This window comes from Delftia sp. 11MD (genome assembly GCF_050907895.1).
GTDB classification, from domain to species: domain Bacteria; phylum Pseudomonadota; class Gammaproteobacteria; order Burkholderiales; family Burkholderiaceae_C; genus Comamonas; species Comamonas tsuruhatensis.
Genome location: NZ_CP194333.1, coordinates 2,181,328 through 2,237,699, shown reverse-complemented (window position 1 = coordinate 2,237,699; position 56,372 = coordinate 2,181,328). Strand labels below are relative to the sequence as shown.

50 protein-coding genes and 1 other RNA gene (2 of these 51 only partly in view) are annotated in these 56,372 nt (G+C 65.9%); 37 read left to right on the top strand and 14 right to left on the bottom strand.

Annotated elements, in window-relative coordinates; all coding sequences use genetic code 11:
* The 12 genes from ACRSCF_RS09925 to ACRSCF_RS09870 all read left to right on the top strand — a co-directional run.
* Nucleotides 1-946 carry the 3' portion of a phage Gp37/Gp68 family protein gene (locus ACRSCF_RS09925; RefSeq protein WP_432675641.1) on the top strand. The gene continues 95 nt to the left of window position 1, outside the view, so 946 of the gene's 1,041 nt are visible here — the last part of the coding sequence; its start codon lies beyond the left edge, outside the window; it ends in the stop codon at nt 944-946.
* A gap of 200 nt (nt 947-1,146) precedes the next feature.
* Nucleotides 1,147-3,063, top strand: a complete 1,917-nt coding sequence (locus tag ACRSCF_RS09920) for a hypothetical protein (RefSeq protein WP_034363721.1) — start codon at nt 1,147-1,149, stop codon at nt 3,061-3,063.
* A complete protein-coding gene (locus tag ACRSCF_RS09915) occupies nt 3,063-3,299 on the top strand; it encodes a hypothetical protein (protein ID WP_034363719.1) in 237 nt (78 codons plus the stop codon). Before ACRSCF_RS09920 ends, ACRSCF_RS09915 begins: the two co-directional genes overlap by 1 nt.
* A 2-nt stretch (nt 3,300-3,301) precedes the next feature.
* The gene (locus ACRSCF_RS09910) at nt 3,302-3,577 is read left to right on the top strand and encodes a hypothetical protein (protein ID WP_034363717.1); all 276 of its coding nucleotides are present in this window, start codon (nt 3,302-3,304) and stop codon (nt 3,575-3,577) included.
* A gap of 3 nt (nt 3,578-3,580) precedes the next feature.
* Nucleotides 3,581-3,916: a hypothetical protein gene (locus ACRSCF_RS09905; protein WP_034363714.1), complete on the top strand. Its 336-nt coding sequence runs from the start codon at nt 3,581-3,583 to the stop codon at nt 3,914-3,916.
* The gene (locus tag ACRSCF_RS09900) at nt 3,913-4,146 is read left to right on the top strand and encodes a hypothetical protein (RefSeq protein ID WP_034363712.1); all 234 of its coding nucleotides are present in this window, start codon (nt 3,913-3,915) and stop codon (nt 4,144-4,146) included. The genes ACRSCF_RS09905 and ACRSCF_RS09900 overlap by 4 nt, the downstream gene beginning before the upstream one ends.
* Nucleotides 4,143-4,397 (top strand): hypothetical protein, encoded by a 255-nt coding sequence (locus ACRSCF_RS09895; RefSeq protein ID WP_034363709.1) that lies wholly within the window; start codon nt 4,143-4,145, stop codon nt 4,395-4,397. Before ACRSCF_RS09900 ends, ACRSCF_RS09895 begins: the two co-directional genes overlap by 4 nt.
* 4 nt (nt 4,398-4,401) lie before the next feature.
* Complete coding sequence (locus tag ACRSCF_RS09890) at nt 4,402-4,809, top strand: hypothetical protein (protein WP_432675638.1); 408 nt, start codon at nt 4,402-4,404, stop codon at nt 4,807-4,809.
* A complete protein-coding gene (locus ACRSCF_RS09885; RefSeq protein WP_432675636.1) occupies nt 4,806-5,324 on the top strand; it encodes a hypothetical protein in 519 nt (172 codons plus the stop codon). Before ACRSCF_RS09890 ends, ACRSCF_RS09885 begins: the two co-directional genes overlap by 4 nt.
* A gap of 287 nt (nt 5,325-5,611) precedes the next feature.
* Nucleotides 5,612-5,854 (top strand): hypothetical protein, encoded by a 243-nt coding sequence (locus ACRSCF_RS09880; protein WP_016454360.1) that lies wholly within the window; start codon nt 5,612-5,614, stop codon nt 5,852-5,854.
* 233 nt (nt 5,855-6,087) lie between these two features.
* Entirely contained in the window at nt 6,088-6,336 is a 249-nt protein-coding gene (locus tag ACRSCF_RS09875) for a hypothetical protein (protein WP_034363741.1), read from the top strand.
* 11 nt (nt 6,337-6,347) lie between these two features.
* Nucleotides 6,348-7,472 (top strand): site-specific integrase, encoded by a 1,125-nt coding sequence (locus tag ACRSCF_RS09870; protein WP_016454361.1) that lies wholly within the window; start codon nt 6,348-6,350, stop codon nt 7,470-7,472.
* Nucleotides 7,473-7,585: 113 nt separating this feature from the next.
* Here the strand turns inward: ACRSCF_RS09870 and ssrA are convergent.
* The 4 genes from ssrA to ompA form a co-directional block, all read right to left on the bottom strand.
* Nucleotides 7,586-7,963: a transfer-messenger RNA gene (gene ssrA / locus ACRSCF_RS09865) on the bottom strand.
* A gap of 12 nt (nt 7,964-7,975) precedes the next feature.
* Entirely contained in the window at nt 7,976-8,641 is a 666-nt protein-coding gene (locus ACRSCF_RS09860; RefSeq protein WP_016449508.1) for an HAD-IA family hydrolase, read from the bottom strand.
* A gap of 5 nt (nt 8,642-8,646) precedes the next feature.
* Nucleotides 8,647-9,369 (bottom strand): bifunctional 2-polyprenyl-6-hydroxyphenol methylase/3-demethylubiquinol 3-O-methyltransferase UbiG, encoded by a 723-nt coding sequence (ubiG, locus tag ACRSCF_RS09855; RefSeq protein ID WP_017406940.1) that lies wholly within the window; start codon nt 9,367-9,369, stop codon nt 8,647-8,649.
* 85 nt (nt 9,370-9,454) lie between these two features.
* On the bottom strand, nt 9,455-10,114 hold the full coding sequence (ompA, locus tag ACRSCF_RS09850; protein WP_016449510.1) for an outer membrane protein OmpA: 660 nt from the start codon (nt 10,112-10,114) through the stop codon (nt 9,455-9,457).
* A gap of 229 nt (nt 10,115-10,343) precedes the next feature.
* On the opposite strand from ompA, the gene gyrA reads away from it, so the two are divergent.
* The 17 genes from gyrA to ACRSCF_RS09765 all read left to right on the top strand — a co-directional run bounded on the left by gyrA (nt 10,344) and on the right by ACRSCF_RS09765 (nt 30,427).
* Nucleotides 10,344-13,010 carry a DNA gyrase subunit A gene (gyrA, locus tag ACRSCF_RS09845; protein ID WP_046238042.1) on the top strand — a complete coding sequence of 889 codons (2,667 nt, stop codon included), beginning with the start codon at nt 10,344-10,346 and terminating at the stop codon, nt 13,008-13,010.
* 123 nt (nt 13,011-13,133) lie between these two features.
* Nucleotides 13,134-14,243, top strand: coding sequence for a 3-phosphoserine/phosphohydroxythreonine transaminase (gene serC, locus ACRSCF_RS09840; RefSeq protein ID WP_034363695.1), 1,110 nt, complete (start codon nt 13,134-13,136; stop codon nt 14,241-14,243).
* Between the two features lie 17 nt (nt 14,244-14,260).
* Nucleotides 14,261-15,361, top strand: a complete 1,101-nt coding sequence (pheA, locus tag ACRSCF_RS09835; RefSeq protein ID WP_016454364.1) for a prephenate dehydratase — start codon at nt 14,261-14,263, stop codon at nt 15,359-15,361.
* Nucleotides 15,361-16,239, top strand: coding sequence for a prephenate dehydrogenase (locus ACRSCF_RS09830; RefSeq protein ID WP_016449514.1), 879 nt, complete (start codon nt 15,361-15,363; stop codon nt 16,237-16,239). Before pheA ends, ACRSCF_RS09830 begins: the two co-directional genes overlap by 1 nt.
* A gap of 102 nt (nt 16,240-16,341) precedes the next feature.
* Nucleotides 16,342-18,369, top strand: coding sequence for a bifunctional 3-phosphoshikimate 1-carboxyvinyltransferase/cytidylate kinase (locus ACRSCF_RS09825; RefSeq protein WP_244387954.1), 2,028 nt, complete (start codon nt 16,342-16,344; stop codon nt 18,367-18,369).
* 145 nt (nt 18,370-18,514) lie between these two features.
* Nucleotides 18,515-20,239 carry a 30S ribosomal protein S1 gene (gene rpsA / locus ACRSCF_RS09820; protein ID WP_255247313.1) on the top strand — a complete coding sequence of 575 codons (1,725 nt, stop codon included), beginning with the start codon at nt 18,515-18,517 and terminating at the stop codon, nt 20,237-20,239.
* A 90-nt stretch (nt 20,240-20,329) separates the two neighbouring features.
* Nucleotides 20,330-20,668 (top strand): integration host factor subunit beta, encoded by a 339-nt coding sequence (locus tag ACRSCF_RS09815; RefSeq protein WP_017404723.1) that lies wholly within the window; start codon nt 20,330-20,332, stop codon nt 20,666-20,668.
* Between the two features lie 80 nt (nt 20,669-20,748).
* Nucleotides 20,749-21,066 (top strand): LapA family protein, encoded by a 318-nt coding sequence (locus ACRSCF_RS09810; RefSeq protein WP_034363688.1) that lies wholly within the window; start codon nt 20,749-20,751, stop codon nt 21,064-21,066.
* Entirely contained in the window at nt 21,056-22,231 is a 1,176-nt protein-coding gene (lapB, locus tag ACRSCF_RS09805) for a lipopolysaccharide assembly protein LapB (protein WP_016454366.1), read from the top strand. Before ACRSCF_RS09810 ends, lapB begins: the two co-directional genes overlap by 11 nt.
* Before the next feature lie 260 nt (nt 22,232-22,491).
* The gene (locus ACRSCF_RS09800) at nt 22,492-22,893 is read left to right on the top strand and encodes a ComEA family DNA-binding protein (protein ID WP_034363686.1); all 402 of its coding nucleotides are present in this window, start codon (nt 22,492-22,494) and stop codon (nt 22,891-22,893) included.
* 139 nt (nt 22,894-23,032) lie between these two features.
* Nucleotides 23,033-26,011 carry a monovalent cation/H+ antiporter subunit A gene (locus ACRSCF_RS09795; RefSeq protein WP_151019170.1) on the top strand — a complete coding sequence of 993 codons (2,979 nt, stop codon included), beginning with the start codon at nt 23,033-23,035 and terminating at the stop codon, nt 26,009-26,011.
* Nucleotides 26,011-26,376, top strand: a complete 366-nt coding sequence (locus ACRSCF_RS09790; protein WP_016450499.1) for a Na+/H+ antiporter subunit C — start codon at nt 26,011-26,013, stop codon at nt 26,374-26,376. Before ACRSCF_RS09795 ends, ACRSCF_RS09790 begins: the two co-directional genes overlap by 1 nt.
* On the top strand, nt 26,373-28,169 hold the full coding sequence (locus tag ACRSCF_RS09785; protein ID WP_017404727.1) for a monovalent cation/H+ antiporter subunit D: 1,797 nt from the start codon (nt 26,373-26,375) through the stop codon (nt 28,167-28,169). The genes ACRSCF_RS09790 and ACRSCF_RS09785 overlap by 4 nt, the downstream gene beginning before the upstream one ends.
* On the top strand, nt 28,166-28,657 hold the full coding sequence (locus tag ACRSCF_RS09780) for a Na+/H+ antiporter subunit E (RefSeq protein ID WP_016450497.1): 492 nt from the start codon (nt 28,166-28,168) through the stop codon (nt 28,655-28,657). The genes ACRSCF_RS09785 and ACRSCF_RS09780 overlap by 4 nt, the downstream gene beginning before the upstream one ends.
* Nucleotides 28,654-28,932, top strand: coding sequence for a K+/H+ antiporter subunit F (locus ACRSCF_RS09775; RefSeq protein WP_012206532.1), 279 nt, complete (start codon nt 28,654-28,656; stop codon nt 28,930-28,932). Before ACRSCF_RS09780 ends, ACRSCF_RS09775 begins: the two co-directional genes overlap by 4 nt.
* Nucleotides 28,929-29,315: a monovalent cation/H(+) antiporter subunit G gene (locus tag ACRSCF_RS09770; protein ID WP_016450496.1), complete on the top strand. Its 387-nt coding sequence runs from the start codon at nt 28,929-28,931 to the stop codon at nt 29,313-29,315. Before ACRSCF_RS09775 ends, ACRSCF_RS09770 begins: the two co-directional genes overlap by 4 nt.
* Before the next feature lie 242 nt (nt 29,316-29,557).
* On the top strand, nt 29,558-30,427 hold the full coding sequence (locus ACRSCF_RS09765; protein WP_016450495.1) for an LOG family protein: 870 nt from the start codon (nt 29,558-29,560) through the stop codon (nt 30,425-30,427).
* A gap of 70 nt (nt 30,428-30,497) precedes the next feature.
* Here ACRSCF_RS09765 and ACRSCF_RS09760 read toward each other — a convergent pair whose 3' ends face one another.
* The 6 genes from ACRSCF_RS09760 to ACRSCF_RS09735 all read right to left on the bottom strand — a co-directional run bounded on the left by ACRSCF_RS09760 (nt 30,498) and on the right by ACRSCF_RS09735 (nt 37,613).
* Nucleotides 30,498-31,679, bottom strand: coding sequence for an MFS transporter (locus ACRSCF_RS09760; RefSeq protein ID WP_017404731.1), 1,182 nt, complete (start codon nt 31,677-31,679; stop codon nt 30,498-30,500).
* Between the two features lies 1 nt (nt 31,680).
* Nucleotides 31,681-33,171, bottom strand: coding sequence for a DNA recombination protein RmuC (gene rmuC / locus ACRSCF_RS09755; protein WP_026062205.1), 1,491 nt, complete (start codon nt 33,169-33,171; stop codon nt 31,681-31,683).
* Between the two features lie 110 nt (nt 33,172-33,281).
* Entirely contained in the window at nt 33,282-34,289 is a 1,008-nt protein-coding gene (locus ACRSCF_RS09750; RefSeq protein ID WP_016450492.1) for a 2-hydroxyacid dehydrogenase, read from the bottom strand.
* A gap of 37 nt (nt 34,290-34,326) precedes the next feature.
* On the bottom strand, nt 34,327-35,754 hold the full coding sequence (locus ACRSCF_RS09745; protein WP_034363676.1) for a sodium:proton antiporter: 1,428 nt from the start codon (nt 35,752-35,754) through the stop codon (nt 34,327-34,329).
* Between the two features lie 61 nt (nt 35,755-35,815).
* Nucleotides 35,816-37,036 carry a nicotinate phosphoribosyltransferase gene (pncB, locus tag ACRSCF_RS09740; RefSeq protein ID WP_016454370.1) on the bottom strand — a complete coding sequence of 407 codons (1,221 nt, stop codon included), beginning with the start codon at nt 37,034-37,036 and terminating at the stop codon, nt 35,816-35,818.
* Between the two features lie 115 nt (nt 37,037-37,151).
* On the bottom strand, nt 37,152-37,613 hold the full coding sequence (locus ACRSCF_RS09735; RefSeq protein WP_017404735.1) for an acyl-CoA thioesterase: 462 nt from the start codon (nt 37,611-37,613) through the stop codon (nt 37,152-37,154).
* Nucleotides 37,614-37,936: 323 nt separating this feature from the next.
* On the opposite strand from ACRSCF_RS09735, the gene ACRSCF_RS09730 reads away from it, so the two are divergent.
* The 3 genes from ACRSCF_RS09730 to ACRSCF_RS09720 all read left to right on the top strand — a co-directional run bounded on the left by ACRSCF_RS09730 (nt 37,937) and on the right by ACRSCF_RS09720 (nt 40,698).
* Entirely contained in the window at nt 37,937-38,485 is a 549-nt protein-coding gene (locus ACRSCF_RS09730) for a phasin family protein (protein WP_016450488.1), read from the top strand.
* A gap of 276 nt (nt 38,486-38,761) precedes the next feature.
* Nucleotides 38,762-39,808 (top strand): extracellular solute-binding protein, encoded by a 1,047-nt coding sequence (locus ACRSCF_RS09725; protein WP_016450487.1) that lies wholly within the window; start codon nt 38,762-38,764, stop codon nt 39,806-39,808.
* Nucleotides 39,809-39,939: 131 nt separating this feature from the next.
* A complete protein-coding gene (locus ACRSCF_RS09720) occupies nt 39,940-40,698 on the top strand; it encodes a 3-hydroxyacyl-CoA dehydrogenase (protein ID WP_034363673.1) in 759 nt (252 codons plus the stop codon).
* Between the two features lie 153 nt (nt 40,699-40,851).
* Here the strand turns inward: ACRSCF_RS09720 and ACRSCF_RS09715 are convergent, their stop codons facing one another.
* Nucleotides 40,852-41,706, bottom strand: a complete 855-nt coding sequence (locus ACRSCF_RS09715; RefSeq protein ID WP_034363668.1) for a N(5)-hydroxyornithine transformylase PvdF — start codon at nt 41,704-41,706, stop codon at nt 40,852-40,854.
* A gap of 21 nt (nt 41,707-41,727) precedes the next feature.
* The gene (locus ACRSCF_RS09710) at nt 41,728-43,443 is read right to left on the bottom strand and encodes a cyclic peptide export ABC transporter (protein WP_016454381.1); all 1,716 of its coding nucleotides are present in this window, start codon (nt 43,441-43,443) and stop codon (nt 41,728-41,730) included.
* 247 nt (nt 43,444-43,690) lie between these two features.
* On the opposite strand from ACRSCF_RS09710, the gene ACRSCF_RS09705 reads away from it, so the two are divergent.
* The 5 genes from ACRSCF_RS09705 (at nt 43,691) to ACRSCF_RS09685 (ending at nt 49,075) form a co-directional block, all read left to right on the top strand.
* Nucleotides 43,691-44,656, top strand: a complete 966-nt coding sequence (locus ACRSCF_RS09705; protein WP_016454382.1) for an alpha/beta hydrolase — start codon at nt 43,691-43,693, stop codon at nt 44,654-44,656.
* A gap of 135 nt (nt 44,657-44,791) precedes the next feature.
* Nucleotides 44,792-45,904, top strand: coding sequence for a GNAT family N-acetyltransferase (locus ACRSCF_RS09700; protein ID WP_016454383.1), 1,113 nt, complete (start codon nt 44,792-44,794; stop codon nt 45,902-45,904).
* Between the two features lie 11 nt (nt 45,905-45,915).
* Nucleotides 45,916-47,214, top strand: coding sequence for a lysine N(6)-hydroxylase/L-ornithine N(5)-oxygenase family protein (locus ACRSCF_RS09695; RefSeq protein WP_244387953.1), 1,299 nt, complete (start codon nt 45,916-45,918; stop codon nt 47,212-47,214).
* A 214-nt stretch (nt 47,215-47,428) separates the two neighbouring features.
* Nucleotides 47,429-48,028, top strand: coding sequence for an RNA polymerase sigma factor (locus ACRSCF_RS09690; RefSeq protein WP_012206549.1), 600 nt, complete (start codon nt 47,429-47,431; stop codon nt 48,026-48,028).
* Between the two features lie 12 nt (nt 48,029-48,040).
* Nucleotides 48,041-49,075, top strand: coding sequence for a FecR family protein (locus ACRSCF_RS09685; protein ID WP_034363666.1), 1,035 nt, complete (start codon nt 48,041-48,043; stop codon nt 49,073-49,075).
* 76 nt (nt 49,076-49,151) lie between these two features.
* On the opposite strand, the gene ACRSCF_RS09680 is transcribed toward ACRSCF_RS09685, so the two are convergent.
* Nucleotides 49,152-51,551 carry a TonB-dependent siderophore receptor gene (locus tag ACRSCF_RS09680; RefSeq protein WP_034363663.1) on the bottom strand — a complete coding sequence of 800 codons (2,400 nt, stop codon included), beginning with the start codon at nt 51,549-51,551 and terminating at the stop codon, nt 49,152-49,154.
* Between the two features lie 180 nt (nt 51,552-51,731).
* A protein-coding gene (locus ACRSCF_RS09675; RefSeq protein ID WP_432675622.1) for a non-ribosomal peptide synthase/polyketide synthase crosses the window boundary here: on the bottom strand, nt 51,732-56,372 show its 3' portion. It continues 13,893 nt past the right edge of the window; only the last 4,641 of its 18,534 coding nucleotides appear in the window; its start codon lies off the right edge, out of view — the gene reads right to left on this strand; its stop codon occupies nt 51,732-51,734.

The window sequence follows — 56,372 nt, the reverse complement described above, 5'->3', positions numbered from 1 at the left end:
CGAGACCCGCAATGCGCGGTTTGCCGGCGGCCAGGCCGTGAACTGGGGCCCAGGCGCGCCGCGCCGTCGCACCAGCCCTGCCACCTGGGCCATGCCGCGCCGCTGGAACGCGCAGGCTGATGCATTCATGGCTCAGCATGGACGCCGCCAGCGCGTGTTCTGTGCATCGCTGGCGGACGTGTTCGACAACGCTGTGGACCCGCAATGGCGCGCCGACCTGTTCACCCTGATCCACCAGACGCCAAACCTTGACTGGCTGCTGCTCACCAAGCGCATCTGCAACGTCCAGCCCATGCTGGCCGAGCTGGCCCACGGCAACGACCACGATCTGTCGCTGCTGGAGATGATGCCGCTGCCCAATGTCTGGATCGGCGCGACGATCACCAGCCAGGCCGAGGCCGACCGCGACATCCCCAAGCTGCTCGCCGTGCCGGCCGCCAAGCGCTTTCTCTCGATGGAGCCCCTGCTGGGACCCGTGTCGTTTGAAGGCATGTTCGCCAACCCCAGCAACATCGCAGACGGCACGAATGCTCTGGAGGAACTGGACTGGGTGATCGTCGGCGGCGAGAGCGGCCCCGGTGCGCGTCCCATGCATCCCGACTGGGCGCTCAGCCTGCGCGACCAGTGCGAGGCCGTGGGCACGGCCTTCATGTTCAAGCAGTGGGGCGAGTGGCGACCAATCTCACAGATGAGCGAAGGCGAGGACCGCGCCCTGTGGCGGTCCCGCGTGATCGCAAAGCCCCACGAAGACCAATCCAACCTGGATGACATCTATGGCCGCGTGTGCACGACAGAGAGCACGGTGATTCACCTGGATGGCAGCGTGCACCATTTCCTCGAACCGAACGCATTCCCGCTCGGCGCCATGACCATGTACCGGGTCGGCAAGAAGGCCGCAGGCCGCCAGCTGGACGGCCGCACCTGGGACGAGACGCCCGCCACCTGATCCCCGAGGCATGAGCACAGCGCATGGGCGCTGTCCTGATACCTCCCCTCCCTCCCCCGAAGCCCTCCCGGTATGCCGCGAGGGCTTTCCTGTTTCCACCCCATGACCCCGACCCCACCCCAGACCTGCGAGCTGCTGCAGCGCGCAGGCCACGTCATCAACACCACCGCCAGCCACTGGCAAATCGACAGGAGCAACCCATGACCCACATCCTGATCCCGCGCGAACCCAGCACCGCCCTGCTGCGCCCCTTCATCGGCTGCAACACCCAGGAACTGCACGAGGCCTGGGCCGCGATGGTGCGCATTGCCGAGGTCCAGCATGCCCGCGCCGGCAGTCAATGCCTGCAGCAGATCGAGGAGGGTCCTCAGTCCGTGGACATCGCCATCAACCACGGCACGGAAGACCTGGCGATGCACCCGCTTTCGACAGCTCCAGCCGCTTTGGCCGGGCCGGCTTGGGACAAGACGCGCGACTCCCTGGCGGCGCTGCTGTTGGGGCTGGCGCGCCGTCCCTTTCTGGACTTCGACGTGGCATGCATCGCACTGGACGCTGCGACGGGGCCGGGCATGCCTCTGGCCTACATGCGCGCCGCCCAGGCAGCGCCCGCCCTGGAAGCGCCTGCAGCCCCGGCTGATGGTGCAACGCCTGGCCCCTGGTTCGTGCGCAAGCGTGAGGTGAATGGCGAGTTGCGCGACTGCTTCGTGGCCGCGCCAGACTGCCAGGGCCTGGCCTACGATGCATGCATCCTCTGCGATGACGAATACCACGACGGCGTGGGGCGCAAGCTGGCCGACTGCGAACTGATCGTCGCCGCCGTGAATCAGCACCGCGCCGCGCTGGCAGCAGCGCCCCAGGCACCTCGGCTGGGTGAAGATGCGCTGCATCTGCTCCGCAGGCTGCTCTCCAATCAGCACACGCTCACCGGGCCAGAGTTCCGGTCCGAGCTTGAAAAGATCGTCGCCGAAGAATCCGCGCGTCACGCGGCAGCGCCCCAGGCACCTGCTGCGCCATCGGCCATGGCAACGCAGGTCATCGAGAACCTGCTGCAGCTGGCCCGCATCGTGAACACGGCAGTGGAGGACTGGGGCGAGACGAAGGAAGACAACACCTTGCACGTCATCTTCCACAAGGAGCAAGCGGACAAGCTGGAAGAGATCCTGGATTTCCTTGACAGCCTGCCCGATGCCCCGCCAGAGGAAGGCGTGATTCTGAGCGGCCCATCCCGGGCGGCGCGTGTGCTGCGTGCACAGGCAACACCTGCTGCGCCCGTGGGTCTGCCGAGCGGCTGGGTGCCCTGCATCCTGACCCACGATGGCCAGCACCCCGAAGAGGTGGCATACGGCCCGCAGATCATGATGGACCGCCTCAAGAAGTGGCTGGGCCGCTATTTCGAGCTGCTGGCCCAGAAGGTTCTTGATGAGCCAGTGCATGCGGAAATGCTGGCGGCCCTGCAGGCCGTGGCGGTGGACGTGGTGCATGTGGGCGCCGGCGAGAACGCGATCAGCGATGCGGCGCGGGCCAAGGTCGAGGCCGTGCTGGAGAGGATCGGCGCGCCCTGGCCGAGCCCGGAGGCAGCACCTACTACGCCCGACGATGTGCTCTGCTACATCCGTGCCGCTGCAACACTTCCCGAGCGCCACGGCTTCGAGGTTTGCCGAGCAACTGATGCCGGCGCCATGGCCGTGACGGGCGATGGCCGTGCAGTAGTACGTGCTGAGCCCGCCTCCAAGCGCATCGGCCAGATTCTCAGCCCGGCATCGGATCAGTCCCAGGATACGGGATCCGTTGTGGTGGCTGAGATCATGTCGAATGGCTACAACGGTCAGGTTCTCTGGAAGGGCAAGGTTCCGCCCGTGGGCACGCTGCTGTACGCCGCGCCACAGGCAGCACCTGCTGCGCCTGCAGTGGATGCTTTCACGCATGCCGAGCTGCTGGAGATTCAGCGCGCGGTCGAAGAGTTCGCAGACTGCAACGAGACGGATGTGGACTATGCCCTGCTGCTGCGCGCGGCCCAGGCAGGCTACTTGGAGTGCACGCAATTCCATGTGCTGAACCAGTCCGCGCTGGACCTCGACACCGTGGCCGCAGCCCAGGCCAAGGAAGGCGGTGCGTGATGTTCGTCTGGACCATAAACGACGCCATCGGCGTGGCCCTGTTCTTCCTGTTCGTGATCGCGAGCGCTATCTACTTCTGCGCGCAGTCGCTGCTCCAGCGATGGTGCAAGCACACCCAGTTCTTCGAAACCCGCGCCTGCGATGCAATCTGCAGCAAGTGCGGAAAGAACCTGGGGTTCATCGGCGCGGTCCGCGCACAACGGACCGCAGCCCAGGCAGCAGCCAAGGGGGCCTGAGCATGCACCTGCGCGAAGCAATGAGCCATGCCAGCACACGCGCCGCTATCGAAGGGTGGCCGCGCTGCTACTACTGGCACGCCGTCTGGTGGCGCCTACATGCGCGCGAAAGCAAAGCCGCCAGCGAGCCACTGCAATACAGCAGGAGCCAACTGGCCCTCTATCGAGACATCAAGGAGCGCCCGGACCACTACAAAAGCCATCTCCGCCCTTTTGGGATGAGCGATTGGCAGTGGAGCGGGCTCAGCGAGCGCCCCGCAGCGCACAAGGAGAGCTGACACATGACCAAGCTGCACATTGAGCGGCAGGGAGCTGCAGTGATTTCGCATGCCGTCGTCGTCTACCAGAGCGACGCAGTGGTGCTGATTGACCTGAGCATGAACACGAAGCGCACGGCGGTCGGCTGCCTCATGGAAGTGGACGGCGTGCCCGGCCTGTCAATCACAACGCATGGGGGGTCGGTGCACCTGCACCCCATCGAAACGGGATGGACGGACATCATCTTGCCCGACTGGCATGGCTGGGAAATCTACTCGGCCATGGGCGGCAAATGGGTCGTTCGCATCGCTCTCTACCACCCAGAGCGCGCACAGGCGCAGCAGAAAGGACCTGCATGACACAGCAAAGCCTGGCTGACCTGGCCGTAGAAACGCTGGCAGCAGTGGCCGCCATCGGCGAAGGCGTGACCATCGACCATCCCGAGCGCCATATCGTCCGCGACCTCAAGCGCGAAGCGGAGGCCCTCATCAGCAACGCCCTGCGCAGCGCCCGCGCATTGACCTATGCGGCAGAGGGCCTGCGCGAACTGCACCGGAAGCAGGAAGCCGAGAAAGGACAGACCCCGTGACCGCAGCGCCTCACTTTCGTGGCACGGCGGGAGAGATCACGGCGCGCCTGCTGCAGCGGCCGCGCGATCCCGCCCCGGGCCCCAAGGCTCGCAAGAACCAGCGCCGCGCCATCGCCGCCGCCCAGCGCGAGGTACTGCAAGCCTGCATCGCAGACATCCGGCGCAAGGCCCGAGATACCCCCGCATGGGCCAAGGGCTACAACTCGGCAATCACCGCCATCGAGCAGCAGCTCGCACAGATCAAGGACTGAGACCGTGACCACATCACCAACACCCTCCCGGGCGGACGCGCTCATCCGCGAGCACCGCGCCTGCATGCACCCAGAGACCTTGCGCGCCTGGGCCTCGGATGCAGTCGATGAGCTGGGGCGCCTGCAGGCCGACAACGAGCACCTGCAAGGCAGCTTGGAGGCCCAGCGCCTCATTTCTGACCGTGCTATCGCTCTCGCAAAAGAGCTGGAGGCGCGCAAGCCGCTGCCGCTGAGCAATGACGAACGGTTGCGACTGCGCTCAGATGTCGCCCGCGCGATCTGGGATGTCATGCGCGAGCATGAGGACCGGTGCGGCCACGCGCTCGAAGACGTGGAGCCAAAGCACCAGGTCTGGGATTGCGCCGATGCAGCGATCAAGGCAGTGCACGGCATCACCGGAGGATCGGCATGAAGATCGCCAGGCCCAGCGAACGCGACATCGACGCGGCCGGGGAACTGCTCTCCCTGATGAACGACCTCTCCAGCGGGTACTGCCCATGGGATGGGGGCGAGGACGCCACCTACTTCGATCCTGATGACCGCAAGCACCTGCGCCGCCTCTACGACGTGCTTGACAGCCTCCTGGATCGCGCGCCTGGCTTCACCAACCGCGTGATCGGCGGCATGTGCTACGTGATCTGCTGGGACCGTAACGAAATCCTGGACCCTGCAGACGATTGCCTGGCGCTGCATCCAGACCTACTGGCCGGGCTGCGCCTGCTGCAAGCACAGCGCGCCGACTTTCTCCCACGCCTGGAGCGCGAGGCCCGCGCGGCTGTGGCCAGCACCATTGAGGCGGCCGCCACCCGGCACTTGGCCGAAATGCAACTGTCGGCCGACTTGGACGCTATTCGGCGATCAGCCCCAAGGCTCATCGGCATCGATATGGCTTCCGGGCCTGACAACACCGAGTGGGGGCTGCCGTGACGATGTTTCGCAAACCCGACGGGCGACTGATGATCCGCTGCGCTGTCTGCAGAAGGCGCGCAGACGACGTGTGTTGGCGCGAGAACGAACACGACATGTCTCTGCACATCCGCGTCCGATGTCATGGCGCCGAGCAAAAGATGACCGTCGATCTTTTGGACCACGATCTTGTGCGCCAGCTTCGCGGACAGGTCGGCGTTGCCTTCGAGCCCGAGCCCCCTGGGCCACCTCAACTCCCCATCAACCAGCCCCGCCTTTGAGCGGGGTTTCTCATTTCTGGGCTCGCAATGAACATCAACCAGTTCAGCACCTTCAACGGGGTGCCGGTATTCCAGACTCCATATGCAGTGACCGTGCATGTGGCCTGGGAGCTGCGCCGGCACCCAATCGCCAAGCGCCGCCGACGCTGGGCCGCTGTGCGCGTGGAGAGCCAGTTGCCTTCTTGCTTCCGGACCCCGCAAGGACTGTTCATGCATCCGGCTGTGTTCGCTCGGCTGCGCGAGCACTTCCGGGCGTACAAGCTGCCATGACAACACCACGCGACTCCTGGGAGGCCGCTGACAAAGCCTACCTGACCCATCACTTTGCGTGTCCCCAGTGTTGCGCAGCTGGCGTCTTGCCTGGTCGGCACGAACGTTGCCACGCTGGACAGACGATCTGGACTCAATACCTCAATGCCGGTACGCCGCCACATTTCACTTGGATAAATCAACCCAGGGTGCGCGGAAAGAACCCGTTTTGAGCCCCAAATTCGGTGGATTACATGAAACACACAGTTACAGAACCTTGCGCCCCAGGAAATACCGTGCCATCCCAGGGCGCGGATTGGGTGCTTGCCACGAAATACAAGGAAATGACTGGCATCACGCCGATGACCGTCCATAACCGCCGTCGCGCCGGCATTTGGCTGGATGGCACGCATTGCGGCGTCGTGGGCAGACACCTCTATGTAAACGTAAAGGAAGCAGATCAGTGGATAAAAAACCAGCTCCATCAACTCCGGCAGGCGTGACAGTCCGGGAAATGGCCACGGGCGCTCGAATTCAGATCGCGTTCTCGTGGCACGGGCAGCAATGCCGCGAACTGCTACCCCCTGGGCCGGTCAACAAGGGCAGCATCCAGTACGCAGCAAACCTGCGTGCTGAGATCCGGCGCAAAATCACAGATGGCACGTTTGTGTATGCCGAGTACTTCCCGGCCAGTGCGAAGGCCCGCGCGCCAGATCCGCTTTCCTGCCTGATGGAAGAGATGTTGGTGAAGCAATTGGAGCTGTACCGCAAGCAGGTCGAGAACGGGAAGATGTCGCCAGCCACATTCCGTGGCTACGAAAAAAGCATCAGCGGGGAGCGCATGCGGCGATGGCATGGTCTCAAGCTCCATGAAGTCACCCCTTCCGCCCTCCGGGAGTGGATCAGCGGGATGGACTGCACCAGCAAGGCTATCCGGAACATGCTGATTCCCTTGCGCAGCGTGTTTGAAGATGCGCTGAACGACGGACTAGTCGAGTTCAATCCCTTCGATCGGCTCGCGCTCACCAAGCTCATCCGCCAGACGAGCAAGGCAAGCGACTATGTGATCCAGCCCTTCACTCAGGCGGAGCGGGAGCAGATCCTGCTGGCGTGCAGAGACGATGAGCGGCCGATGGTTCAGTTCTGGTTCAACACTGGTCTGAGGCCGGGCGAACTGCAGGCCCTCGAATGGAGACACATAGACTGGGAGAAGGAAACGGCCCGGATCGAGCAAAACCAGGTCGTGGGTGTGCTCAAGGCACCAAAGACGGCCGCAGGCATCCGCAGCGTGGACCTGAACTTCGAGGCCATGGAGGCCCTGCGAACACAGAAGGCCTACAGCATGCTCCGCGGCGCACGGGTTTGGCTCAACCCTCGGACGCTCGAGCCGTGGACAACTGATGCCCAGGTGCGCAAGACCGCATGGATGCCCATCATGCAGCGTTCCGGCATCCCATACCGGAACCCCTATCAGGTGCGGCATACCTACGCTTCTTCGATCCTGACCGCCGGTGCCAACCCGTGGTATGTCGCCCAGCAACTGGGCCACGAAGATGTGGAGATGGTCTTTCGCACCTACGGGAAGTTCATCCGCGAGGACTACCAGAAGCCCCGGGCCACGCTCCAGGCGGTGAACTGAGCCCGTGTGAATCCGGTGTGATTCCGGTGTGAATTTCAGGGCAACACAAGGCAACGAGCGGGCAAGAAAAAACGCCACACATCGGGTTCTCCGTTGTGTGGCGTTGTCTTGGATGGTGGAGCTGGCGGGAATTGAACCCGCGTCCGCAAGCCTTCGCCGGGCAGATCTACATGTTTAGCGTTCTGTTTTGAGTCTCGCCTCCCGAGTCGCGCAGGCGCACGCTACCCGGGATGCCAGCTTCCTTGGATCTTGCCACGTACTAAGAAGCCCAGCACGCAGCCAGCTGATGTGAATTCCCTTGCAGCCGGGAGGTATTGCTACCCCCTTGCCCAGCCCATCAGCGTGCTGTTGCAAGGCTCACCGGATTTAAGCGGCGAGTGCGAAACGTTCGTCGTTTGCAGTTAGTTTTTTGAATGGAGATTTACGAGCGTCAATCAAGCTCGACATGCACCACACCGGTCCCGAACCCACGTCGAAACCAGGACAGCCCCAAGGCTCCTATCTTAGCCTCTTTCCAGCAGTTTCAAGAGCTCCAGCGGAGAATTGATTTGCGCATCCGCCTGCCAGTGCAGCGTATCGCCGGCTGCGCCAAGGTAGCCGTAGCAAGCCGCCACGGTCTTCATGCCTGCGGCCTTGCCTGCAACGATGTCGCGCTCGTCGTCACCGACATAGACAAAACTCTCGGGAGGAAGGCCGATACGCGCGGCAGCCTCCAGCAAGGGTGCAGGATGGGGCTTTGCGTGGGGCGTGGTGTCGCCGCTGACGACGGCTGACGCAGTTGCGAACAGCGGCATCTGTTGCGTCAGCGGATCGGTAAAGCGCATGGACTTGTTCGTGACCACGCCCCAGGGCATGGACACAGCCTGGAGTCGTGCAATCAGTTCCTCGACACCCTCGAACGCATAGGTGCGCTCTGTCATGCATTGCTCGTAGTTGCGGAAGAACTCCTCGCGCATCTGCGCAAACTCGGGCGAGTCGGGCGTGAGCCCGAACCCCACCCCCAGCATGCCCCGCGCCCCCGCGCCCGCCATGGGTCGATATCGCTCATAGGGAATTGAAGGCATACCCCGATCCGTACGCATCCTGTCTGCGGCTGCACCCAGGTCTGGTGCACTGTCGATCAAGGTGCCGTCCAGATCGAACAGCACGGCTCGGACTTCTTTCCACATGCGGCTTACCCTTCGGCCCGGCGCGTGGCCAGCATGTAGTTCACAGATGTGTCTGCACTGAGCCAGTAGCGCCCTGTGATGGGGTTGTGCTGCAGGCCCTTGCTGGCCTGCAGATCAAGGCCAGCCTGACGGGCGAACATGGCGAGTTCGCTGGGCTGGATCAGTTTCGCGTACTCATGCGTTCCCTTGGGAATCATCTTGAGCAGGTATTCTGCCGCGACGATGGCCAGACCGAAGGCCTTTGCACTGCGGTTGATCGTGGAGAAGAACACCCAGCCGCCAGGCTTGACCAGCTCAGCACAGGCCGACACCACGGAGGCGGGATCGGGCACATGCTCCAGCATCTCCATGCAGGTCACCACATCAAAGGAACCAGGCTGCTCCTGTGCCAGACGCTCCACACTGACTTCGTGGTAGTGGATGTTGGGCGTACCCGTCTCCAGTGCATGCAGCTGGGCCACGCGCAATGCCTTGGTGGCCAGATCGATGCCAACCACTTCGCGCGCACCCTTGCGCGCCATGGAGTCGGCAAGGATGCCGCCGCCACACCCGACATCCAGAATTCTGCGCCCCTTCAAGGGAACTTGCGCATCGATCCAGTCCAGCCGCAGCGGATTGATCTGATGCAGGGGTTTGAACTCACTTTCCGGGTCCCACCAGCGATGGGCCAGGCTGGAGAATTTCTCCAGCTCCGCCGGGTCGGCGTTGAGGTTGATTGCGTTGCTCATGGCGTCGATTGTCGGCGATTGCGGCGACCGTTCAGCCATAAAAAAAGCCCCGTTGCCGGGGCTTTTGCGAGAAGCAATCGAAAGATTACTGGGCGGCGCGGGTGCCGACCACTTCGATTTCCACGCGACGGTTCTTCGCGCGGCCTTCCTTGGTCTTGTTGTCGGCGATAGGCTGCTTTTCGCCCTTGCCTTCGGTGTAGACGCGGTTCTTTTCGATGCCCTTGGACACCAGGTAAGCCTTCACGGCTTCAGCGCGGCGGACCGACAGCTTCTGGTTGTAGGCGTCAGAGCCAACGGAGTCGGTGTGACCCACGGCAATGACCACTTCCAGGTTGATGCCCTTGACCTTAGAGGCCAGGTCGTCCAGCTTGGCCTTGCCTTCGGGCTTCAGAACCGACTTGTCGAAGTCGAAGAAAGCGTCGGCAGAGAAGGTCACCTTGGAGGCCACGGCCGGAGCGGGTGCCGGTGCGGGTGCGGGAGTTGCCGGAGCGGGCGTTGCGGCGGGAGCCACAGCGGCGGCCACAGGCTTCAGAGCGCCGTCGCAGTCAGCAGCTGCAGTGGCGGGCGTCCAGTTGGCATCGCGCCAGCACAGTTCGTTCGTGCCGTTCTTCCACACCAGTTCGCTGGTGCCGTTTTGCCAGTTGTCGATGGTCTTGCCACCGTCAGCAGCCTTCACTTGTGCGCCAGCGGCCGTTGCGAGGGCGGCAGAGGCAAACAACATCGCCACTTTGTTCAGTTTCTTCATGGTTCTCCTCTTGGGGAAAAAGCCGCAGCAGGGCTGCGAATCTGTGGACGTCATCAGTGACCATCACCAAAAACGTTGAATTGATTGTGCCATACGTCACATGCAGACGGACCGCCAAGCGGGGGCCAACAAGTAGGACAGCGGCGGAATTCCAGGGTTATGTTGCTCGGCTGCTACACGTCATTCGACCTAAAATGGGCCTTTTCCCGCCGTCAGAGTATCGCCACACATGACCCAGTTTGCTAAAGAAACCCTGCCCATCAGCCTCGAAGAGGAGATGCGTCGCAGCTATCTCGATTACGCAATGAGCGTGATCGTGGGCCGGGCGCTGCCCGATGCGCGAGATGGTCTCAAGCCTGTGCATCGGCGCGTGCTTTTTGCCATGCACGAGCTCAACAACGACTGGAACCGGCCGTACAAGAAGTCGGCGCGTATCGTCGGTGATGTGATCGGTAAATACCACCCGCACGGCGACAGTGCGGTGTACGACACCATCGTGCGCATGGCGCAGGATTTCTCGCTGCGCCACATGCTGGTGGACGGTCAGGGCAACTTCGGTTCGGTGGACGGGGACAGCGCGGCGGCGATGCGTTACACCGAAATCCGCCTGTCCAAGATTGCCCATGAAATGCTGGGCGATATCGACAAGGAAACGGTCGATTACGGCCCGAACTACGACGGCAGCGAGCGCGAGCCGCTGGTGCTGCCTGCGCGGCTGCCCAATCTGCTGGTCAACGGTTCCTCGGGCATTGCCGTGGGCATGGCCACCAATATTCCACCGCACAACCTCAACGAGGTGGTGGACGCCTGCCTGCACCTGCTGCAGACGCCCCAGGCCACCATCGACGAGCTGATGGAGATCATCCCCGCGCCCGACTTCCCGACGGCCGGCATCATCTATGGCATCAACGGTGTCAAGGAGGGCTATCGCACGGGTCGCGGACGCGTGGTGATGCGTGCCAAGTGCCACTTCGAGGACATCGACCGCGGCCAGCGCCAGGCCATCATCGTCGATGAGCTGCCCTATCAGGTCAACAAGAAGACGCTGCAGGAGCGCATGGCCGAGCTGGTGCACGAGAAGAAGATCGAGGGCATCAGCCACATCCAGGACGAGTCCGACAAGTCGGGCATGCGCCTGGTGATCGAGCTCAAGCGCGGCGAAGTGCCCGAGGTCGTGCTCAACAACCTGTACAAGCTGACCCAGCTGCAAGACACCTTCGGCATGAACATGGTGGCGCTGGTCGATGGCCAGCCCAAGCTGTGCAATCTGAAGGATCTGGTCGAGGTCTTCCTGCAGCACCGCCGCGAAGTGGTCACGCGCCGCACGGTCTATGAACTGCGCAAGGCGCGCGAGCGCGGCCATGTGCTGGAAGGCCTGGCGGTCGCGCTGGCCAACATCGACGACTTCATCGCCATCATCCGCAACGCGCCCACGCCACCTGTGGCCAAGGCCGAGCTGATGACGCGCAACTGGGACAGCAAGCTGGTGCGCGAGATGCTGACGCGCACCCGTACCGATGGCGGCGTGGTCAATGCCGACGACTACCGCCCCGATGGCCTGGAGCGCGAATTCGGCATGCAGGCCGATGGCCTGTACCGCCTGTCCGAGACCCAGGCCCAGGAAATCCTGCAGATGCGCCTGCAGCGCCTGACCGGCCTGGAGCAGGACAAGATCGTCGCCGAGTACAAGGACGTGATGTCCGTCATCGAGGACCTGCTGGACATCCTGTCCAAGCCCGAGCGCGTGTCGGCCATCATTGGCGACGAGCTCAAGCAGATCAAGGCCGAGTTCGGACAGAGCAAGGTCGGCGCCCGCCGCAGCACGGTCGAGTACAGCGCGCAGGACCTGTCCACCGAGGACCTGATCACGCCCACCGACATGGTGGTCACGCTCAGCCACACGGGCTACATCAAGAGCCAGCCGCTGTCCGAGTACCGCTCGCAAAAGCGCGGCGGGCGCGGCAAGCAGGCCACGGCCACCAAGGAAGACGACTGGATCGACCAGCTGTTCATCGCCAACACGCACGACTACCTGCTGTGCTTCTCCAACCGCGGCCGCCTGTACTGGCTCAAGGTCTGGGAAGTGCCGGCGGGCTCGCGCGGTTCGCGTGGCCGCCCCATCGTCAACATGTTCCCTCTGCAGGATGGCGAGAAGATCAACGTGGTGCTGCCGCTGACGGGCGAGTACCGCAGCTTCCCGGCCGACCACTATGTGTTCATGTCCACCAGCATGGGCACCGTGAAGAAGACGGCGCTGGACGAGTTCTCCAACCCGCGCAAGGCCGGCATCATCGCCGTGGGCCTGGACGAGGGCGATTTCCTGATCGGCGCAGCCCTCACCGACGGCAAGCATGACGTGATGCTGTTCAGCGACGGCGGCAAGGCCGTTCGATTCGACGAAAACGACGTGCGCCCCATGGGCCGCAATGCGCGTGGCGTCAAGGGCATGACCCTGGAAGAGGGCCAGAGCGTGATCGCAATGCTGGTGGCCGAGGACGAATCGCAAAGCGTGCTCACGGCCACGGAAAACGGCTACGGCAAGCGCACGTCCATCGTCGAGTACACGCGCCACGGCCGAGGCACCAAGGGCATGATTGCCATCCAGCAGTCCGAGCGCAACGGCAAGGTGGTCGCCGCCACCCTGGTCCACGCCGATGACGAAATCATGCTGATCACCGACACTGGCGTGCTGGTGCGTACCCGGGTGTCGGAAATCCGCGAACTGGGCCGAGCCACCCAGGGCGTGACGCTGATCTCGCTGGACGAAGGCGCCAAGCTGGGCGGCCTGCAGCGCATCGTCGAAAACGATGCCAACGAAGTCGAGGGCGAGGCCACGGGCGAGGAAGCCCCGGGCGGCGACGAAGCCGCTGCCGAAGGCACAGGCGAGCCCGCCTGATGACCCGGCCGCCGCTGGGGCTGCCTCCCACACCGGGAGTGCAGCCGTAGCGGCGGCCCAGATTTTTGACAGTTGCAGGCCCCGCCCGAACTGGCGCCTGCGCGTGACTTGACAGTGAACTCCATGAACCGCCCTTACAACTTCTCCGCCGGCCCTGCCGCCATTCCCGCCGAAGTGCTGCAGCAGGCAGCCGCCGAAATGCTCGACTGGCACGGGTCCGGCATGAGCGTGATGGAGATGAGCCACCGCGGCAAGGAGTTCATCTCCATCTACGAACAGGCCGAGGCCGATCTGCGCGAGCTGCTGGCCGTGCCGCCCGAATTCAAGATTCTGTTCATGCAGGGTGGCGGCCTGGCCGAGAACGCCATTGTTCCGCTGAACCTGTCGCGCGCCGGCACGGTGGACTTCGTGCTCAGCGGCAGCTGGAGCCAGAAGTCGGCCAAGGAAGCACGCAAGTACGTGGCCGATGCACACATCGCAGCCAGCGGCGAGGACAGCCAATTCACCACCCTGCCCGCCCCTGAAAGCTGGCAACTGAGCCGTGGCGCCAGCTACGTGCACATCTGCAGCAACGAAACCATCCATGGCGTGGAGTTCCAGGAACTGCCCAACCTGAAGGCGCTGGGCTGCGATGCTCCGCTGGTGGTTGACTTCTCCTCGCACGTGGCCTCGCGCCCCGTCGATTGGAGCCGCGTGGGCCTGGCGTTCGGCGGTGCGCAAAAGAACCTGGGCCCGGCCGGCCTGACCCTGGTCATCGTGCGTGAGGACCTGCTGGGCCACGCCCTGCCCGCCTGCCCTTCGGCTTTCGACTACAAGACCGTGGCCGACAACCAGTCGATGTACAACACGCCGCCCACCTGGGGCATCTACATCGCGGGCCTGACCTTCCAGTGGATCAAGCGCCAGACCGAAGGCGGCCTGACCGGCGTGGCGGCCCTGCAGGCGCGCAATATCGCCAAGGCCGACCTGTTCTACCAGTACGTGGACCAGTCCTCGTTCTACGTGAACAAGGTCGCTGCCAATTGCCGCTCGCGCATGAACATCCCTTTCTTCCTGCGCGACGAGTCGCGCAATGACGCCTTCCTGGCCGGAGCCCGGGAACGCGGCCTGCTGCAGCTCAAGGGCCACAAGTCCGTCGGCGGCATGCGTGCCAGCATCTACAACGCCATGCCCATCGCTGGCGTGCAGGCGCTGGTGGAGTACATGCGCGATTTCGAACAGCGCAACGCCTGACCGACCACACCCCTTACATGAGCACCCCACCCCAAGCCTCTCCCGATCTGGCGCATCTGCGCGTGCAGATCGACGATATCGACCAGCAACTGCTGGATCTGCTGAACCGACGCGCCCGCGTGGCCGAGCAGGTCGGCGAGGTCAAGAAGCGGGAAGGCACGCCCTTCTTCCGCCCTGACCGCGTGGCCCAGGTCATCCAGAAGATCGAGTCCGCCAACCCCGGCCCGCTCAAGAACGCCCATGTCTCGGCGATCTGGCGCGAGATCATGTCGGCCTGCCTGGCTCTGGAGTCACCCCAGCGCGTGGCCGTGCTGGGCCCGGCGGGCACGTTCTGCGAGGAAGCGGCCATCCAGTATTTCGGCGGCGCGGCCGACCTGATGTACTGCAACAGCTTCGACGAGGTGTTCCACGCCACGGCCGCGGGCAGCGCGCAGTACGGAGTGGTGGGCGTGGAGAACTCCAACGAAGGCGTGGTCACGCGCTCGCTGGACATGTTCCTGCATACGCCCTGCCACGTGGTGGGAGAGGTCAGCCTGCTGGTGCGCCACAACCTGCTGCGCAGCACCAACACGACCGAAGGCATCAAGGTGGTTGCGGCTCACCCCCAGGCCCTGGCCCAATGTCAGGGCTGGCTGTCCAAGCATCTGCCGCATGCCGAACGCCGCCCGGTGTCCAGCAACGCCGAAGGCGCCCGCCTGGCGGCGCTGCACCCCGACATCGCCGGCCTGGCCAGCGAACGCGCGGCCCAGCAATTCGGCCTGCACGTGGTGGCGCATGCCATTCAGGACGATGCCTACAACCGTACGCGCTTCGCCGTCATCTGCCTGCCGCACACGCTGGCGACGCCCGCGCCCAGCGGGCAGGATTGCACCAGCATCATCATCTCCGTGCCCAACCGTCCCGGCGCCGTGCATGACCTGCTGGTACCGCTCAAGCGGCACGGCGTCTCCATGACGCGCTTCGAATCGCGCCCCGCACGCACCGGCCAGTGGGAGTACTACTTCTACATCGACCTCGAAGGTCACCCGGCCCAGCCCAACGTGGCCAGCGCGCTGCAAGAGCTGCGCGAGCTGTGCGCCTTCTACAAGGTGCTGGGCACCTATCCGGTCTCCAAGTGATGCAGCCGTTCGAACAACTGGGGTTGATCGGCTGCGGCCTCATGGGCGGCTCGTTCGCGCTGGCGCTCAAGCAGGCCGGGCTGGTCAAGCGTGTCGTGGGCTACAGCAAATCCCCGTCCACCACCGAGCGCGCACGCCAGATGGGCGTCATCGATGTGGAGGCCCCCTCGGCCCTGCTGGCCGCCGCCGGCGCAGACCTGGTGCTGCTGGCGGTGCCCGTGGCGGCCACCGAGGCCACGCTCAAGTCCATCAAGCACCTGGTCACGCCCGGGATGATGATCATGGACGTGGGCTCCACCAAGGTCGATGTGGTGCATGCCGCCCGCTCGGCATTGCGCGACCAGCTCGGCTCCTTCGTGCCGGCCCACCCCATTGCGGGCAAGGAAGTCTCGGGCGTCGAGCATTCCGACCCCCAGCTGTACAAGGGCGCACAGGTCATCCTGACGCCCACGGAACGCACACTGACCGAGCACCTGCAAAAGGCCCAGTCCCTGTGGGAGCTGCTGGGCTGCCGCGTGCGCGCCATGTCGCCAGAAGCCCACGACAGCGCCTTTGCCACGGTCAGCCACCTGCCGCATCTGCTGGCCTTCGCCATGATGCAAAGCGTGATCACCCAGCCCGATTCCGATGAGGTGCTGTCCCTGGCCGGCCCCGGCTTCCGTGACTTCACACGCATTGCAGCAGGCGACCCCAAGATGTGGCGCGATGTGCTGCTGGCCAACAGCGAACAGGTGCTGGCGCAGTCGCGCCAGTTCCAGCAGGCGCTGCAGCAACTCGAATGCCTGATCCAGGCCGGCGACGGCCAAGGCCTGGAAGACCACCTGACCCTGGCCAGCGCGGCGCGTGCCCACTGGCGCATGGGCGTACCGCGCCGCTGACGCGCAACGCCGGCCGCGCTCCAAGCGCCCCCAAGCGCATCTGTGGATTGCGGCCAGCGCGGCCGCAATGCCTTCCGATAGCCTGTTTGCCTCCGAATTGCCATGTTCAGTACCGCCTTCCTCGATATCCCCCCTCTTTCCCGCGCTCAGGGCACGGTGAGCCTGCCAGGCTCCAAGAGCATCTCGAACCGCGTGCTGCTGCTGGCAGCGCTGAGCCAGGGCACGACCGTGGTCCACGACCTGCTTGACTCGGACGACACGCGCGTCATGCTCCGGGCCCTGCAGCAACTGGGCTGCACGGTGGAGCCCACCGCCATCACCCTCGGCCAGCCTGTGCGCATCACCGGCCTGGGCGGCGTCCTGCCCTCCGGCGCCAGTGCCGAGCTGTTCATGGGCAACGCCGGCACGGCCATGCGGCCGCTGACGGCAGCCCTGTCCGTGCTGGGCGGCGACTTCCAACTCAGCGGCGTGCCGCGCATGCATGAGCGCCCCATCGGCGATCTGGTCGATGCGCTGCGACAGCTCGGCTGCCGCATCGACTATCTGGGCAACGAGGGCTTTCCTCCGCTGCACATCCGCCAGCCCGATTTCTCGCAGCTGCCGCACAGCCCCATCCAGGTGCGTGGCGATGTCTCCAGCCAGTTCCTGACCTCGCTGCTGATGGCGCTGCCGCTGCTGGCCACCACGCGCGACATCACCATCGAAGTCGTGGGCGAGCTGATCTCCAAGCCCTACATCCATATCACGCTGGAGTTGCTGGCCCGCTTCGGCATCGCCGTGCACAACGAGAACTGGCAGCGCTTCACCATCCCGGCCGGCAGTCGCTACCGCTCGCCGGGCGAGATCCATGTCGAGGCAGACGCCTCGTCGGCCAGCTACTTCATCGCACTGGGCGCCATCGCCTCGGACAGCGCCGAAGGCATCCGCATCCTCGGCGTGGGACTGGACTCCATCCAGGGCGATATCCGCTTTGTCGAAGCCGCGCGCGCCATGGGCGCCGAGGTGGAGGGAGGCCCGAACTGGCTGCGCATACGCCGTGGCGCCTGGCCGCTCAAGGCCATCGACCTGGACTGCAACCACATCCCCGATGCCGCCATGACGCTGGCCGTCATGGCCCTGTATGCCGATGGCACGACCACGCTGCGCAACATCGCAAGCTGGCGCGTCAAGGAGACCGACCGCATCGCGGCCATGACCAAGGAGCTGCGCAAGCTGGGCGCCGAAGTCGAGGAAGGCGCGGACTTCATCCGCGTCACACCACCCGCATCCACCGCCGCATGGCGCGCGGCCAGCATCCACACCTACGACGATCACCGCGTGGCCATGTGCTTCTCGCTGGCGGCCTTCAACCCGGCCGCCCTGCCCGTGCGCATCGAAGACCCCAAGTGCGTCGCCAAGACCTTCCCCGACTACTTCGAGGCCCTGTTCTCGGTCTGCGAGACCGCCCGTGCCCGCATCCCCGTGATCTGCATCGATGGCCCCACCGCCTCCGGCAAAGGAACCATCGCCGCCGAGGTGGCCGAGGCCCTGGGCTACCACCTGCTGGACTCGGGCGCGCTGTACCGCCTCACAGGACTGGCCGCGTCGCGGGCCGGCATGGTGCTGGACGAATCCCACGCCCCGCAGATTGCCGCGCTGGCGCGCGCGCTGCCCGTGCGCTTTGATGCCGAGCAGCGCATCTGGCTGGGCGACGAGGATGTCACCCTGATCCTGCGCAGCGAGGAGTCGGGCATGAACGCCTCGCGCGTCTCGGCCCTGCCGGCCGTGCGCGATGCACTGGTGGACCTGCAGCTGTCCTTCCAGCAGCTGCCGGGGCTGGTCGCCGACGGCCGCGACATGGGCACGGTGATCTTTCCCCATGCTCCCCTCAAGGTCTATTTGTCGGCCTCCGCCGCCTGTCGCGCCGAGCGCCGGCATAAGCAGTTGATTTCCAAAGGAATTGCCGCTAACATAAGCGCCCTTCGGGCAGACCTTGAAGCACGCGATGCGCGGGACATGAACCGCAGCGTTGCACCGCTCAAGCCCGCCCAGGATTCCATGCTGCTTGACAGCTCCGAGCTTTCCATCGAAGAGGTGGCAGAGCAGGTGCTTTCATGGTGGCAGGAACGCCAGCCGTTCGGCCGCGACTGATTGCCAGTTGCGCCGCACGGTCGGCAACCCGCCCTCAGGGCCCAGACATGGCGGCACCGCCCCGTGTACGGCCCGAGGTTCATAGACTCCAACCCCGTGGTTGAACCCACAACACCTCCGCAAACAGTCCTAGAAACGCTTGGCAATGGTGCCAACGGAAACCTGTTTGCGGGCAAGGAAATACATGTCTGAATCTTTTGCCTCCCTGTTTGAAGAATCGCTGCAACGCACGGAAATGCGTCCTGGCGAGGTCATCACCGCTGAAGTCGTGCGCGTCGAGCACAACTTCGTCGTCGTGAACGCTGGCCTGAAGTCGGAAGCCTATGTGCCGATCGACGAATTCAAGAACGACCAGGGAGAAATCGAAGTCCAGGTGGGCGACTTTGTGTCGGTCGCCATCGGCTCGATCGAAAACGGCTACGGCGACACCATCCTGTCGCGCGACACCGCCAAGCGCCTGGCCTCGTGGCTGGCTCTGGAAAAGGCCCTGGAATCGGGCGAATTCGTGACCGGCACGACCTCCGGCAAGGTCAAGGGCGGCCTGACGGTGCTGGTCAACGGCATCCGCGCCTTCCTGCCCGGTTCGCTGATCGACACCCGTCCGATCAAGGACCTGACTCCGTACGAAAACAAGACGATGGAGTTCAAGGTCATCAAGCTGGACCGTAAGCGCAACAACGTGGTGCTGAGCCGCCGCGCCGTGGTCGAAGCCTCGATGGGCGAAGAGCGCGCCAAGCTGATGGAAACGCTGAAGGAAGGCGCCATCGTTCAAGGCGTGGTCAAGAACATCACCGAATACGGTGCGTTCGTGGACCTGGGCGGCATCGACGGCCTGCTGCACATCACCGACATGGCATGGCGCCGCGTGCGTCATCCTTCGGAAGTCGTGCAGGCTGGCCAGGAAATCACTGCCAAGATCCTCAAGTTCGACACCGAGAAGAACCGTGTCTCGCTGGGTCTGAAGCAAATGGGCGACGACCCGTGGATGGGCGTTTCGCGCCGCTATCCCTCGAGCACCCGCCTGTTCGGCAAGGTCACGAACATTGCCGACTACGGCGCGTTCGTCGAGCTGGAACCCGGCATCGAAGGCCTGGTGCACGTCTCCGAAATGGACTGGACCAACAAGAACATTGCTCCGACCAAGCTCGTGACCCTGGGTGACGAAGTCGAAGTCATGGTGCTGGAGATCGACGAAGACAAGCGTCGCATCTCGCTGGGCATGAAGCAGTGCAAGGCCAACCCCTGGCAAGAGTTCGCACAGAACACCAAGCGCGGCGACCGCGTCAAGGGCCCGATCAAGTCGATCACCGACTTCGGCGTGTTCGTGGGTCTGGCTGCCGGCATCGACGGCCTGGTGCACCTGTCCGACCTGTCCTGGAACGAGCCCGGCGAAGCTGCCGTGCGCAATTACAAGAAGGGCCAGGAAGTCGAAGCCATCGTGCTGGCCGTGGACGTCGAGCGCGAGCGCATCTCCCTGGGCATCAAGCAGCTGGACAGCGATCCCTTCACGACCTTCGTGACTGTGAACGACAAGGGCCAGATCGTGTCGGGCAAGGTCAAGACGGTGGACGCACGCGGTGCTGAAATCGACCTGGGCGAAGACATCGTCGGCTACCTGCGCGCTTCGGAAATCGCCGTGGACCGCGTGGAAGATGCCCGCTCGGTGCTGAAGGAAGGCGACGAGATCACCGCCGTGGTGGTCAATGTGGATCGCAAGACCCGCAACATCCAGCTGTCGATCAAGGCCAAGGACCAGGTTGACCAGCAAGAAGCCATGGCTTCCCTGTCCGCCCAGTCGGCCAAGGAAAACGCCGGCACGACCAGCCTGGGCGCCCTGCTGCGCGCCAAGCTGGACAACTCCGACAAGTAATCAGCAGCCAGTCTGCTGACCGCTGAAGGTCGGATGCGACGGGTGCCTCCGGGCGCCCGTCGCCATTTCAACCCCTGATTCCTATCCTTGATGACCCGATCCGATCTCGTCGAAGAACTCGCAGCACGCTTTGGCCAACTGAGCCAGCGCGACGCCGAGCAGGCCGTCAAGACGATTCTTGACGCCGTCAGCGATGCCCTGGTGCGCGGCCATCGCATCGAAATCCGCGGCTTTGGAAGTTTCTCGGTCAACCACCGCCCGCCCCGCATGGGCCGCAATCCCCGCAGCGGCGAGGCCGTCCACATTCCGTCCAAGCGCGTGCCGCACTTCAAGCCCGGCAAGGCCCTGCGCGAAGCCGTGGACCTGCGCCCCGGCGCGGCGCCCGACACGGTTGCCGCCAGCTCCGCAGGCACCGGCCCTGCCGCCTGAAAGCCGGCTTGCCGGCTGCGCGCACTGCAGCCGTCGTCACCGCCAGGCTCTAGAATCGTTCCCGTCACACAAGGGAACACATGAAGTACTTCCTGTGGCTGCTCAAGGCGGCCATTTTTTTTACGCTGTTCGCCTTCGCACTGAACAATCAGCAGGACGCGACGGTGCACTTCTTCTTCGGCACCTCCTGGACTGCGCCGCTGGTACTGGTGGTGCTGGCGGCCTTCGCCCTGGGCCTGATCGTGGGCGTGCTGGGCATGGTGCCGCGCTGGCTCAAGCACCGCAATGCCGCGCGCTCGACCCAGGTCCCCGCGCCTGCAGCCGAAGGAGCGGCGCCAGCCACGGCGCCCAAGGCGTCCCCCTCCCCCATCCTGCCGGGCGACGTGCATGGAATTTGATCTGAGCTGGATACTGCTGGGCCTGCCCGTGGCCTTCGTGCTGGGCTGGCTGGCCTCGCGCTGGGACCTGCGGCAGATTCGCGCCGAAAACCGCCAGGCACCCAAGGCCTACTTCAAGGGATTGAACTTCCTGCTCAACGAGCAGCAGGACAAGGCCATCGACGCCTTCATCGAAGCCGTGCAGAACGACCCCGACACCTCGGAGCTGCACTTCGCCCTGGGCAATCTCTTTCGCCGCCGCGGCGAATACAACCGCGCCGTGCGCGTGCATGAGCACCTGCTGTCGCGCGGCGACCTCAGCCGCGTGGACCGCGACCGCGCCCAGCACGCGCTGGCCCAGGACTTTCTGAAGGCAGGCCTGCTCGATCGCGCCGAGGACGCGCTGCGCCGCCTGGAAGGCACGGCCTTCGAGGCCGAGGCCCGCCTGGCCCTGCTGGCCATCTACGAGCGCTCGCGCGACTGGACACAGGCCGCCGCCATTGCTCGCCGCATGCAGGATGCCAACCAGGGGGACTTCAGTGGCCGGCTGGCGCACTACCTGTGCGAAGACGCCCAGTCCTTGCTCACGCAGGGCCAGCAGGCCGAGGCGCTGCAGCGGCTGCAGCAAGCCATCACCACAGCACCCCAGGCTGCGCGACCGCGCCTGGAGCATGCCCAGCTGCAGCATCGCATGGGGCAATCGGCCCAGGCCTTGCAAACGCTGGAGAGCCTGGCCGAGCAGTCCCCCGCCGCGCTGCCGCTGGCAGCCCAGTTGCTGGTGGACATCGCCGCCGCCACAGGCCAACGCCAGCATGTCCACCAGCTGCTCAGCCAGCAATACACCCAGGCACCTTCGCTGGACCTGCTGCAGGCGTTGGTTGCGCTGGACGCTCAAATTGAAGAACAGAGCACCGATGGTGAAACCAAGGCACCGGGACGCGCCCGCCTGGTCCAGCATCTGGACCGGGAACCTTCCCTGGTGGCTGCTGCGCAGTGGCTGGCTGGCGAGAAACTGTCCGAGGAGCAATACCACCCAGCCGTGCAACGCGCGCTGGACCACGCCGCCAAACCGCTGACCCGCTATCGCTGCGCGGCCTGCGGCTTCGAGGCGCGCCAGCATTTCTGGCACTGCCCCGGCTGCCAGAGCTGGGACAGCTACCCGGCCCGGCGCGTCGAGGAGCTGTGATGGGTTGGGATGGCGAAAGGCGGCCATATCCCCGGCACCGCGTCACCCCCATTGGCAAACACGGCATGGCCAGTGTATTTTCAGAGTATTCCTAGAAACCGCCCTGGAGGGCGCGTGGCCATTGGCTTTGGGCGCGTGCGGCCGAGCCTGCGCCGGCCTCCTGGAGCCCGCGACTGCCTGGCGGCACGCCAGAGGCCTGCATAAGATGCTTCTGGGTCGCAATGTTGCGGCCCTCAACATTGAGGGATCAGGAGGTTTGTATGTTCAGAAAATTGATGGCTGGCTTCATTGCGCTGCTGTGGTCCGTGATGGCTTTGGCCGCTGTGGAAGCCAATAAGGCGAATGAAGCCGAACTGACATCCATCAAGGGCATAGGCCCGGCCATGTCGGCACGCATTCTCGAGGAACGCAAATCCGCCCCCTTCAAGGACTGGCCCGACTTCATCGCACGGGTCAAGGGTGTGGCGGAACCGACAGCCACCAAGTTTTCGGGCGAAGGCCTGACTGTCAACGGCAGCAGCTACAAAGGCCACAGCGCCAAGCCTGATGCCAAGGACACTGCGGCCAAGGGGGGCAAGGACACGGCGGCCCAGGGCACCAAGCCGACCAAGGAGCAGGCGGCAAAGCCGGCCACTCCAGCCAAGGCCGGCTCGGCCTCCTGAAGACGCGAACTGTCTCTATCCAACCCGCTTCGGCGGGTTTTTCATGCGTACGACCCTCGGGGTATGCGCGGCCATAGCCTGAAACATGCTCAGGTTTTCATAGCGAAGCAAAAAACCTTGCCCGTAAAATGGACCGCCCATGCCCCTGATCACCCTCATACTCCTACCCTTCATCGGCAGCCTGATTGCCGCAATGCTGCCCGCCAATGCGCGCAATACGGAGTCGACTCTGGCCGGCGTGATCGCATTGGGCTGTGCCATACAGACCGCATTGCTGTTTCCACAGATCGCCGATGGGGAAGTGCTGCGCCAGGAGATCGAGTGGCTGCCGGCACTGGGACTGAACCTGGTGATCCGCATGGACGGCTTTGCCTGGATGTTCTGCATGCTGGTGCTGGGCATAGGCTCGCTGGTCGTGCTGTATGCGCGCTACTACATGTCGCCGGCCGATCCCGTGCCGCGCTTTTTCTCGTTCTTTCTGGCCTTCATGGGCGCGATGGCTGGCGTGGTGCTGTCGGGCAACATCATCCAGATTGCCTTCTTCTGGGAGCTGACCAGCCTCTTCTCCTTTCTTCTGATCGGATACTGGCACCATCGCAAGGATGCACGCCGCGGCGCGCGCATGGCGCTGACGGTGACGGGCACAGGCGGCCTGGCCATGCTGGCCGGCATGCTGGTGCTGGGCCACATCGTGGGCAGCTATGACCTGGACAACGTGCTCATCGCCGGCCAGCAGGTGCGTGACCACCAGCTGTACCTGGTCGCCCTGGTGCTGATCCTGCTGGGCGCGCTGACCAAGAGTGCGCAGTTCCCCTTCCACTTCTGGCTGCCGCACGCCATGGCCGCGCCCACGCCGGTGTCGGCCTATCTGCACTCCGCCACCATGGTCAAGGCCGGCGTGTTCCTGCTGGCGCGCATGTGGCCCGTGCTCGGTGACACCGATGCCTGGTTCTGGCTAGTGGGCGGAGCCGGCGCGGCAACCCTGCTCATCGGCGGCTATCTGGCCATGTTCCAGCACGATCTCAAGGGATTGCTGGCCTATTCGACGATTTCCCACCTGGGCCTGATCACGCTGCTGCTGGGCCTGAACAGCAAGCTGGCCGCCGTGGCTGCGGTGTTCCACATCATGAACCACGCGACCTTCAAGGCCTCGCTTTTCATGGCCGCGGGCATCGTCGACCATGAAAGCGGCACGCGTGACATCCGCCGGCTTTCGGGCCTGCGGCACATGATGCCCATCACGGCCACGCTGGCCTGCGTGGCCAGCGCGGCCATGGCGGGCGTACCGCTGCTCAACGGCTTCCTGTCCAAGGAGATGTTCTTCGCCGAGACCGTCTACCTGGATGCCGCTCCCTGGGTGCGCACGGCCTTGCCGGTGGCAGCCACGGTGGCGGGCATGTTCAGCGTGGCCTATTCGCTGCGCTTCACCATCGACGTCTTCTTCGGCCCCAAGGCCACCGACCTGCCGCATGACCCGCACGAGCCTCCGCACTGGATGCGCGTGCCCGTCGAGCTGCTGGTACTGGCCTGCCTGGTGGTGGGCATGCTGCCGGCGTGGGCGGTGGGCAGCTTTCTCGCAGCGGCCGCCACGCCCGTGGTCGGCGGCGACCTGCCCGAGTACAGCCTGGCCATCTGGCACGGCTGGAACATGCCCTTGATCATGAGCCTTGTGGCGTTGATTGGCGGCATCCTGCTGTACATGCTGCTGCGCTGGCAGCGCCAGGCCGGCCATATGGATACCGCGCCGCTGGTGGGCACGCTCAGCGGCCAGCGTGTTTTCGAGAACCTGCTGGCCCGCCTGTCCCTGCTGGGCCGCTGGTCGCGCCGGCGCCTGTCCACCATGCGCCTGCAGTGGCAGATGCTGTGGCTGGTCTGCACCGCCGTGCTGGCTGGCGTTCTGCCGCTGTGGCTGCAAGGCATCAAGCTGGGAGACCGGAGCATGCTGCCGCTGTCGCCCGCCTTCGTGATGCTGTGGGCCGTGGGCATTCTCTGCGCCCTGGGTACGGCCTGGAAGGCCAAGTACCACCGGCTGACGGCGCTGATCATGCTGGGCGGCGCCGGCCTGTGCACCTGCCTGACCTTCCTGTGGTTCTCGGCGCCTGACCTGGCGCTGACCCAGCTGGTCGTCGAGGTCGCCACCACGGTGCTGATGCTGCTGGGCCTGCGCTGGATGCCCAAGCGCGACAAAAGCCTGCACATTCCCGTGCTGTCCGCCGAGCTGCGCGCCCGCTCGCGCCGCATGCGTGACCTGCTGCTGTCGCTGGTTGCAGGTGGCGGCATGGCCTGGCTGGCCTTCGCCATGATGAGCCGCCCCTTCTATGACGGGGCCTCCACCTTCTTCCTGGAACATGCGCTCAGCGATGGCGGCGGCACCAATGTGGTCAACGTCATGCTGGTGGACTTCCGGGGCTTCGACACCTTCGGCGAGATCGTGGTGCTGGGCATCGTGGCCCTGGTCGTCTATGCTCTGCTCAGGCGCTTTCGCCCGGCCCGCGAGACGCTGGACCTGCCCGAGCAGCAGCGCTACATGCCTGGCGACCTGCAGACCGATCTGTTCAATCCGCGCAACGCAGGCGATACGGCCGTGGGCTACCTGATGGTGCCCGCCGTGCTGGTGCGGCTGCTGCTGCCGTTTGCCGCCCTGGTTTCCGTCTACATCTTCATGCGTGGCCACAACGAGCCCGGCGGCGGCTTCGTGGCCGGCCTGGTGTTCTCGGTCGCCTTGCTGATGCAGTACATCATCTCCGGCACGCAGTGGGTCGAGGCCCACCTGCCGATCTTCCCGCGCCGATGGATCGGTGTCGGCCTGCTGTTCGCACTGGGTACCGGCATGGGCTCCATCGTGGCCGGCTATCCCTTTCTCACCAGCCACACCTTCCATATGACCCTGCCAGTCGTCGGCGACGTGCATCTCGCCAGCGCCCTGTTCTTCGACATCGGTGTGTTCTCGCTGGTGGTCGGCGCGACCATGCTCATTCTGACGGCCATCGCCCACCAATCGGTGCGCAGCCACCGCTACCACGCCCGTCTGCTGGAGGAGCAGCAGCAACAGGCCGAAGAGGCCGAAGCCGCCGTGCAGCAGGCCACCGCTGCAGCGCTTGCACGAGGAGGTTTCTGATGGAAGTCGTGCTTGCCATTGCCATCGGCGTACTGACGGGCTCGGGCGTGTGGCTGCTGCTGCGCCCACGCACCTACCAGGTCATCATGGGCCTGGCCCTGCTGTCTTACGCAGTCAACCTGTTCATCTTCAGCATGGGCCGCCAGGGCCTGGCCATCGACAAGGAGCCCGTGCTGCGCGCCGGCGTGCCGCAGGATCTTGCGCACTATGCGGATCCCATGCCGCAGGCGCTGGTGCTCACGGCCATCGTGATCGGCTTTGCCATGACGGCACTGTTCCTGGTGGTGCTGCTGGCCTCGCGCGGCACCACGGGCACCGACCATGTGGACGGAGCCCATTCCCGCACCGAGCAGGAGATGCCATGAACGAGCTGACCGCCCGTCTCATGCCGCACCTGATGCTGGCGCCCATCGTGCTGCCCATGCTTTCGGCAGCGCTGATGCTGTTGCTGCGCGAAGAGCGCCAGCGCCTCAAATTCGCTCTTGGACTGGTATCCACCCTGATGGGGCTGGGCGTGGCCGTGATGCTGATGCTGTGGACCGACCAGGCCGGCGCGCCCGTCAACCTGGGCGTCTACATGCCGGGCAACTGGCCCATGCCCTTCGGCATCTCGCTGGCACTGGACCGCCTGACCGGCATGATGCTGGTGCTGACCTATACGGTGGCCCTGGCCTCGCTGGTCTTCTCCAGCGCCCGCTGGCACCGCGCGGGGATGCACTTTCACTCGCTGTTCCAGTTTCAGCTGATGGGCCTGAGCGGCGCCTTCCTCACGGCGGACCTGTTCAACCTGTTCGTGTTCTTCGAGATCATGCTCGCGGCCTCCTATGGACTGGTCCTGCATGGTTCCGGGCGGACGCGCATCCAGGCGGGCCTGCACTACATCGCCATCAATCTTGCAGCCTCGTCGCTGTTCCTGATCGGCGTGTCCATGCTCTACGGCCTGACCGGCACGCTGAACATGGCCGACCTGGCACGTGCCATCCCCCAGGTCAGCAGCGACGACCGCGGGCTGCTGCATTCGGCCGCTGCCATCCTGGGCATTGCCTTCCTGACCAAGGCAGCCATGTGGCCGCTGAACTTCTGGCTGGTGCCGGCCTACAGCGCAGCCACCGCTCCCGTGGGCGCCGTGTTCGCGCTCATGACCAAGGTGGGCGTCTACGTGGTGCTGCGGCTGTGGACGCTGCTGTTCAGCTCCGAGGCCGGCGCCTCCGCCCTGTTCGGCAGCACCTGGCTGATCGTCGGCGGCATGCTGACCATGGCCTTCGGCGGCCTGGGCATGCTGGGCTCGCAGCGGCTGACGCATATCGCGGGCTTTGCGGCCGTTCTCTCTTCGGGCACCTTGCTGGCCGCCACGGGGTTTGGCCAGAACGCCTTGACGGCCGGGCTGCTGTACTACCTGCCCAGCTCCACCCTGGCCGTGAGCGCCCTGTTTCTGATCGCCGACGTGGTGGACCGCTGGCGCGTGGATGACGATGCGGGCGAGCCCTATGAGGATGACGAGGCTCCCTTCCTCAACGCCGAACTGCTGCCCACAGAGGGCTTCAACCTCGACGAATCCGAAGAGGTGCTGATCGGCCGCGCCATTCCCGCAGCGGCCGCCTTCATCGGCCTGAGCTTCATGCTGGCCACCCTGGTGGTCACCGGCCTGCCCCCGCTTTCGGGCTTTGTGGGCAAGTTCGCCATGCTGTCTGCCCTGCTCAACCCGCTGGGCCTGGGCAACTCCAGCGGCTTCCAGGCCGGCTGGGCCGGCTGGGTGCTGGTGGCGCTGATGATCGCCACGGGACTGCTCGCCCTGCTGTCGCTGGTGCGCGCCGGCATACGCCATTTCTGGGCGACCGAGGAGCAGAACTCGCCCTCGTTGCGTGTGGCCGAAGGCCTGCCCATCGCCGTGCTGCTGGCCTGCTGCGTGGCGCTCACCGTGCAGGGTGGCCAGCTGATGGGCTACACGCAGCGTGCGGCCGATGCGCTGCTGGCGCCCGATGTCTATGTGCGCTCCGTCATGGGCACGCAGCCGGAGCCGAGCCCGGCAGAAAAGAAGGCGCGGCTGGAAGCCGGCCCCGAAGGCGCCGCGCGCGCCGCTGCCCAGGCCAGCGGCGCGCCCATGCCCGCAGGCATAGGCGATGCAGGCCCAACGGCCGGCAAGGAGGATTCCCGATGATGAAAACCCTGCTGCCCGCGCCGCTGCTGTCGGTGGCGCTGTTCCTGCTGTGGCTGCTGCTCAACCGCTCGTTCAGCAGCGGCCAGATCCTGCTGGGCGCCCTGCTGGGCCTGTTGCTGCCGCTGCTGCTGCGCGGCCTGCGCCCCTTGCCCGTGCGCGTGCGCCATCCGCTGACCATCGTGCGCCTGGGGCTGCGCGTGGTCTGGGACACCTCGGTGTCCAACTTCAACGTCGTGCGGTTCATGCTGTTTCCAGGCATGCGCAAGCACCCGGCCAACTTCGTGCGCATCCCGCTGGAACTGCGCGACCCCAACGGCCTGGCCGTGCTCGCCATGATCGTGTGCATCACGCCCGGCACGGCCTGGGCCGAGATCTCGCGCGACCGCTCCCAGCTCATGCTGCATGTGCTGGAGGTCGATGACCCCGAAGAGATCGTCCAGCACGTCAAGCGCTCCTACGAGCGCCCCCTGATGGAGATTTTCGAATGATGCCCTGGTTCCACTGGACTTTGATGTTCGCGCTGGGCCTGCTGGTCGCCGCCATGGGCTGCGCCGTGCTGCGCCTGCTCAAGGGCCCGCACGCCCAGGATCGCGTGCTGGCGCTGGACTGCATGTACCTCAACGGCATGCTGGCCATGCTGCTGATGGGCATCATCTATGACAGCACCAGCTATTTCGAGGCCGCCCTGCTGGTTGCGCTGTTCGGCTGCGTGGGCTCCACGGCCATGGCCAAGTTCCTGCTGCGCGGCGAGGTGATCGAATGATGCCGGAAACCACCACGCTGCCGCTGTGGTGCCAGATCCTGGTGGCTGTGCTGGCGCTGGGCGGCGCCATCATCGCCTTTCTGGGCTCCATGGGCCTGTGGCGCCTGGACAGCTATTTCGAGCGCGTGCATGCGCCTTCCATCATCGCCACCATGGGCTGCTGGCTGATCATGCATGCCACCTGGATCTACTTTTCCGTCAGCGGACAGAGCCTGGCCGTGCATGCGCTGCTGATTGCGGTGTTCATCTCGGTGACCGTTCCCATCACGACCATCTTCCTGATGCGTGCAGCCCTGTTCCGCGCACGCCGTGCGGGCCAGGACGTGCCGCCGCCGCTGAGCAGCGTCGTGCGCAACGAGCCGGCCGAACACCCGGACGTCTGAAGCGCAATCGGGCCTGAAAATACCCGCCGATGCGGCAGGCAGCGGCAGGCAAAAGCCCTACTGCCAACTGTCCAGCATACGAATTCGCCCACGGCTGCGTCAATGCGCCAAAGCACCCGGTGCGCGAGCCCCGCGGCTATGAGTTTGTGAGCGTATAGTGCAGTCATCATCTGCGCTGGCAACGTATTTGATGGAACGGCCACAGGCGTGGCCGCCCTGGTTTTTCCTGTGTACGAGGGTTCATGCAAATCTCTTCCCCCCTGACCGATACCGATCTGGCCAACGGCTGGTCGGCCCTTCACAACCAGGCACACAACGGCATGGCATTGCAGCAGAACTCCAATCGCCTGGCCTTCGCGGACCCGGAATTCATGTTCCGCCGCGAAACCCGCGGCATCCGCATGCAGCTGGAGCTGCTCAAGCCGGACCTGGCCCAGATCGAGCGCGGCATCGAGCACACCGTCGTGGTCTATGGCAGCGCCCGCTTCGTGGACCTGGAGCAGGCCGAGCAGCAATTGGCCGACGCACAGGCCAGCGGCGATCCCCAGCGCGTTGCCTTGGCCGAGCGCGCCGTGCGCAATGCGCACCGCTATGAACAGGCCCGCGCCTTCACGCGCATCGTGGCCGCCGACAGCCTGAACCAGCCGCCCGAGGAGCGCCTCTACATCTGCACCGGCGGCGGCCCCGGCATCATGGAGGCGGCCAACCGAGGCGCCCATGACGTGGGCGCGCCCAGCATCGGCCTGAACATCGAGCTGCCGCACGAGCAAAACGGCAACCGCTTCATCTCGCCGGACCTGAGCTTCAAGTTCCACTACTTCGCCCTGCGCAAGATGCATTTCATGATGCGCGCCAAGGCCCTGGTGGCCTTCCCCGGCGGCTTCGGCACGCTGGACGAGCTGTTCGAGGTGCTGACCCTGATGCAGACCGGCAAGACGCATTCGGTGCCCGTGATCCTTTTTGGCACCGAGTTCTGGAAGCGCCTGCTCAACATCGACCTGATGATCGAGGAAGGCACGATCTCGCCCAAGGACCTGCAGCTGTTCCGCTATACCGATGATCCGGTCGAGGCCTGGGCGCTGATCAAGCAGTTCCACGCTGGCGGCTGGTAAGCCGCAGCGGCCGGCAGGCCGCCACCGCATCGCAAGGCGATCTGCGCACCAAGGCGCAGGTCGCTTTTTTTCATTCCGGCTTGCGCGGCGTCAGCCCCATGAACCAGGCCGTGCGGATGCCCGAGGCCACGGCCACGCCCACCACCCAGAACAGCGCAGACACGCCGATCAATGCCCCCGCCGAGCCGAACAGCACGGGCATGGCCACGCTGGAGGCATTGATGGCCATGAGCCGCAGGCCCAGTGCCTCGCCATGGCGGTGCTCGGGCGTGATCTGGTGCAGCATGCTCATGACCATGGGCTGCACAGATCCCAGTGAAAAACCCAGCATCACCGAACACATGCCCATGGTCAGCGCCGAGTCCATGAAGGGGTACAGCGCAAAGACGAAGGCGGTGATGGCCATGGCACCGGAGATCACGGCGCCTTCGCGCAAGCGCTCGGCCACCAGCGGCATGGCCAGGCGGATGGCGGCGGCCGCCACGGCAAAAATGCCCAGCAGCGTGCCGATGACCGAGGCGCTCAGGCCCTTCTCATGGCCCAGCAGCGGCAGCACGAAGGTGTGCACGTCCCAGCATGCGGACTGCAGCCAGTTGACCAGCAGCAGGTTGCGGAAATTGCGGTCGCGCAACAGGTCCCAGGCATGCTGCTTGGGACCGCCGATGGGCGCGCGCACGGGCGGCAGCTCCTGCGTGTGGCGCACCCAGCTCCAGGCCAGCACGGGCACCAGGGCCAGCAGGCCGAAGGCGACGCGGTAGCCCATGGTGCTGCCCTCGCCGCCAAAATTCGCGTGATCGATCAGCAGCCCGGTGCTGAAGGGCCCGATGAAGTTGGAGATGGCCGGGCCTATGGCCAACCAGCTGAACACCTTCTTGAGCGCCACCGCATCGTGGGTGACACGGCCCGCATGGCGCTGCACGGCAATCACCACGGCGCCGCTGGCTCCGCCCGTCAACAACGCCGCAAGGCATAGCACCGGATACAGCGGCAATGCCAGCGCCAGCGCGCAGCCCCCGCTGGCCGCCAGCATGGACAGGAAAAACGGCTTTCGAAAACCATGCTTGTCCGCGAAGCGCCCGGCCGGCAGCGCCAGGAACACCTGGGTCAGCGCGAACAGCGCCAGCAAGATGCCCACGGCCGCCGCGCTATAGCCCTGCTGCAGGGCCAGCAAGGGCGCTGCCAGCCGCATGCCGGCCATGGTGGCATGCACGCTGACCTGCGCCATGATGACCTTGAACAGGGCCAGGTTCATCTCAATCCTGCTCCGATCCCGGCTCCATTCCGGCCGCAGCATCCTTGTCATCCGGCAGGCCGGGCCGCGCTGCACTAGAGGTCGGCGCGGGCAGCTCCTGCACGTCGCGCAGCTGGCGCTGGATGGCGCGCGTGCGCACGCCCACCTGCTCGAAGCGCTTGGCCGCCGCGTCTATGGACTTGCGCGTGGCATCCACCACTTCGCCGAACTTGGCGAACTCGGTCTTGACCTGGCCGAGCACCGCCCAGACCTCGGACGAGCGCTTTTCGATGGCCAGCGTCTTGAAGCCCATCTGCAGGCTGCTGAGCATGGCGGCCAGGTTGGCCGGGCCGGTGACCATCACGCGGCAGCCGTTCTGCACGGCCTCGACCAGGCCGGGGCGGCGCATGACCTCGGCAAACAGGCCTTCGGTAGGCAGGTAGAGCACGGCAAAGTCCGTGGTGTGCGGCGGGCTCACGTACTTGCCGTGGATCTTGCGCGCCTCGAACTTGATCGATGCCTCGAAGGCATTGCCTGCCGAGACAATGGCCGCCTTGTCCGCCGCATCCTGGGCGTCGAGCAGGCGCTGGTACTGCTCCACCGGGTACTTGGCGTCGATGGGCAGCCAGACCGGCGTCTCGTCGCTGCGTCCGGGCAGGCGGATGGCGAACTCCACCATGTCGTCGCTGCCGGGCACGGTCTTGACGTTGCGCGCGTACTGCTCGGGCGTGAGCACGTTCTCGATGATGGCGCCCAGCTGCAGTTCGCCCCAGGTGCCGCGCGTCTTCACATTGCTCATCACGCGCTTGAGATCGCCCACGCTGCCGGCCAACGTCTGCATCTCGCCCAGGCCCTTGTGCACCTGCTCCAGCCGGTCGCTGACCAGCTTGAACGATTCGCCCAGGCGCTGCTCCAGCGTGGCATGCAGCTTCTCGTCCACCGTGCGCCGCATCTCTTCCAGGCGCGCCGCATTGTCCGACTGGATGGTGGCCAGGCGCTCGTTGAGCGTGCCGCGCAGCTGCTCGGCATGGACCTGGCTGGATTGCGCCAGTCCGCCCAGCTGCTGCTGGATGTCGTTCTTGAGGGAGTCCAGCGTGCTGCGCGTGGTCTGCGCCAGCGCCTCGAAGCGCTCCTGCACATGGGCGTTGAAGCGCTGCGTGCTTTCGCCCTGGGCCTCGCGGGCCTGGGCGCTGTCGGCGGCCAGCCGCACGGTGAGCCGGCCCAGTTCCATGCGAAAGGCTGCCAGCGCCTCGCCCTGCTCGCGCCGCGCCGCCTGGGCATCGAGCTGGGCCTGGGCCAGATGGGCCTGCAGCTGCTGCGACACGCGGTCCAGCCCGCCATCGCTCTTGGCCACGGCCATCTGCGTGGCCTGGGCACCGCGCTCGAGCTGCTGCAGCCGCACGTCCAGCATCTGCAGCGCCTGCAGCACCTGCTGGGGCGCCACCCCGTCCTCGCGCTGCGCCGAGCGCCTCCACAGCAGCCAGATCACGGCCGCCTGCCCCAACAGCAGCACGGCCCAGGCCGCCCACCACACTCCGGATATCTGGGTCAAGATTTTGCTTGCGCTCCATGCAGCGGGAAGCGGCCACGGCCAGCCTTCCCGCGATTGTCACAACACCGTGTTCAGGCCTTGGCGCGCGCGCCGGCGGCCGCCGCTTCGGGCTGGTTCACGGGCGTGCGCGGGCCCTTGCCGGACAGGAAGTCGATCAGGTTGTCGGCCGCCAGCTCGGCCATGGCGCTGCGCGTGCCCATGGTGGCGCTGGCGATGTGCGGGGTCAGCACCACGTTGGGCACGGTCAGCAGGTCGGGATGGACCGAGGGCTCGCCCTCGAACACGTCCAGGCCTGCTGCAGCAATGGTCCTGTCGCGCAGTGCCCTGGCCAGCGCCGCGTCATCGACGATGCCGCCGCGCGCGATGTTGATCAGCGTGGCCGTGGGCTTCATCCGGGCGATCTCGGCCGCGCCTATGGTGTGGTGGTTTTCCTTTGTGTAGGGCAGCACCAGCACCACATGGTCGGCCATGGCCAGCAGTTCATCCTTGCCCACGTAGCCGGCCTTGCATTCGGCTTCCAGCTCGGGCGACAGGCGCGAGCGGTTGTGATAGACCACCTTCATGCCGAAGCCATGCGCCCCGCGTTTGGCGATGCCCTGGCCGATGCGGCCCATGCCGATGATGCCCAGCGTGCTGCCGTGCACTTCCGAGCCGGCAAACAGGTCGTAGCGCCAGGAGTTCCACTTTCCTGCGCGCAGGTAGTGCTCGCTTTCGGTCACGCGGCGGGCCGTGGCCATCAGCAGGGCAAAGCCGAAATCGGCCGTGGTCTCGGTCAGCACGTCGGGGGCATTCGTGCCCTGCACACCTGCAGCCGTCATCGCAGGCACGTCGAAGTTGTTGTAGCCCACGGCCATGTTGGCCACCACCTTCAGGCGCGGGCAGGCGGCCAGCAGCGCCGCATCGATGGTCTGCGAGCCCGTGGTCAGCACTCCATCCTTGTCCTGCAGATGCCTGGCCAGTTCCTGCGGGCTCCAGACCACGTCATCCTGGTTGGACTCGACCTCGAAGTGCTGCTCCAGCTTGCGCACCACTTCGGGCGGGATGGCACGGGCGATCAGGATGCGGGGTTTGCTTGCCATGTCTGTCTCTTTCCTTGTCTTGGCGTTAGGCGGTTCTTCAGCGGAACCAGATGAAGCTCATCAATACGAACAGCGGCACCAGAATGCACAGCGACCAGGCCATGTAGCCGAAGAAGCTGGGCATCTTCACGCCGCGCTCCTCGGCAATGGCCTTGACCATCAGGTTGGGCGCATTGCCGATATAGGTGTTGGCGCCCATGAACACCGCGCCCGCCGAGATGGCGGCCAGCGTCGAGGCCATGGCCGTCATCATCTGAGCGGCGTCTCCGCCCGCCGTATTGAAGAACACCAGGTAGGTCGGCGCGTTGTCCAGGAACGAGGACAGCAGGCCCGTGGCCCAGAAATACATCAGCGGATCGGGCGTGCCGTCGGCACGCGTCACGGCCCCCACGATGGCGCCGAAGGGTCCGGCCGTTCCCGCCTTGAGCATGGCGATCACGGGAATGATGGTCAGGAAGATGCCCGCGAACAGCTTGGCCACTTCCTGCATCGGCCCCCAGCCGAATTCATTGGCCTGGTGCACGCTGCGCGGCGTGAGCCTGAGGGACAGCACAGTCACGGCGACGAGGCCCGCATCGCGCACCAGACCGGGCAGGCCCACATGCGTGCCGGCCAGCACCAGGCCGGCATCGGTACGCCACAGGCCGCTCATCAGCACCAGTGCCACCACGGCCAGCAGCAGCACGAAGTTCACGCCGCCATCAAAGCCCAGGCGGCTGGCGCGGCCCAAGGCATCGACGCTGGGCGTGGGATCGGGCAGATCCGCTTCGCCGGCCTTGCGCAGCAGCCAGGCATCGATTGCGTAGAACAGCGCCAGCAGCGCGCCCACCAGGAACAGCGTCTCGGTGAAGATGTGGCGTACCGTCCAGAAGAAATCCACCCCCTTGAGAAAGCCCAGGAACAGCGGTGGATCGCCCAGCGGCGTCAGCGAGCCGCCGGCATTGGAGACGATGAAGATGAAGAACACCACCACATGCACTTGGTGCCTGCGGTTGTCGTTGGCGCGCAGCAGCGGCCGGATCAGCAGCATCGAGGCGCCCGTGGTCCCCATGAAGCTGGCCAGCACGGCGCCGATCGCCAGAATGGCCGTGTTCAGCCCCGGCGATCCCTTGAGATTGCCGCGCACATAGATGCCGCCCGACACCGTGTACAGCGCCGTCAGCAGGATCACGAACGGCAGGTATTCAGCCAGCAGGGCATGCACCAGGTTGGCCATGGCCGCGCCCACGCCGAACACCGCCGCGAAGGGCAGCAGAAAGACCAGCGCCCAGGCGGCCGTCACCTTGCCGAAATGCCGGTGCCAGAAATGGGGCGCCGCCAGCGGCACCAGGGCGATGGACAACAGCATGCCCGCAAACGGCACGCCCCAAAGTACCGAAAGCTGGCCGCCGTCGATATCGGCGGCCAGGGCCCAGGATGGCACGCAGGTGGCCAGCAGCGCCAGCAATCCGCGCAATGCCTTCATGGTCCCGTCTCCTCTTTGTTCTCTATTCACTGTCCCCTCCTGGCGGCAGATGGTGCCGCAATCAAGCCTGCGCCGCAGGCGGCGCAATCTCGAACACCTGACGCAGGTAGGCCAGGTACTTCTCGTCATCGCACATGCTTTTGCCCGGCGTGTCCGAGAGCTTGGCCACGGGCTGGCCGTTGCAGCGGGTCATCTTGATGACGATCTGCAGCGGCACATGGTCGGGCGCGTCGCCCAGGTCGTTGGTCAGGTTGGTGCCTATGCCGAAGGCCAGCTGGCAGCGGCCATGGAAGCGCTGGAACAGCTCGATGGTGCGCGGCACCGTCAGGCCGTCGCTGAAGATCAGCGTCTTGGTCAGCGGATCGATGCGGTTGGCACGGTAGTGGGCCAGCAGCCGCTCGCCCCATTCGAACGGGTCACCGCTGTCGTGGCGCGCACCGTCGAAGAGCTTGCAGAAGTACAGGTCGAAATCGCGCAGGAAGGCCGACATGCCGTAGACGTCCGACAGCGCAATGCCCAGGTCGCCCCGGTATTCGCGCGCCCAGGATTCGAAGCCGAAGATCTGGCTGTCGCGCAGGCGCGGGCCCAGGGACTGGCAGGCCTGCAGGTATTCATGCGCCAGCGTGCCCAGGGGCCGCACGCCCAGCTTCATGGCGTACAGCACATTGCTGGTGCCGGCGAACTGGCCTTCGGACTCCGCGGATGCGCCGGGCCGGCCCAGGCGTGCGCACAGCACGCGCAGCACCTCTTCATGCCAGGCCCGCGAAAAGCGACGGCGCGTGCCGTAGTCGGCAATCTTGAGCTGCTCCAGGCCGGGCTGCTGCAGCAGCGCAATCTTGGCGTCGAGACGGCGCCGGCCTTCCGGAAAATCGGGCACCGGCTGGGTGTTGCGGAAGTACACCTCGTTGACGATGGCCAGCACGGGAATCTCGAACAGGATGGTGTGCAGCCAGGGCCCGCGGATGGTGATGTCGATCTCGCCATTGGGCAGCGCCTGCACCGTGATGCATTTCTCGTTGAGGTGGAACAGGCCCAGGAAATCGACGAAGTCGCTCTTGATGAAGCGCAGCGAGCTCAGATAGGCCAGCTCCGCGTCCTGGAAACGCAGGCTGCACAGCGAGCGGATCTCGGAGCGGATCTCGTTCACATAGGGTGCGAGCTGCACGCCGGGGTTGCGGCACTTGAAGCGGTACTCGACCTGTGCTCCGGGAAACTGGTGCAGCACCACCTGCATCATCGTGAATTTGTACAGGTCGGTATCGAGCAGGCTGGTGATGATCATGGACAGAGCCGGGCGGTAAGCGCCCCAGCGGTCAGATGGCAGACAGCTTTCGAGTGTAGGCCATACACACGCTGCCGCGCTGCGAGCGGGCGCCTTGCATGCGCCCCGAACGCCATCAACCGCGCAGCAGCGGCTCCAGCACCTGTCGCAGCGCCTGCGGAATCTGGGCAGGCCGGCGCGTATGCCGGTCCACATAGACATGCACGAAATGCCCGGCCGCCGCCGTCAATGGCTCGCCCTGCGCGAACAGCCCCACCTCGTAGCGCACGCTGGAGCCACCGATGCGGGCCACCCGGATACCGGCCTCCACCTCCTGCGGGAAGGCCAGCGGCGCAAAGTAATTGCATTGCGTCTCTATGACCAGGCCTATCGTCTCGCCCGCGTGGATATCCAGCGCGCCCTGCTCGATCAGATGGGCATTCACCGCCGTATCGAACCAGCTGTAATAGACGACGTTGTTGACGTGCCCGTAGACATCGTTGTCCGACCAGCGCGTGCTGATGCGTCGGAATGCCGCATAGGCCGAACGGGGCTGCGGCGCGGGGCGGCTCGGGGGCGATTCATTCATGGCGGCCATTGTGCCGCCGGCCGAATGCGCCCTGTCCCCAGCCACTGTCGCCATCACGACGCGCACTGCTGCCAATCACTCGCCAAGCGAGTAAGCATGCAAACCGAAAAATGTCGTCAAACCGACATAAAACCAATTCAAAATCAAAGACTTACAAAAAACCCACAGCTTTGCCGATTTTTTTGCTGCACCGCAGCATCAGGTACTTGATTCCTTTTTTGCAATCCCTACAATAAGACCCATGCTGCACTGCAACATGACACTCAGTCAGGTCAGCGCAGGCAATTCCCCGTAACCCGAGACCCCTGTGGTCCGTTTTTCTGGAGACTGACATGAGCTTGACCCCTGACCAAATCCTGAGCGCACAAAAGGCCAACCTGGAAACCCTGTTCGGCCTGACGAGCAAGGCCTTCGAAGGCGTTGAAAAGCTGGTGGAACTGAATGTGACCGCCTCGCGCGCCGCACTGAACGAAGCCGCCCAGCACACCCAGGCCGTCCTGAGCGTGAAGGATGCGCAGGAGCTGCTGTCGCTGCAGGCCAACCTGTTCCAGCCCCTGGCTGAAAAGACCGCTGCCTACAGCCGCCACCTGTACGACATCGCCAGCGGCACCGGTGCCGAGCTGGCCAAGGCCTTCGAAAGCCAGGCATCCGATCTGCAGAAGAACTTCAGCGCCCTGGTGGACACCACCGCCAAGAACGCACCCGCAGGTTCCGAAACCGCCGTGGCCGTGATGAAGAGCGCCGTGTCGGCTGCCAACAATGCCTTCGAGTCGGTGCAAAAGGCCGTCAAGCAGGCTTCGGACCTGGCGGAAGCCAACTTCACGGCCGTGACCAACACCGCCAGCGAAGCCGTCCAGTCGGCCCAGACCCGCAAGCGTTGATCACGCCGTCTTACAACAGGGTTGCGTGCAAGAATTAGTGATTACCCTCATAATTGCATGCATCCCGGGTCGCAAGACCTGACCAGTTGTCTCCTTGGATCCTCTCGAAACCCCCGTTTCTGGATCCTTTCAAAACCCAGTCCTTGGACTGGGTTTTTTTTATTCCCGTCCTCGATACCCCGGGCTGCCATAGCCCTCCAGAACCACCCCCTTTATTAAGAACGATTCGCGTCTGGCCTATCATCGCGCTTTGCCAACAAAGAGAGGCCTGTCTTCATGTCGAAATCCCTGAAAGCCCTGTTTGCCGCTTGCGCCCTGGTGGCTGCCGGCACAGCCATTGCCGACTCCCAGGTCGTCAACCTCTACTCCGCGCGCCACTACTCCACGGACGAGGAGCTGTACAACGGCTTCACCAAGGCCACCGGTATCAAGATCAACCGCGTGGACGGCGACGACGCCGGCATCATTGCGCGCCTGAAGGCCGAGGGCCAGGCCTCGCCGGCCGACGTGATCCTGCTGGTCGATGCCGCGCGCCTGTACCGCGGCGAGGTGGATGGCCTGTTCCAGCCCATCCACTCCAAGCTGCTGGAAGACGCCATTCCCTCCAACCTGCGCGCCCAGCCCACGGCCGATGGCATCAGCTGGTTCGGCCTGTCCACACGCGCCCGCGTCATCGTCTACAACAAGGCCAAGGTCCAGCCCGCCGACGTGCAGAACTACGAATCGCTGGCCGACCCCAAGTTCAAGGGCCAGCTGTGCATCCGCTCGGGCTCGCATCCCTACAACCTGAGCCTGTTCGGCACCGTGGTCGAACACATGGGCGAGCAAAAGGCAGAGGGCTGGATCCAGGGCATGAAGGCCAACCTGGCCCGCCCGCCCAAGGGTGGCGACACCGACCAGATCAAGGCCGTGGCCTCGGGCGAATGCACCATCGGCGTGACCAACAGCTACTACCTGGCGCGCATGATGCGCTCGGGCAAGCCCGAGGACCAGGCCGTGGTCGGCAAGATCGGCGTGGTCTTCCCCAACCAGTCCAGCTGGGGCACGCACCTGAACATCGCGGGCGGCGCCGTGGCACGCCATGCCAAGAACAAGGACAACGCCGTCAAGTTCCTGGAGTACCTGGCCAGCCCTGCGGCCCAGAACTACTTTGCCAACGGCAACAACGAGTGGCCAGCAGCCAAGGGCGTGGAACTGGACAACCCCGCACTCAAGGAAATGACCGGCGGCAAGCCCTTCAAGAGCGAGACCATCCCGATCACGGCCGTGGGCAAGAACATGACCAAGGTCCAGCAAATGCTGGACCGTGCCGGGTTCCAGTAACCCCCATCGCGCCCATCACCAGCCCGGCACTGCCGGGCTTTTTCTTGGGCGCGACATGGCTGCGGCCGGGGCTGCATGCATAATTTGAGAGTTACGTTTACGTCAACGTCAGATAACCAAGGAGACATTCCATGCAGATCAAGGACCGGGTATTCATCGTCACGGGCGGCGCCTCCGGGCTGGGCGAAGGCACGGCGCGCATGCTGGCGGCCGAGGGCGGCAAGGTGGTGATCGCCGATATGCAGGCGGACAAGGGCGAGGCCGTGGCGCGCGAGATCGGCGGCGTCTTCGTCAAATGCGATGTGAGCCAGGAGGCCGATGGCCAGGCCGTGGTGGACAAGGCCGTGAGCCTGGGCAAGCTGGCAGGCCTGGTCAACTGCGCAGGCATTGCGCCCGCCGAGAAGACCGTGGGCAAGAACGGCGCGCACAACCTGGCGCTGTTTTCCAAGACCATCACGGTCAACCTGATCGGCAGCTTCAACATGATCCGCCTGGCCGCCGCCGCCATGTCGGCCAACGAGCCCGAGAGCACGGGCGAGCGCGGCGTGCTGATCTCCACGGCCAGCGTGGCGGCCTACGACGGCCAGATCGGCCAGGCGGCCTATGCGGCGTCCAAGGGCGGCGTGGTCGGCATGACGCTGCCCATTGCGCGCGACCTGGCGCGCAACGGCATCCGCAACATGACGATTGCCCCCGGCATCTTCGGCACGCCCATGCTGTTCGGCATGCCGCAGGAAGTGCAGGATGCGCTGGCCGCCGGCGTGCCCTTCCCCAGCCGCCTGGGCACGCCCCAGGACTATGCCAAGCTGGTGCGCCACATCCTGGACAACGACATGCTCAATGGCGAGGTGATCCGGCTGGACGGGGCCATTCGTCTGGCGCCGAAGTAAGCACCCCCTGAGCGGCTGCGCCGCTTCCCCCTCTCTTTCTCGCTTCGCGAGGGAGGGGGACGACACCCTCGCGGCGGGGCGGCGCGGCCGGCATAGGCCCTTGCTCGGTGTCCCTCGCTTTGGGCCGTGCCGGTTTTTGAGATACGCACGTTGTCACACCGTGGTGTCTGCAGGCGTGTCTGCAGGCGCTCTGGCCATCATCTCCAGCCCCTTGCGCAATGCAGGGAACAGGCTGTGCTGGAAGTTGTTCCAGCGCAGCTCAAGAATCGTGTCTTGGGGATCGATGTCGGTGCCCAGCACGTCGGCGATGACTTCGCCGGAGTCGATGCCGTTGTCCACGTAGTGAAAGGATGCGCCGGTCTTGAAAAGGGGCGGGACCGGGCGCTGTTCCATGGTCTTCCAGTCCACGACCTTGTAGCCTTGTGCGCCATGCAGCGCGTCCAGCGTGGCGCAGGCGCCCCGGCGTTCATAGGGTGACTCCAGGCGCGTGATGCCGGGGTGGATGTTGGCGATCCTGCGGTGGAACAGGGCACCGGGCCGCACGAGCCGGTCCAGGATGACGAGCAGGCCATCCAGCACCACCCGCTCGGCACCCAGCTGTACCAGCCTGTCCTGCAACTGCGCCTCGAACATCTGCTTGCCCACGGCGCGCTGCGGATCGTTCAGCGGCAGGCGCCGGTAGGAAGACGGCACGGCCATGAGCAGGTCATTGACCCTGCGCCCCTGGATGCGCAGGTCCGGCGGATAGAACCAGCGGCCGCCCGGCCGGTAGCTGAAGCCGTAGTCGCCGATCTTTTCGCGGTCGCGCGGCGAGGCCTCGTCGTCGTCGTGGATCACGGCCTCCAGGCTGTAGATATCGCCCAGCGGGCTGGTGTCCAGCAGCTCGCCCAGGTATTCGAGCGGCGACTTCATGTAGCGCGTTGCGCCCTTGTAGGCGATGTGCTGGCCGGCCTGGTCGGCGGCGGCGTTTCTCAGGGACCAGATGTAGACGAGTTTTGTCTTTGCCATGTTCGTGGATTCAGCAGGAATTCAGATGTCGGCCAGCACGCCTTGACTGGCCAGTCCGGCCGGGCTGGCCGCCACCGGCTGCGCCCCGTCTTGCGGCAGGACCATGCGGCCGGCCTCCATGCGTACGATGCGGTCGGCCAGGTGGAAGTAGCGATCGTCATGGGAGATGACCACCAGCAGGTGGCCCCTGGCGCGCAGCTCGGGCAGCAGCTCGGTGTAGAACAGGTGGCGGAAGCTCGGGTCCTGGTCGGCCGCCCATTCGTCGAAGACCAGCACGGGCCGGCCCTCCAGATAGGCGTGGACCAGGGCCAGGCGCTTGCGCTGGCCGGTGGACAGGTCGATGGTGCTGAAGCTGCCGTTGCGCACGCTGACCTTGTGGGCGATCTCCAGCCGCTGCAGGTAGGGCAGCGCGGCCTCGGGCAGCGCGGCGGCCTGGCCCTCTTCGCCACCGGCCACCAGGTCCTCGAACAGGTAGAAGTCCGAGAACACCGTGGTGAACAGCTGGCGGTAGTCATCGCGCGTCTGTGCCGTGACGGGCTGGCCGTCATGCAGGATCTCGCCCTGCTGGGGCGCATACAGGCCCAGCAGCAGCTTGATCAGCGTGGTCTTGCCCGAGCCGTTGTCACCCACCACAAAGACCAGTTCGCCCTTGCCCAGCTTCAGGTCGATGGGGCCGATCTCGAAGGCCTTGCCGCCTTCGGGCGCATCGAAGGCATAGCGCACGCCCCGCAGCTCCAGGCCGTGGTCCAGGCGGACCTCGCCGGGCAGGCTGTCCAGGTGCAGGTGCGGCTCGGGGCTGGCAAAGCGCGCCGACAGGTCGGCAATGCGCTGCAGCGCCACCTTGGCACGGCCCAGGTTGGGCAGCGCGCCCGCGATCTGGTCCATGGGGCCCTTGAGGAACAGCAGCACCAGCACGAAGCCGCTGAGCACCACGGGCTCGGTGGTGCGCAGCGCGGCCCAGCCCAGGATGAGGGCGATCAACAGAAAGAACAGCGCGGAACCGAAGGCCGTGGCCAGCACATAGGTGTTGATGGCGCGGCTGTTGATGCGGCGGATGGCATCCACCGTGCCGCCGATCTGCCCGTCGAAGATGCGGCCCCGGCGCGCGCGGTGCATGCGCAGTTCCTTGGCGCCTTCGCTGATGGCGCGGTAGGCCTTGTGCAGCACTTCCTCGTGATCGCGCGCCTTCCAGAACCCCGCCACGCCGCGCGACTGGGCCAGCGCCTGCAGGCTGACGCCCAGCACCAGCGCCACCACCAGCATGGCAAACAGCGGCGGCGACAGCAGGGCCAGATAGGCCAGGCAGCCCAGCGCAATGGCCAGGGCGATCACGTTGGAGGCCAGCACGAAGGCCACGTCGCTGATCATGTCCACGTCCTGCGTGAGCACGGGCATGAGGCGGTGCGTGCGGTAGCGCTCCAGCGCGTCGATGGGCGCGGCCAGGATCTTGCTGGCCAGTTCCTTGCGCAGCCGGGCCACCAGGCGCTGCCCCACGAAATTGCCCGACATGTCCGACGCGGCCCGGCACACCAGCACGGTGGCGCACAGGGCGATGAAGGTCAGCAGCAGCCCGCCCGCCAGCCCACCGGGACGATTGAGCACCTGGTTGATGGTCGCCAGCAGCGCCACCGTGGCCCCACCCGCGCAAATGCCCGTGACCACGGACAGGGCCATCCACGGCAGGAAGGGCCTGAGCAGGCGCAGTACCTCGGATGGCGGTCGGCTGGCGTTTTCCATAAGGGATTCCTCTCGCGCCCGTGGGCGCATGGCCTTGCAATACCGGCGCGGCCCGGCGTTTTCCTGGGGATGCGGCGCACGGCGCACGCTGCCCACTCCCTGCAAGACGTGCGAGCGCGGGAAATGTTCATCGTCCCGGCGATGAACAAATTCCGCCGCCCAGCGTCATCACGGGGAAGGGGCAGCGCGGGCGCCATGCCCTGCACCGGCCCGCCCTGCCTTGTCTGCCGCACACCCGAAGGACGCCATGGCTCTCCACCCCGACCTGCAAGCATTTCTTGAACTCGCCAACGCCCAGGCATCCAGCCGCCCGCGCATGAGCCAGATGACGGCAGCGCAGGCGCGCACCGCCTACGACAACGCCACGCTGGCGCTGGACCTGCCGGGCGACGATCTGCCCACCGAGGACCTGGAGCTGCCCACGCGCGACGGCGCGCGTATCCGTGCCCGGCTCTACCGCGCAGCCCCTGGACACACAGCCGCGCCCTGCCTGCTGTTCCTTCACGGCGGCGGCTATGTGCTGGGCGGCCTCGAATCCCATGACAGCCTGTGCTGCAGCCTGGCGCTGGGCACGCCCTGCAATGTGCTGGCCATCGACTACCGGCTGGCGCCAGAGCACCGCTTTCCCACCGCCTTCCTCGACGCTCAGGACGCCCTGGCCTGGCTGCTGGAGCACGGCGGCCGCCATGGCCTGGACGCGCGGCGCCTGGCCATTGGCGGCGACAGCGTCGGGGGCACGCTGGCCACGGCCCTGTGCATCGCCGCGCGCGACGCGGGCATGCCCCAGCCCTTGCTGCAGTTGCTGCTCTACCCCTGCACGGCAGCGCAGCAGGACAGTGACTCGCATGCGCGCCTGGCCACCGGCCATCTGCTGGAAGGTGACACCCTGGCCTGGATGTTCGGCCAATACCTGCGCAGCGATGCGGACCGGCAGGACTGGCGCTTTGCCCCGCTGCAAGCATCCGACCTGGGCCGGCTGGCCCCCACGCTGATGGTGCTGGCCGAGTACGACCCGCTGATCGACGAAGGAAAGCGCTATGCCGAGCGGCTGCAGGCCGCCGGCGTGGCCGTGGACCTGCAGATCTACGCCGGCATGGTCCATGACTTTGCGCGGCTGGGCGCCCTCACCGAAGAGACCGAGGTGCTGCGCGGCCGGATCTGCAAGGCACTGGCCCATGCCTTCCAGGCGGCCCGCAGCCCGGCCCTGGCATGAACGGGCCCTGGCATGAACATTTGCCGCGCCTGCGCGTCATCCCGGTCATGAGGCTGCCCTGCGTCCCTTGCGTCCCTTGTGCCCTTGCCCCCATCCGTGTCCCGCACGCGGGGCACTCCACCTGAAAGAGTCCACGTGCGTCCAGCCGAAGCCACCGCTACACCGTCACCGGACGCCTCCGGCGCCAGCTACCTCGCCCATGCAGGCGCCGAGACGATCAGCGTCTTCGGCGATGGACAGCGGCTGCGCCTGGAGCGTTCGGGGTCCGTGGATGCCGGCAGGCCCGGCAAGCACAGTCTCTGGAACCTGTCACCCGCGGCCGCGCCAGGCCTGCTGCGGCTGCAATGGCTGGGCCCCTGCTCGGGCATGCCCGAAGCCGATGAACTGCTGGCCGCGCTGCAGGCCGGTTTCGGCCTGCACCCGGATGCCCGGGAAATCGAGCTGTCCCTGCCCCGCCTGCCACCGGGCCTGCGCGACAGCATCGCCACAGTGCAGCCAGGCCAGGCTCCGCGCGTGGCAAGAAGCGTGCTCTGGCAGCAGCCCCTGTGGCTGCCCCGCCCGCGCCCACCCTATGCGCTGCACTACACGATCAGCGAAGGCCGGCGCCACCCCGTGCGCCTGCACAAGCCGCGCGGCGAGGTCTACCGCCGCTTCATCCCCTGGCTGGGCCGCACGCTGAGCTTTCGCACCGTGGAGCCCGAGGCCGACCTGCCCCTCATCCACCGCTGGATGAACGACCCGGTCGTCGCGCATTTCTGGGAGGAAAGCGGCGACCTTGCCCACCATCGCGCCTACCTGCAGCGCATGGCCGGCGACCCGCATGCGCTCGGCCTCATCGGCTGCTTCGACGGCGAGCCCTTCGGCTACTTCGAGGCCTACTGGGCCAAGGAAGACCGCATCGCCCCCTTCTATGACGCGGGCGACCATGACCGGGGCTGGCATGCGCTGGTGGGGGAGGCACCGTTTCGCGGCAGACCCTACCTGACGGCCTGGCTGCCCTCGCTGTCGCACTACCTCTTTCTGGACGACTGCCGCACGCAGCGCATCGTCGTGGAGCCGCGCGCCGACAACCGCAAGATGCGCAAAAGCCTGCCGCGCTGCGGCTATGCGCTGGTCAAGGAATTCGACTTCCCGCACAAGCGCGCCGTGCTGGGAGTGCTGCTCAGGGAACGCTTTTTCGCAGACGCCTTGTGGATACCGCAGACCGACGCAGCCGCGCCGGACGCACTGGACGCATCGACCCAATGAAAGGACCTTCCATGCAAACCCACCCGCTGATCGGCATCGGCTTCGGCCCCTCCAACATTGCCCTGGCCATCGCCCTCAAGGAGCGCGAAACCACCGCGCGGGCCATGCACCCCGTCTTCATCGAAAAGCAGCCGCGCTTCGCCTGGCACCGGGACATGCTGCTGGAGCAGGCCCACATGCAGGTGTCCTTCCTCAAGGACCTGGCCACGCTGCGCAATCCCACCAGCCGCTTCACCTTCATCAACTACCTGCACGAGAAGGGCCGGCTGCAGGACTTCATCAACCTCAAGACCTTCTTTCCCAGCCGCCACGAGTTCAACGACTACCTGGCCTGGGCCGCCTCCAAGTTCGAGGACCGCTGCGTCTACGGCCAGGAAGTCATCGAGGTGCTGCCTGAAAAACGCGACGGCAAGGTGGAGCTGCTGCGCGTGCGCTCGCGCGATGCGGCCGGCAACGTGCATGAGCGCCTGGGCCAGAACCTGGTCATGAGCATCGGCGGCACGCCCAGCATTCCCGAACAGTTCAAGCCCCTGCGCGGCGATGCGCGCGTCTTCCACTCCAGCGCCTACCTGCGCAGCATTGCAGAGCATGCCAGGCCGCTGCGCATCGCCGTCGTGGGCGCGGGCCAGAGCGCCGCCGAAATCTTCATGGACCTGCACGGCCGCTACGCCAAGGCCGAGATCGACCTGGTCATGCGCGCCCGCTCCATCCGCCCCTCGGACGACAGCCCCTTCGTCAACGAAATCTTCAACGCCGACTTCGTGGACCATGTCTACAGCCGCCCGCACGACGAGCGCGGCGCCCTGCTGCGCGAGTTCTGGCACACCAACTACGCCTGTCCCGACCTGGAGCTGATCGAGAGCATCTTCAAGGTGTTCTATGAACAGAAGGTCGTCGGCGATACGCGCCACCGCTTCCTGCGCCGCCACGAGGTGCAGGACGTGCGCGCCGCCAGCGACGGCATCCACCTGGGGCTGCGCGATCTCAACAACGGCATCGACCATGCATCGCGCTACGACGTGGTGGTGCTGGCCACCGGCTATGCGCGCGAGCACCACAAGACCCTGCTGGACCCGCTGGCCCCCTACCTGGGCGACTTCTCCGTGAGCCGCGACTACCAGGTGCACACCACGGCGGACTTTCGCCCCGCCATCTTCCTGCAGGGCGCCTGCGAGGGCTCCCACGGCCTCAGCGACACCCTGCTGTCCGTCACTTCGGTGCGCACCGGCGAAATCGGTGAAGCCCTGCTGGCAGCGCAAGCCCAAAGACCCGATGTTGCGCGCACAGAACAGCTGGCGCTGCAGGATTGAAAGATCGCACGGGGCATGATGGCGCAGGGATCTCCCATGCCATAATTTGAATGCAAACCATTTGCATTTGAATTCGAATCACCTGCGCCGCTGAATCCCATACCCGCTGCTGCACCGCCCCGGCCCTGGCCGGGGTTGCAGCATCCGGTAGGCCCTTCTCTGTACGGACCCAGGGGTTCCAACCCATCGCCCTTGCGGAAAGGCAGGTATCCGGATGCGTGACCTGATCCAGGAACTCGTGGCTCACTATGGCGATCTGCGCCGCCAGCTCACGCGCGATCTCAGGGATCCGCACTATGCGGCCGACATCGCGCAATCGAGCTTCGAGCGGGTCTATGTGCACGCCCTGGGCCTGCGCAGCGGCAAGAAGGCCGAAACCCTGCCCGACGCCGGCATCGAATCCCCACGCGCCCTGCTGTTTCGCGTGGCACGCAATCTGTGCATCGACGATGCGCGCAAGCGCAAGACCGCCCAGGAATGGACGCGCCAGCAAATGGTGGTGCAGCACAGCGCGCCCTCCAGCGAAACCCTGGCGGCCCAGCGCCAGATCCTGAACCGCGTCGTCCAGGCGCTGGAAGGCCTGCCGCCTCGCCGGCGCGAAGTCTTCATCCTCTTTCGCGCCCATGGCTACACGCGCGCGGAAATCGCCGACCAGCTCAACATCACCGAAATGGCCGTCGCCAAGCACATGGTGCGCGCCACACTGGACTGCTCGCGCGTGCTGGCCCAGCTGCGCTCCGAACTGATCGAGGACCATGCGCTGGGCAGCGCCATGGATTTCGACAACAGTACACTGACCGACGACGCATCCTGACTCCCCCTTTCCATGGCAAGTGCACCTAGCGAGCGCATGGTCGAGCATGCGCTGACGCTGATCGTTCAAAGCGAAATCGCTCCCGACCCGGTGGCCGACCAGGCCCGCCTGACCCTGGGCGAATGGCGCGGGAAATCAGCCCGGCACGATGCCGCCGCGCGCGAGGCGCACCTGCGCTGGAACCTGCTGGGCGGCATGTCCGGCGGCCTGCGCGAGCAGTTCCAGGAAACCGCCCTGCTGGCCGACCGGGCCTCGCGCTCCACCCAGGCCGTCCGGCGCCGCAAGCTGCTGCTGTCCTTCGCCGGGCTGCTGGGCACAGGCACGCTGGCGGGCCGGGGCGCCTACTGGTACTGGCAGCAGCCCATACACACCTCGGCCTACGCCACGCGCAACTCGCAGATCCTCAAGATCACTCTGGCCGACGGCAAGCTGCCGCTGCAGGCCAGCCTGGTGGAACTGGCGCCCCAGAGCGCCATTGCCGTGACGCTCTACCGCCAGCGCCGCAGCGTGTCCATGGCCCGGGGCGAAGTGCGATTCGACGTGGCCCCCGATCCCGACCGGCCCTTCGAGGTCATCACGCGCGAGGCGCGCATCGAGGTCGTGGGCACGGTCTTCACCGTGCGCGACCGCGGCGGCCCCGTCACCGTGGGCGTGGAGCATGGCCATGTCAGGGTCCGGGTGCTGGGCAGGGATGCGCAGGATGCGACGGGCCCGGCGGCGGCAACGCTGGACCTGCTGCCCGGCCAGATCGTGCACATCCGCAACGGCCAGGCCGAGGCCGTGCGCCAGGCCGATGCCGCCACGCTGTCCGCCTGGCGCGAGGGTTGGCTGGTCTTCGAGAACACCCCGCTGGCCGAGGCCCTGGCCACCGTCAACGCCTACCGCACCCAGCCCATAGAAGCCGCCGATGCGCGCGTGGCCGCGCTGCGCCTGACCGGGCGCTTTCGCGCCAATGACTCGGCTGGCCTGCTGGCCGTGCTGCCGTCCATCCTGCCGCTGAGGGTGCGCCCGCAGGCCGGGGGCGGCGTGCAGTTGCAGGCGCTCTGAACGGCGCCTTCGGTTCCCCGACAAAGAAAAGGCCACGGCCGGATCGCTCCAGCCGTGGCCCATGGTCCATGCCCGCTTACCAGCGATAGGTGGCCGTGCCGATCACCTTGCGGGGCTCGCCGTAGAAGCAGCCGTAGGAGCAGCTGGCGATATAGGTCTTGTCGGTCAGGTTGGTGAGGTTCAGGGCGAAGCGCCAGGGTCCGGTGGTGTAGCTGACCATGGCATCCACCAGGGTGAACGCCGGCAGCGAGACGGGAACGCCATAGGCCAGGCCGCGTGTCTGGCCCAGGTACCTGGCGCCCATGCCCACCTTGAGGCCGGCAAGCCCGAAGTCTCCAAAGCTGTAGTCGCCCCACAGCGATATCTGGTTGTAGGGCACGCCGATGGAGCGCTTGCCCAGTTCGTCCGGCTGCAGGGGGCTTGCCTGCGTGGTGCGCGCATCCGTGTAGGCATAGGCGGCAATGATGTTCACATTGCGGCCGATGGAGCTTCGCGCCTCCAGCTCGAAGCCGCGGGAACGGACTTCCCCGGCCTGTATGTTGAACGCCCTGCTGGCGTCCTGGGGGTCGGGCACGAGCAGGTTCTGGCGGGTGAGCTGGAAGACCGCTGCCGAAACCATGGCCCTGGAGCCGCTGGGCTGGTAGCGGACACCGGCCTCGTACTGCTGCCCCGTCGTCGGCTTGAACCGTGATCCAAGGCGGTCCTGGCCCTGGGTGGGCTCGAAGGATTCGCTGTAGCTGAAGAAAGGGGCAAGGCCATTGGCGGCGAGATAGACCACGCCCAGCCGGCCCGTGAAGGCCGAGCTTTTCTCATTGGCCGCGCTCACGTCCCCGGTGAAGAAGTTGGTCTCGTTGAAGCGGACCTTGTCATAGCGGCCGCCCAGCAGAACCACCCACTTGTCATCGATCTTGATCTGGTCCTGCGCATAGATGCCGAGGCGCTTGTAGTCGTTCTTCCAGGACGAGCGGTAGTAGGGGGAGACAGGGCCCACCGGCTTGCCGTAGACCGGGTTGAAGACATCGAGGTCGGCGGCCTGCTGTTCATAGCGCTCGGTCTCGTGCTTTGGCAGGGCGTAGTCGAAGCCCACCAGCATGGTGTGCTTGACGCGGCCCTGGTCCAGCTGGTACTGCAGCGAGGTATCGGTCACGAAGGCCGACGAGCGGTCCCAGCGCGGCTGGAAGTAGCGCTCCACCACCGAGCGCTGGTCGGCGGACAGGCCCCAGCCGTCCGTGCTGAAGTAGCTGCTCTTTGCGTTGTAGTAGCGCATGCTGTTCCTGAGCTTGAGCTTCTCGGAAAAGGCATGTTCGAAGAGATAGCCGATGGAGTAGCGGTCCAGATCGAATTTGTCCCGTCCCGCCTCTCCGATGAAGCGGTTGCGGGGGATCTGTCCATTGATGTTGGGCAGCAGGGTGCCGTAGGCGGGCAGTCCGTAGACGTAGGCGGTGCGGTCCTTCTGGACCTCGGCCAACAGTGTCAGCGAGGTATTCGCATCGGGCTGCCACTTGAGCGACGGGGCGATATAGGTTCTGTCATCGGGCACATGGTCGATGAAGCTGTCGCTGTCGCGCTTGAGCGCCACCAGCCGGTAGGACCATTTGCCCTCGTCGTCCAGGGCGCCCGCAAAATCACCCGAGACCTGCCTGCGCCCGAAGCTTCCGGCATCGATGTTCAATTCCCGGATTTTTTCCGTGGTGGGCCGCTTGCTCACGGTGTTGACCACGCCGCCCGGGGAGACCGAGCCAAAGATCACCGAAGAGGCGCCCTTGAGCAGCTCGATGCGCTCCAGGCCGTAGGGCTCCTGCCGTCCGTCGTAGATGTTGGCGGTGAACAGGCTGCCGTCCCGGTACATGCCCGTGGTGCGGAACCCGCGCAGGTACAGGCTGTCCGAGGTACGGTCCAGGCCCTCGGCGCGGGTGACGCCGGCCGCGTAGCCCAGCGCATCCTGCAGGCTTTGCGACTTCAGCGTCTCGATCTCCTGGGCACCGATGACCGTGATGGACTGCGGTGTCTCCAGGATGGGCGTATCGGTCTTCGTGCCCGTTGAGCTGCGCCGGGCGACATAGCCCTGCACGGGGCCGGCTGCGGTTTCGCTGTCCGTGACGTTGATGGTCGGCAAGGTCGCGCCGGAGACTGCGGGACGGCGGATGGCGAAGCCTCCGTTGTTCGTCCTGATGGCTTCCAGGGACGTGCCGGCCAGCAGCTCCCGCAAGGCCTGCTCCGATGTCAGGCGGCCGTTGACGGCGCGGGAACTGAGCCCGGCCACCAGGTCGCCTGCGGCAAACATCTGGGTTCCCGTCTGGCGGGACAGCTCGTTGATGGCCGAAGCCAGGGCCTGGGCCGGCACATGGATATCGAACACTTGGGCAGCCTCCTGCCCTGTGGCCTGGGCCACCGCCCCGGTGCTCCAGAACGAGACGGAACCAAAGGCCGTGGCAAGGGCCAGGCTCAGCAGATGTTGACGGGGCAAGGAACGCATGGCTGAAGAATTTCCAAAGGCATTGAATGAGACTGGTTACCAACCGGGCGCGGACCTCGGCGCTGGTTGTTGTGCATTCCAAAGACGTTCTGCGCAGAAAAATGGAGACAAGGTGTAACCCCGATTTCACGAAAAAAACCGGGATGGACGGGGGCGTCCTGCCCCCGTCCCCGGCGCCCGTCAGTCCAGCGCGTACTCCAGCGCCAATGCATCGAGGATTTCGGCCGTCAGCCCCTCGTTCCTCATGATGGCGTAGTGGTCGGCGCGGATCACCGTGCCCTCGGCCCTGTCGACCCCCTCGGCCCCCTCCTGGCGCAGCTGCTGCGCGAGCCGCAGCCGGTGCCCGGCCGCGGTTTCATCGCTCCACCAAAGGCTTGCCGCCGCTTGCACGGGCGCCAGGGCCTGCGCCTGCAGCGCCAGGTGCTTCAGGTGCAGGGTCGTCAGAAAGGCCTGGGCCAGGTCGGCGCCGTCCATGCAGGCATGGCCGCTAGGTCCCCCCGGTCCCTGCCTTGACGCTTCACGGCCCAGCGCGGCAGCCAGCAGATCGGCGCGGGGCGGCACCGATGCATCGATGTCCGCAAGGTCCTCGATGCGCGCCAAGGGCAGCATCTGCGAGACGAAGAGCCGGAAGTCATCCCACCACGACGCGGACCCGGCCGCATCGCCAGCAGGCACGAACGGGTCCACCAGCCCCAGGAAACCCACCGTCTGCCCTTGGCCTTCGAGCCGAGCCGCGATCAGGGCCGCCAGGCTGCCGCCCTGGGACCAGCCGAGCAGATGGTAGGGGCCGGCAGGCTGTACCTGCCTCACCATCGCGCAGTAGTCGTCGGCCATCTGCTCCAGCGAGCGGTCGCGGTAGCCGGGATCGCCCAGGCTGCGGCAGGGTATGGCGTGGACGGTGCGCCGGTCCTGCAAGGCCCGCGCCAGCGGCTGGTAGTCAAACACCGTGCCGAACCCGGCATGCACGCAGAACAGCGGTGGTGCAGCCTCGCACACGGCGTTGAGCGCCACGACTCCTCCAGCTCCCCCAGCTCCACCGGCGCCGGCTGAGCGAAGCTCCAGCAGGCCGGCAATGGTGGGCCGCTGCAGCAGGTCGCGCAGCTTGAAGTCCAGCTGCGGATCGCCCAGCTTGCGCACCTTGGCGTGCATCCTGAGGCTGAGCAGGGAGTCCCCGCCCAGCTCGAAGAAGTTGTCGGTCTCGCCCACGCGTTCCACGCCAAGCACCTCCTGCCAGATGCGGGCCAGCGCCATGGCCGACGCTGTGGACGGTGGCACGTGAACCCGCCCGGCATCTGCCTGCGGCAGCGGCAGCGCCCCACGGTCCAGCTTGCCGCTGACCAGTCTTGGCAAGGCGGGCAGGACCAGCGTATGGGCCGGCAGCATGTAGTCGGGCAGGTGCTCCGCTGTCTGCTGGCGGACGCGCTGGACCAGGGTCTGCGCGGCGGTGCCCTCCTCCCCCACCACATAGGCCACCAGCTGCTTGCCTGTACCGGCATCCTGGACCAGCACGGCGGCATCGACCACGCCGGGCACGGCCCGGACGGCCTTCTCGACCTCGCCCAGCTCGATGCGGAAGCCCCGGATCTTGACCTGGTGGTCGGCCCGGCCTATGTACTCGATGTTGCCGTCCGGCATCTCGCGCACCAGGTCCCCCGTGCGGTAGAGGCGGCCGCCACCGCCGTCGAAGGGGTCGGCGACGAAGCGCTCGGCCGTCAGGCCCTGGCGCGACAGATAGCCGCGCGCCAGGCCGTAGCCGCCGATGTACAGCTCGCCCACGACGCCGTGCGGCACCCGGTGCAGGTCGGCATCCAGGATGTGCACCGTGCGCTCGCCCACCGGCCGGCCGATGGGGGCGTAGGCGCAGTCGAAGGTCTCGCTGGCCTCGGCCTTCCAGATCAGCGGCGTCACCACCGTCTCGGTGGGGCCGTAGCCGTTGATGAGCAGGCGCGGGCGCAGGCTCTGGCGCACCTTGTCGTAGGCGGCCTTGGGCATGGCCTCGCCACCGAAGACATACAACTCCACCGGCGGCGGCTCCTGCGACTGCTCTGCGGCCCAGTCCGCGATCTGCGCCAGATAGGCCGGAGGGAACGCGGCATTGGAGATGCCATGGTGGCGCAGGGCCTCGCAGGCCTGCTCCGCCGTCCACATCTGCGGCTCGCGCAGCACCAGGCCGGCGCCGATGCTCAGCGCCGTCAGCCAGCGCTCGTGCGCGCCGTCAAAGGAGAAGGACATGAAATGCAGCTCGCGCGAGTTCGCCCGCATGCCGTAGATCCCGGCCGTGGCCGCGCAGTGCATGGACAGCGGCCCGTGCTCGACCACCACGCCCTTGGGCTGCCCGGTCGAGCCCGAGGTGTAGATCACATAGGCCAGGTCGCGCTCGTGCACGGCATGGGCCGGCGCCGCGTTGCAGGCCTGGGTGAAGTCCACCTCCTCGGCCACCACCAGATGGGCCACGGCCGGCGTGCCCAGCTTGTGCAGCGCCGACCTGTGGGCGATCAGGTGGGAGGCACCGCTGTCTGCCAGCATGAACCTCTGGCGTTCGGCGGGCGACGCCGGGTCCAGGGGCAGGTAGGCCGCGCCCGCCTTGAGCACGGACAGCAGGCAGATCACCATTTCCAGCGAACGCTCCATGGCGATGCCGACGATGGCGCCGCGCCCCACGCCGGCCTGCACCAGGCGGTTGGCGAAATGGTTGCTGCGCGCCTGCAGCTCGCCATGGCTGATGGTCTGCTCGCCCATGACCAGCGCCACCGCGCCCGGGTCCCGGTGCGCCTGCAGCGCCATGCCGGCATGCACGGGCAGGAATGGCGTGCGGCAGGCATCCGTGCCCGTGCCTGTGCCCGCCGGCCCATCGCGTCCGGGCTCGGGCAGCAAGGCGATGTCCCGCAGGCAGTGCATGCCCTCGCCCGCCATGGACGCCAGCACCTGCCCCAGTTGCCGCAGCAGGGCCTGCACGGTGTCATCGCCGAAGCTGCTCCGCTGGTAGATCATCTTGAGCGACAGCACATCGCCCAGCCGCACCTCCAGGTCCATGGGATAGGAGGTCACGTCGATGGCATGCGTCACCGCAAACCGCAGATGCGGGTCGTCGTGCGCGGACAGCACGGCATCCATGGGGTAGTTCTCGAACACCAGGATGCTGTCGAACAGGCCGCGCTGGCCCTTGCCCGCCCAGCGCTGGATGTCCGAAAGCGACGTCTGCTCATGCTCGCGCGAGGCCAGGTTCTGTGCCTGCAGCGTGCGCAGCCAGGGGCCCAGCTCCAGCGCGCCGTCGCAGGCCACGACCACCGGCAAGGTGTTGATGAACAGCCCCTGCATTCTTTCCACGCCGGCCAGCTCGGGCGGGCGGCCTGCCACCGTGGCCCCGAAGGCCACCGTGGCCTGGCCCGTGTACCGCGCCAGCACCAGCGACCATGCGGCCTGCACCAGGGTGTTGGCCGTCACGCGCTCGCGCTGGGCAAACTCCACCAGCTGCTGCGTGGCACCGGCATCCAGCGCGGCGCCGGCCTCGTGGTGCCCCTGACGGGCTGCAGGCAAGGCACCAGGCCGGACAGCAGGCCGGGCAAGCGCATCCACCAGCAAGGTGGGCTCGTGCAGCGGCTGCACCAGGCGCCTCCAGTAGGCCTCGCTGGCCCCGTGGTCCAGGCCTTGCAGCCATGCGATGTAGTCGCGGTAGCTGGTGTCCACGGGCTCCACGGCAATGCCCTTGTAGTCGCGCAGCACCTCGCCCAGCAGGCTCGATGAACTCCATCCGTCCGTGAGCAGGTGGTGGGCGGTCCAGATGCAGTGGTGGCTGCCATCGGACACGCGGACCAGGGCCAGCCGCATCAGCGGCGGCTTGCTGAGGTCGAAGGCCGCGAACTGCCCGGCGGCCAGGGCATCCAGGGCCCCCGCCACATCCTCGCTGTGCCGGCAGTCATGCTCGGTGATGTCCAGCAGGACCTGCCGGGCCACCCATTGCAGCGGCAGGGACGCATCGGCCAGGAAGCCGCTGCGCAGCACGGCATGGCGGTCCAGCACCGCCTGCCAGGCCTTTCGGAAGCGCGCGGCATCCAGGCCATGCGCGTCGATGCGCAGCTGGGTGACATAGGACAGCCCCGAGGGATCGGACAGGCTGTGGAACAGCATGCCCGACTGCATGGGAGACAGCGGATAGAGGTCCGCCAGATTGCCCGCAGGCAGGTCCAGGCCGTCCAGCTGCGCCTGCGTGACCCGGGCCAGCGGGAAGTCCGAGGGCGTCACCCCCTGCGCGCCGCTCAGGCAGTGGTCGATCAGGCCTTCCAGCTCCTGCCGGTAGCGCCCCATCCAGGCCTGCACATCGGCGGTGTCGTGGCGCGCCGTGCTGAAGGCGGCCGTCATCACCAGCTCGCCGTCGTACACGCGGCCATTGATGGTGAACTCGTGCGACAGCGGCGCCGAGGCGTCGGCCGGCATGCCGCTGCCCTCGGCAGCCGGCAGCCATTGGGCCGCGCTGTCAAAGCTTGCATCGAACTGCCCCAGGTAGTTGAAGACCAGGCTGGCCTGGGGCAAGGCCTGCATGGCCTGCCTTTGCTGCGCCGTGCCCAGGTACTTGAGCACGCCATGGCCCAGGCCGTGCAGCGGCACCTCGCGCAGGCTTTGCTTGACGCGCTTGATCGCGTCGCCAGGGCCTGTGCCCGCATCGAGCGCCACCGGGAAGACGCTGGTGAACCAGCCCACGGTGCGCGAGACGTCCACGCCGGCCGACAGCTCCTCGCGGCCATGGCCCTCCAGGTCCACGAGGATGCGCTGCTGCCCGCTCCACGCGCACAGGGCGCGCCCCAGGGCGGCCAGCAGGATGTC

What these genes read in the sequence shown, in the direction of transcription:
- ACRSCF_RS09920 (WP_034363721.1), top strand. Translation starts at nt 1,147, where the DNA reads ATGACCCACATCCTGATCCCGCGCGAACCCAGCACCGCCCTGCTGCGC.
- ACRSCF_RS09915 (WP_034363719.1), top strand. Translation starts at nt 3,063, where the DNA reads ATGTTCGTCTGGACCATAAACGACGCCATCGGCGTGGCCCTGTTCTTC.
- ACRSCF_RS09910 (WP_034363717.1), top strand. Translation starts at nt 3,302, where the DNA reads ATGCACCTGCGCGAAGCAATGAGCCATGCCAGCACACGCGCCGCTATC.
- ACRSCF_RS09905 (WP_034363714.1), top strand. Translation starts at nt 3,581, where the DNA reads ATGACCAAGCTGCACATTGAGCGGCAGGGAGCTGCAGTGATTTCGCAT.
- ACRSCF_RS09900 (WP_034363712.1), top strand. Translation starts at nt 3,913, where the DNA reads ATGACACAGCAAAGCCTGGCTGACCTGGCCGTAGAAACGCTGGCAGCA.
- ACRSCF_RS09885 (WP_432675636.1), top strand. Translation starts at nt 4,806, where the DNA reads ATGAAGATCGCCAGGCCCAGCGAACGCGACATCGACGCGGCCGGGGAA.
- ACRSCF_RS09880 (WP_016454360.1), top strand. Translation starts at nt 5,612, where the DNA reads ATGAACATCAACCAGTTCAGCACCTTCAACGGGGTGCCGGTATTCCAG.
- ACRSCF_RS09875 (WP_034363741.1), top strand. Translation starts at nt 6,088, where the DNA reads ATGAAACACACAGTTACAGAACCTTGCGCCCCAGGAAATACCGTGCCA.
- ACRSCF_RS09870 (WP_016454361.1), top strand. Translation starts at nt 6,348, where the DNA reads ATGGCCACGGGCGCTCGAATTCAGATCGCGTTCTCGTGGCACGGGCAG.
- ACRSCF_RS09860 (WP_016449508.1), bottom strand. Translation starts at nt 8,641, where the DNA reads ATGTGGAAAGAAGTCCGAGCCGTGCTGTTCGATCTGGACGGCACCTTG.
- ubiG (WP_017406940.1), bottom strand. Translation starts at nt 9,369, where the DNA reads ATGAGCAACGCAATCAACCTCAACGCCGACCCGGCGGAGCTGGAGAAA.
- ompA (WP_016449510.1), bottom strand. Translation starts at nt 10,114, where the DNA reads ATGAAGAAACTGAACAAAGTGGCGATGTTGTTTGCCTCTGCCGCCCTC.
- gyrA (WP_046238042.1), top strand. Translation starts at nt 10,344, where the DNA reads ATGACCCAGTTTGCTAAAGAAACCCTGCCCATCAGCCTCGAAGAGGAG.
- serC (WP_034363695.1), top strand. Translation starts at nt 13,134, where the DNA reads ATGAACCGCCCTTACAACTTCTCCGCCGGCCCTGCCGCCATTCCCGCC.
- pheA (WP_016454364.1), top strand. Translation starts at nt 14,261, where the DNA reads ATGAGCACCCCACCCCAAGCCTCTCCCGATCTGGCGCATCTGCGCGTG.
- ACRSCF_RS09830 (WP_016449514.1), top strand. Translation starts at nt 15,361, where the DNA reads ATGCAGCCGTTCGAACAACTGGGGTTGATCGGCTGCGGCCTCATGGGC.
- ACRSCF_RS09825 (WP_244387954.1), top strand. Translation starts at nt 16,342, where the DNA reads ATGTTCAGTACCGCCTTCCTCGATATCCCCCCTCTTTCCCGCGCTCAG.
- rpsA (WP_255247313.1), top strand. Translation starts at nt 18,515, where the DNA reads ATGGTGCCAACGGAAACCTGTTTGCGGGCAAGGAAATACATGTCTGAA.
- ACRSCF_RS09815 (WP_017404723.1), top strand. Translation starts at nt 20,330, where the DNA reads ATGACCCGATCCGATCTCGTCGAAGAACTCGCAGCACGCTTTGGCCAA.
- ACRSCF_RS09810 (WP_034363688.1), top strand. Translation starts at nt 20,749, where the DNA reads ATGAAGTACTTCCTGTGGCTGCTCAAGGCGGCCATTTTTTTTACGCTG.
- lapB (WP_016454366.1), top strand. Translation starts at nt 21,056, where the DNA reads ATGGAATTTGATCTGAGCTGGATACTGCTGGGCCTGCCCGTGGCCTTC.
- ACRSCF_RS09800 (WP_034363686.1), top strand. Translation starts at nt 22,492, where the DNA reads ATGTTCAGAAAATTGATGGCTGGCTTCATTGCGCTGCTGTGGTCCGTG.
- ACRSCF_RS09795 (WP_151019170.1), top strand. Translation starts at nt 23,033, where the DNA reads ATGCCCCTGATCACCCTCATACTCCTACCCTTCATCGGCAGCCTGATT.
- ACRSCF_RS09790 (WP_016450499.1), top strand. Translation starts at nt 26,011, where the DNA reads ATGGAAGTCGTGCTTGCCATTGCCATCGGCGTACTGACGGGCTCGGGC.
- ACRSCF_RS09785 (WP_017404727.1), top strand. Translation starts at nt 26,373, where the DNA reads ATGAACGAGCTGACCGCCCGTCTCATGCCGCACCTGATGCTGGCGCCC.
- ACRSCF_RS09780 (WP_016450497.1), top strand. Translation starts at nt 28,166, where the DNA reads ATGATGAAAACCCTGCTGCCCGCGCCGCTGCTGTCGGTGGCGCTGTTC.
- ACRSCF_RS09775 (WP_012206532.1), top strand. Translation starts at nt 28,654, where the DNA reads ATGATGCCCTGGTTCCACTGGACTTTGATGTTCGCGCTGGGCCTGCTG.
- ACRSCF_RS09770 (WP_016450496.1), top strand. Translation starts at nt 28,929, where the DNA reads ATGATGCCGGAAACCACCACGCTGCCGCTGTGGTGCCAGATCCTGGTG.
- ACRSCF_RS09765 (WP_016450495.1), top strand. Translation starts at nt 29,558, where the DNA reads ATGCAAATCTCTTCCCCCCTGACCGATACCGATCTGGCCAACGGCTGG.
- ACRSCF_RS09760 (WP_017404731.1), bottom strand. Translation starts at nt 31,679, where the DNA reads ATGAACCTGGCCCTGTTCAAGGTCATCATGGCGCAGGTCAGCGTGCAT.
- ACRSCF_RS09750 (WP_016450492.1), bottom strand. Translation starts at nt 34,289, where the DNA reads ATGGCAAGCAAACCCCGCATCCTGATCGCCCGTGCCATCCCGCCCGAA.
- ACRSCF_RS09745 (WP_034363676.1), bottom strand. Translation starts at nt 35,754, where the DNA reads ATGAAGGCATTGCGCGGATTGCTGGCGCTGCTGGCCACCTGCGTGCCA.
- pncB (WP_016454370.1), bottom strand. Translation starts at nt 37,036, where the DNA reads ATGATCATCACCAGCCTGCTCGATACCGACCTGTACAAATTCACGATG.
- ACRSCF_RS09735 (WP_017404735.1), bottom strand. Translation starts at nt 37,613, where the DNA reads ATGGCCGCCATGAATGAATCGCCCCCGAGCCGCCCCGCGCCGCAGCCC.
- ACRSCF_RS09730 (WP_016450488.1), top strand. Translation starts at nt 37,937, where the DNA reads ATGAGCTTGACCCCTGACCAAATCCTGAGCGCACAAAAGGCCAACCTG.
- ACRSCF_RS09725 (WP_016450487.1), top strand. Translation starts at nt 38,762, where the DNA reads ATGTCGAAATCCCTGAAAGCCCTGTTTGCCGCTTGCGCCCTGGTGGCT.
- ACRSCF_RS09720 (WP_034363673.1), top strand. Translation starts at nt 39,940, where the DNA reads ATGCAGATCAAGGACCGGGTATTCATCGTCACGGGCGGCGCCTCCGGG.
- ACRSCF_RS09715 (WP_034363668.1), bottom strand. Translation starts at nt 41,706, where the DNA reads ATGGCAAAGACAAAACTCGTCTACATCTGGTCCCTGAGAAACGCCGCC.
- ACRSCF_RS09710 (WP_016454381.1), bottom strand. Translation starts at nt 43,443, where the DNA reads ATGGAAAACGCCAGCCGACCGCCATCCGAGGTACTGCGCCTGCTCAGG.
- ACRSCF_RS09705 (WP_016454382.1), top strand. Translation starts at nt 43,691, where the DNA reads ATGGCTCTCCACCCCGACCTGCAAGCATTTCTTGAACTCGCCAACGCC.
- ACRSCF_RS09695 (WP_244387953.1), top strand. Translation starts at nt 45,916, where the DNA reads ATGCAAACCCACCCGCTGATCGGCATCGGCTTCGGCCCCTCCAACATT.
- ACRSCF_RS09690 (WP_012206549.1), top strand. Translation starts at nt 47,429, where the DNA reads ATGCGTGACCTGATCCAGGAACTCGTGGCTCACTATGGCGATCTGCGC.
- ACRSCF_RS09685 (WP_034363666.1), top strand. Translation starts at nt 48,041, where the DNA reads ATGGCAAGTGCACCTAGCGAGCGCATGGTCGAGCATGCGCTGACGCTG.
- ACRSCF_RS09680 (WP_034363663.1), bottom strand. Translation starts at nt 51,551, where the DNA reads ATGCGTTCCTTGCCCCGTCAACATCTGCTGAGCCTGGCCCTTGCCACG.